Source organism: Streptomyces canus, from assembly GCF_030815415.1.
In the GTDB taxonomy this organism is placed as follows: domain Bacteria; phylum Actinomycetota; class Actinomycetes; order Streptomycetales; family Streptomycetaceae; genus Streptomyces; species Streptomyces canus_F.
On record NZ_JAUSWW010000001.1, the window covers coordinates 4,100,179 to 4,155,173 of the forward strand.

Sequence of the window (54,995 nt, forward strand, 5' to 3'; positions counted from 1 at the left end):
GCTCATCGAGTCACCGGCGTCCTCATCTTCTTCTTCCTGTTCGTTCACGTGCTGGACACCGCTCTCGTCCGTGTCTCCCCCGAGGACTACGACAGGGTCGTAGCCACTTACAAGACCCCGCTCGTCGCGTGTCTGGAGTACGGCCTCGTCGCCGCCATCCTCTTCCACGCGCTCAACGGCCTGCGCGTCATCGCCGTCGACTTCTGGTCGAAGGGCCCGCGCTACCAGAAGCAGATGCTCTGGACGGTCGTAGGCCTGTGGGTCGTGCTGATGATCGGGGCGATCTACCCCGTCCTCGGTCACGCCGCTCGTGAACTGTTCGGGAGCTGACGCGCATGTCCATCACCGAGAAGACCGCGTCCGGTATCGGCCCCGTCGAGGGCGATTCCCTCTACGACGTCGACAACCCGGCCCCCCTCATCGAGGCCCCGCGCAAGCGCACCAAGAAGACCCCCAAGTCCACGCGGGGCAACTTCGAGATGGCCGCCTGGCTGTTCATGCGCCTGTCCGGCATCGTGCTGGTCGTCCTGGTCCTCGGCCACCTGCTGATCCAGCTGGTGCTCGACGGCGGCGTCTCCAAGATCGGCTTCGCCTTCGTGGCCGGCCGCTGGGCGTCCCCGTTCTGGCAGGTCTGGGACCTGCTGATGCTGTGGCTCGCGATGCTGCACGGCGCCAACGGCCTGCGCACGGTCATCAACGACTACGCGGAGCGCGCGAACACCCGGCTCTGGCTCAAGGGCCTGCTCTACACCGCCACGGTGTTCACCATCCTGCTGGGCACGCTGGTGATCTTCACCTTCGACCCGAACATCCGCTAGGCGCGGGGCTGAGGAATTCCTGATGAAGATCCACAAGTACGACACCGTCATCGTCGGCGCGGGCGGCGCCGGCATGCGCGCCGCGATCGAGTCGACGAAGCGCAGCCGTACCGCCGTGCTCACCAAGCTCTACCCCACCCGCTCCCACACGGGCGCCGCGCAGGGCGGCATGGCCGCCGCGCTGGCCAACGTGGAGGAGGACAACTGGGAGTGGCACACCTTCGACACGGTCAAGGGCGGTGACTACCTGGTCGACCAGGACGCCGCCGAGATCCTGGCGAAGGAGGCCATCGACGCCGTCCTCGACCTGGAGAAGATGGGCCTGCCGTTCAACCGGACGCCCGACGGGACGATCGACCAGCGCCGTTTCGGCGGTCACTCCCGCAACCACGGCGAGGCCCCGGTCCGCCGGTCCTGCTACGCCGCGGACCGCACCGGCCACATGATCCTCCAGACGCTGTACCAGAACTGCGTCAAGGAGGGCGTGGAGTTCTTCAACGAGTTCTACGTCCTGGACCAGCTGATCACCGAGGTCGACGGCGTCAAGCGGTCGGCGGGCGTCGTGGCGTACGAGCTCGCGACCGGTGAGATCCACGTCTTCCAGGCGAAGGCCGTGATCTACGCGTCCGGCGGCACCGGCAAGTTCTTCAAGGTGACGTCGAACGCGCACACGCTGACGGGCGACGGCCAGGCGGCGGTCTACCGCCGCGGTCTGCCGCTGGAGGACATGGAGTTCTTCCAGTTCCACCCGACCGGCATCTGGCGCATGGGCATCCTGCTGACGGAGGGCGCCCGCGGTGAGGGCGGCATCCTCCGCAACAAGGACGGCGAGCGCTTCATGGAGAAGTACGCGCCGGTCATGAAGGACCTCGCGTCCCGTGACGTCGTGTCCCGCTCCATCTACACGGAGATCCGTGAGGGCCGCGGCTGCGGTCCCGAGGGCGACCACGTCTACCTCGACCTCACGCACCTCCCGCCGGAGCAGCTGGACGCGAAGCTCCCGGACATCACCGAGTTCGCCCGCACCTACCTGGGCATCGAGCCGTACACGGACCCGATCCCGATCCAGCCCACCGCGCACTACGCCATGGGCGGCATCCCGACCAACGTCGAGGGTGAGGTCCTGTCGGACAACACCACGGTGGTCCCGGGCCTGTACGCGGCCGGCGAGGTGGCCTGTGTGTCGGTCCACGGCGCCAACCGGCTGGGCACGAACTCCCTCCTGGACATCAACGTGTTCGGCCGCCGGGCCGGTATCGCGGCGGCGGAGTACAGCCAGACGGCGGACTTCGTCGAGCTGCCGGAGGACCCGGCGTCGCTCGTGGTCGGGCAGGTCGAGCGGCTGCGCGCGTCGACGGGCACCGAGCGGGTGTCCGTGCTCCGGCGTGAGCTGCAGGAGACCATGGACGCCAATGTCATGGTGTTCCGCACCGAGCAGACGATCAAGACGGCGGTCGAGAAGATCGCGGAGCTGCGCGAGCGCTACCTGAACGTCTCGATCCAGGACAAGGGCAAGCGGTTCAACACGGACCTGCTGGAGGCCATCGAGCTGGGCAACCTGCTCGACCTCGCCGAGGTCATGGCGGTGTCGGCCCTGGCGCGCAAGGAGTCCCGCGGCGGTCACTACCGCGAGGACTACCCGAACCGCGACGACGTCAACTTCATGCGCCACACCATGGCGTACCGCGAGGTGGGCGACGACGGCGTCGAGTCCATCCGTCTCGACTACAAGCCGGTCGTCCAGACCCGCTACCAGCCGATGGAGCGTAAGTACTGATGGCAACCCCGACCCTGGACAAGGCGGACGCGGCCGGCGCACCCGAGCCCGGCTTCGCCGACTCTCCGTACATCACGGTCACCTTCCGCATCCGCCGCTTCAACTCCGAGGTCTCGGCGGAAGCGGTCTGGGAAGACTTCCAGCTGGAGATCGACCCGAAGGAACGTGTCCTCGACGCCCTGCACAAGATCAAGTGGGACCAGGACGGCTCGCTGACGTTCCGCCGCTCCTGTGCCCACGGCATCTGCGGCTCGGACGCGATGAGGATCAACGGCAAGAACCGTCTTGCCTGCAAGACCCTCATCAAGGACATCAACCCCGCGAAGCCGATCACGGTCGAGCCCATCAAGGGCCTGACGGTGCTCAAGGACCTCGTGGTCGACATGGAGCCGTTCTTCCAGGCGTACCGCGACGTCATGCCCTTCCTCATCACGAAGGACACGAACGAGCCGACGCGTGAGCGTCTCCAGACCGCCGAGGACCGCGAGCGCTTCGACGACACGACCAAGTGCATCCTGTGCGCGGCGTGCACGTCGTCCTGCCCGGTCTTCTGGAACGACGGCCAGTACTTCGGCCCGGCGGCCATCGTCAACGCCCACCGCTTCATCTTCGACTCGCGCGACGAGGCCGGGGAGCAGCGGCTGGAGATCCTCAACGACCGTGACGGTGTGTGGCGCTGCCGCACCACCTTCAACTGCACGGACGCCTGCCCGCGTGGCATCGAGGTCACGAAGGCGATCGCCGAGGTGAAGAAGGCGCTGATCACGCGCCGGTTCTGAGATCGATTCCGGTACGGCTTCTCGTACGGCTGTGAGGGCCCCGTTCCCGTTGGGAGCGGGGCCTTCTGGCGTGCGGACACCCGTTTGGGCGAACGTGATCGTTAAGGACATACCGGTGGTGGTCGGCCTACGATGATGCTCTCGACACCAGCCCACGGGAGGCACGCGATGTCCGCAGCATCCGTCGAGCGGCCCCGTGACGACCGTCCGCTGATCTCGGCGGCCAACCGGCTCATGGACCGCAATCCGGGGTACCGCGTCGAGATCATCGGAGGATTGATCGTCGTGTCGCCGCCCCCCAACGGTGCTCATGCCCGCGCTCTGTCCCGGTTGAGGCGCCCCTTTGTCGCCGCCGGACTGGACGGTGACGAAACCGAGGTCCTCGAAGGAGTGGGGCTCTGGCTCCCGGCTGGCGCCGAAGACTATGCGATCCCCGATCTCGTTGTCGTCGACGCAGATTTCGAGGATCACCTGGTCGAGAACAACTGCTACGACCCGATCGCATTCCGTTTCGTCCTGGAGGTGACTTCCAGCAACTACCAGAACGATCTGCGCGCCAAGGTCACTGCCTATGCCCAGGCGAAGATCCCGGTCTACGTCATCGTCGACCGCGAACATCAGCGCCTCCATGTCCTCACCGACCCTACTGAGGACACGTACGAGACGCACCGCGTCCACGCCCCCGGCGAGATCGTCGCCCTCCCCGGCTCCATCGGCGCGAAGGTCACCCTCGACGTGACGGAGATCCTGAAGGCAGGCCAGCCGAAGAGCGGCTGAGATCCAGCCAACTCCCCTGTGACACCTGGGACTTGTGCGACGCCGGTTGCACACTGGCCCCATGCCCTTCCTGAAGAAAGCCGCCGCCTCCCTCTCCGCCGCGGCGGCCGTACTGATCGCGCTCCCCGCCTCCTCCTCGGCGGCCCCCACCCCGCACGGCACCCTCGCCCGGGAGAGCTTCGACCGTCTCCCCCTGGGCCCGGTGACGAAGGGCCACGGCTGGACCGCCGACACCGCCGACGGCACCCTGACGGTCGCCCCCAGCAGCACGGGCCACGGCCGTGAACTCCGGATCCACACCGAGGGCAACGGCCGCGCCTTCCTCGTCTTCCCCGACCTGACCGCCCCCGGCAACAGCTACTGGGCCCGTCTGCGCGTCCGGGTGGACGCCTTCCCGACGGCCCCGGACTGGGCGCACTGGACGATCGCCGAGGCGTCCGGATCCGACTCCCCCACACTCGTCCGGCCCCTGGGCGGGCAGTACGCCCCCACCGACCGGGGCAACTTCTGGGGCGTCGGCTCCGACCTCGGCCCCACCGGCGACTGGACGTCGTGGAAGACCTCCGCACCGGCGGTGGGCGGTGCGTGGCAGTGCGTCGAGTTCCATCTGGACGCGACGGACAACCGGGTCACGGTCTACTTCGACGGCGTCGAGCAGTCCGACCTGACCGTGTCCACGAAGGAACACGGCGGCACCACCGACGACTTCGAGTTCCCGGCTTTCGACAAGCTGAAGCTCGGCTGGCAGCTGTACCAGGCCGACCCGACCCCGTCCTCGTACGACATCCGTCTCGACGACATCGCCGTGACCACGCGTCGGACGGACGGCTGCTGAGCCTGCGGCGGTGCCTTCGGCAGGCGAGTTGGCCAGGTCTGCGCGACTGTGATCCACTGCCCTCGCCATGTACACAGCAGCCTCTGGGGAGGGGCTGCCGGGAGGGGGAGGGTGCGCCGATGCGTGCCGCCGGGGAACAGACAGTCCAGCCGTGCCCGCAGTGCGGGGTGGAGATCCGTGCCGACCGCCGGTTCACCGTGTGGTGCGCGGCCTGTGACTGGAACGTGGATCCGCAGGGGGCGGACGAGGAGAAGGGTGGGCTGGGGCGGCTGCGCCGCCGGCTGGCGCAGCGCCACGGTGAGCGGCTGGTCACCGAGCTGAGCACCGGGGACGAGCGGCACTGGAACGGACGTACGGCGGCAGGGATGCTGGCCTATGCGATCGCGCTCACGGTGCACGCGGTGACCGCCGCGCTGGCCGGGGGCGGCATCTGGTTCCTGGTCGGTGGCTGGGGCGGCATCGGCATGGTGCCCGGTCTGCTCCTGCTGGCGCTGGCCTGGACGCTCCGGCCACGTCTGAACCGACTGCCCGGTCACGCCCGCGTCCTGGCCCGGGACGACGCGCCCGAACTGTATGCGCTGATCGACGAAGTCGCCGCCCTGCCGGGCACCCGGAGCGTGGACATCGTCGTCGTCGACGCACAGGCCAACGCGAGCGTGACGCATCTCGGTCTGCGTCGTCGGATGCTGACGCTGGGGCTGCCGTTGTGGGAGGTCCTGACCCCACAGCAGCGGATCGCTCTCCTGGGCCATGAACTCGGCCACTTCACCCACGGGGACACCCGGCACGGGATGGTCGTGGGAACGGCGTACAGGTCGCTGACGACATGGCACTACTACCTGTCGCCCATCCAGGAGCCGACGTTGGTGGAAGCGCTCGTCAACCTGCTGTACGTCGTGCCTCGCGCGCTCATCGGGGGCCTCGTGCTGCTCCTCGACCTGCTGACCTCCAGCTCCGCCCGCCGCAGTGAGTACCTCGCCGACGCCGCGGCCGCCCGCGCCGGGTCCACCGAGGCCGCGGTCGGGCTGATGGATCGCCTCCATGTCACCGAGTCGGTGGAGACGACGCTGTATCGCGAGGCCAACGGCAGGCGTATGCGCGGGTCGGGCCGGACCACCTCGGCGGACGCCGAGGGGTTGTGGGAGGCGCTGACCCGTCACATGGACTCGGTCCCCGAGTCGGAAGTCGAACGCCAGCGCCGCGCGGGCGCCCGCCGCGGCCACAGCGTCGACGCGACGCACCCGCCGACGCATCTGCGACGCCGCCTGCTGCTCGACAGCCCGCCCCTGCCCGCCTCGGTGAAGGCCGACGCCGAACGGGCCCGCCGCATCGCCGCCGAACTCTCGGGACCGCGGGCGGAGGTGGCGCGGGAACTCGTCAGGGACGGTATCGACGCGTGAAGGCCCGCACTACAGCTGGCTCAGGATCGTCGGGTCCGTGATCTTCGTGTCCGCCGCCAGCATCATCGCCTTGCTCAGGATGACCGCCAGCATGCGATCTCCCTCGTAAGGGAGGTAACCCGCCTGCTGGGCCGCCGCGTTGGACTTCGGGACGATGCAGAGGTATTGGTCGTTCGGGGTGCGGAGGATGTTGCCCGAGCCGAGGTGGATCTTGTACGTGTGGCGGTTGCCCTTCACGTGCAGGAAGCGGCCCTCCAGGGTGCAGCGGTCGGCGATGGCCAGGCGAGGTATCAGGCGGTCCAGGAGGATGCGTCGTGTCTGCGCGCTCTGGCCCAGCTCGCCGAAGCCGTACGACGTCCAGTACTCCTGGAAGCGGCCGTCGGGGCCGCCGTCCTGCCAGGTGGGGTCGTTGCCGACGCTGGCCACGCCGACGAACAGGTCGACGTCGCGCAGGACTTCGGACAGGACGAGAGGGGGGATCGAGTCCAGGGGCAGAGCCTCGACCGGGTCCTGGCCGTCGCGCAGCCACATGCGGTACTCGCCGCCGCAGCAGTGCGCCGAGTTCTCCGGGGCGTCGATCGGGTAGAAGCGGACCTGGTCGGTGCGCAGGCGCAGGAAGCTGCCGGACTCGGTGATGTCCTGGTAGTGCTCGCCGCCGTCGCCCTCGATCCAGTACTCGGCGCGCAGACCCCACTGGGGCAGCTCGCGGACGGCCGGCGGCGCCTCGTCGTCGACGCTGAGGCGGAGCTTGTTGCGCCAGCCGCGGACCCCCGCCAAGGAGTGGAACTGGTGCTGGCGCAGGAAGTGCGCGGCGAAGCGGTTGGAGTAGGTGCCCGTCGCGCGTTCGGCGTCCGTCAGCAGGTACACCTCGCGGTGGGCCTGCTTGAACGGCTGGGTGATGCCGTGCCGTTCCAGCCAGTCGCGCCAGGCGACGATCTCGGCGGGTTCGTGGTCCACCGGGTGCCAGAGGGATACCTCGGTGCCGCTGTCCACCGGGTCGTCCGTGAGTGTGCGCAGGGCGCCCTCGGCGTAGCCCACCGTCCTGCCGTCCACCTTCCACAGGAGGCGGCGGCGAGGGTGCCCACCAGCGGGTGGTCGAGGCAGCGCTCGCGCCAGGCGGCGTAGGGCCAGGTGCGGCGGGCCAGGAACTGGCGGTCCAGGCGCTCGCTCTGGGCCGAGAGCATCTTGTCGATGTCCTTGACGGCCGCCTTGAGGTCCTTGAGGTCGTCGGCGTGGTCCCGGCGGACGGCGGCCGGCACGCTCCTGACGGCCTTGCCGGTCGCGTTGCGCCAACTCAGCACCGCCTTGGTGCCGTGGACCTCGACCAGGCCCGTGACGTCCCCGAGCCGGTGCTCGGCCCGTCCCACCTCCGTCAGTCCGTAGGCGGGGACCGCCAGTTCCTCGATCTCCTCGCGGCTGAGGCCCCTCGCCTCGGCCCGCGCGTCCAGGGCCCCGTCGAGCAGCTTGAGCGTGCCCTTGAAGGTGACGCGGGTGGCGAGCCGGGCCAGTTCGGCGAGGGCGGTCTCGCTGTCGATGCGGGCGAGGGCGGTGACGCCGGCGTTGGCGACCTTGGGGTTGCGCGGGCCGAGCCCGGGGACCTTGCGCAGGGAGGTCTCCACGAGGGCGCCGAGGGTGCGGGCGGTCTCGGGGTGCGGCGGCAGGAAGGACAGGAGCCAGGCCAGGCCGCGCAGGGCATCGGCGTTGAACGGGTCGAAGGTCGCGTTGGGGTCGGCGCTCCACCCCCGGTTGAGGAGCGGGCGGGTGCGGGGACGGCCCACCAGTCGCAGCCAGGGCACCAGTCGCGAGCGCGCCTCCTCCGGGCCGACGGCCTCGATCAGCGCCCGCCCGGCCTTCTCCCACTTCGCGGAGGGGCGGGCGGCGTTGGCGGTGGCGGCGTGGGCCAGCAACTGCTCCCAGGCTGGGGCGAGTTCGGGCAGCTCAGCCAGGGCCAGGTCCGCCCACGCCTCACCGGGGTTCACGACGGGGCGATTGAGCCGCGCAGCCAAGGGCCCCAGCTTCGCCTTGCCGTTCCACAGCGTCAGGTGGGTGCGGCGGACCACGGCGACGAACTCGCCGGGCAGCTCCCGGCCGTCCGCCAGTTCCAGTTCGGCCAGCCGGATCAGCTGCTCGCACTCGTAGTGCACGTCCTGTTCGGCCGACAGGCTCAGCAGCGCGGCCCGGGTGTCGAGGGACTTGTCCTCGGCCGGCATCCGCACGTCCCCGAGATTGCCGAGCAGGGCGACGATGCTGCGCCGCGCGCCCGTGCCGGGCTCCAGCGCGTGGTACCGGGCGGCGAGGACATGCACCAGCCGTCCCTGGAACCGTTCGTCGGCGCCCCGCACGGCGTCGATCACCTTGCGGTGCTCCCAGCCCCAGTGGTCGTCGACCATCTCGGCGAGCGCCAGCAGTTCCGGCACCAGGCGATCCGCGTCCTCGGCACTGATCAGGGCGAGGATCTCCCGGACCAGCCGGGCGTACTCGGCGGGCGACTCGATCATCAGCCACCCACCAGTGCGACGAGCTTCAGGAACGTGACCTCCGTGCCGAGCACCAGCTCGATCTCCTCGTCGAGCTCGGTGACCTGGCGGTCGCCGACCAGCACCAGGAACCCGTTCCCGGCGAACGCCTTCAGCGCCAGCTCGGACTGCTTCTCGGGGTCTATCCGACGGGGCGTGCGCAGGGCGTAGCCGTTCAGCACGCGCTCCGTGTCCTCGGGCTGGACCAGGCCCTGGAAGACCTCCGGCGTACGGGCGTTGTACTCGGCGACCTCCTGGAAGACCCGGCGCCGGATCAACTCCCGCACACTGAGCCGCTCCTCGGCGATCTCCAGGCCCCAGCCGTCGCTACGGCTCCCGCTCGTCGTCTCGTCGACGAACATCACGATTCCCATGCCGCCGACAGTACGACCCGCCACTGACAACGGGCCCGGCGTCACCGCAGGGCAGGCCTGCTCCACTCCCGCGCCCCCGCGGCCCGCATCAGCGCGACGGCCGCCTCCGGTTCCCCGGAGACCAGCGGATGCACCAGCTCGACGTAACGGACCTGTCCGGCCAGCGACTTCCTCAGCTGCCGCAGACTGCGGGCGCCGAAGGAGACCGGGCTGTCGGCCACTCCCGCGGCGACTGCCAGCCTGCCGATGCCGACCTTGCACTCGGTCAGCCCCGTCTCGCGGCAGGCGTGTATCTCGACGTCGCCGTCCCACAGGCCGAGGACGATCCGGTACCGCACGCCGGGACCCGTGTAGGTCGCGACGGCGAGGTGCCGGTCCCGCTCCCCCTCGCCGGGTCCGCTCAGGCCCAGTCTCTCGGCGACGTCCGTGAAAGCCACTCGCACCTCGTCGAGGAAGGCCTCTGTTCCCGGAACCATTCCCGCCCCCTCCGCCACACGGCACTGAAGACGGCTCAGCGTACCGACGCGAGGGCCCTCGTCTCGGCCCAATGAGTGACCCCGCGGAAAGCCCGCGGGGCAACCGCCGGCCCCGCACCTAATCTGATGGCATGTCAGATGAAGAGTCGTACGAGCTGCTCGGTTTCGACAACGTCCTGCTGCCCGTGGGTGACCTCGGCGAGGCCGTCGGCTTCTACGAGCGCGCCGGGTTCGCGGTGGCGGTCCGGCACGAGGAGGCCGGGATCGCGGTACTGAAGGCCGGCGGCGAGATCCCGGGGATCCTGCTCCGGCAGGAGGAGGGGATCGGGCACCGTCCGCCGCCGTGGCCCGCCCCGCGCCTGTGGCTGGAGGTGCCGGACGCGCGCGTGGCGGCACGGGAGCTGCGGAACGCGGACCTCGAGCTGCTCGACGGGCCCTTCTCCACGGCCACCGGCTGGACCGTCGAGATCGCCGATCCGTGGGGCAACGTCCTCGGGTTCACGGACTACACCAAGCGGCCGGAGCTGGGACGCCGCCCCTGAGCGCACCCGCGTCACTGGTTAGGCTCTGCGTCGTGCCCGCGAACAGCGAAGAGGGCGGTACGCCCAGCAAGTCCGAGCAGACCCGCGCCCTGATCCTGGAAACGGCCATGCGGCTGTTCCAGGAACGCGGCTACGACAAGACGACGATGCGGGCCATCGCCAAGGAGGCCGGGGTCTCCGTCGGGAACGCCTACTACTACTTCGAGGGCAAGGAGCACCTGATCCAGGGCTTCTACGACCGGATCGCCGCCGAGCACCAGGTGGCGGTCCGGGAGGTCCTGGAGCGGGAGAGCGACCTGGAGGCGCGGCTCGCCGGTGTGCTGCGGGCATGGCTGGACATCGCCACGCCGTACCACGAGTTCGCGGTGCAGTTCTTCAAGAACGCCGCCGACCCGGACAGCCCGCTCAGCCCGTTCTCCCCCGAGTCGGAGCACGCGCGCGTGGAGGCCATCAGCGTCCACCGCGACGTGCTGGCCGGTACGAGGACCAAGGTGCCGGAGGATCTGCGGGATGTGCTGCCCGAGCTGATGTGGCTCTCGCAGATGGGGCTCGTGCTCTATTGGATCTTCGATCGGACCGAGGGGCGCGAGCGGAGCTACCGGCTCGCCGAGCGCGGCGCCCGGCTCACGGCGCGCGGGGTCGCGCTGGCCCGGTTCCGGGTGCTGCGGCCGCTCGTGCGCGAGGTGCACGAGCTGTTCACGGACTTCCTGCCGGGGATGACGAAGATGATGCCCGACCCCGGCAGGAAGCCCTAGGAACCCCGCGTCAGTTCACCGAGTCCAGCTCGCCCTCGACCAGCTCCACGTCGTACACCAGCGGCCCCTCGCTCACGACCACCTGACTCGCGCGCGAGCCGTACGAAGGCGCCGAGGCCGACAGCAGATACGTGCCCGGGGCGGGCACCGACACGATGTACGAGCCGTCCGCCAGGGACACCACCCGGTCCAGCTGGCGGCCGCCCCTCGACAGCAGCGTCACCGCCGCCCCCGCGACCGGCTCGCCGTCGGTGTCCCGGACGATGCCGTGGACGACGGACGCCGGACCGTCGTCCTCGGCGGGAGTCTCCGTGACAGCCTCTTCCCTGGGCTCCACCGCCAGATGCGGCAGCCGCCTCTCCAGCCCCTCCGGCAGCCACCAGTTGGACTTGCCGAGCAGATGCATCGCGGCCGGCACCAGCGCCGTACGCAGGATGAACGCGTCCAGGGCGACCGCGGCCGCGAGGCCGATGCCCGCCATGGCGCCCTCCATGTCGCCGCTGAGGACGAACGCGGAGAAGACACAGATCATGATCAGGGCGGCGCAGTTGATGACCCGGCTGGTCTCCGCCAGGCCCACCCGGACCGCGCGCGCGTTGTCCTTCGTGTGCACCCACTCCTCGTGCATCCGGCTCACCAGGAACACCTGGTAGTCCATCGAGAGGCCGAACAGCAGGGAGAGCATGATGACCGGCAGGAACGCCGTGATCGGGCCCTCCTTGCCGATGCCGATGAGCTCCGTCCCCCAGCCCCACTGGAAGATCGCCACCAGGACGCCGAAGGACGCTGCCGCCGCGATCAGGTTCATCAGGGCGGCGGTCAGCGGGACCACCAGCGAGCGGAACGCCACGAGCAGCAGCAGGAAGCCCAGCGAGATGATCGCCGCGACGAAGTACGGCAGCCGCTCGCCGGTCACGGACGCGAAGTCCTTGAAGACGGCCGTGACACCGCCGACGTGGGCCTCGGCGCCGGAGGCGGGGATCACGTCGTCGCGCAGCCGGTCGATGAGCTGGTCGGTCTTCTCCGACTGCGGTGAGGTCGTCGGGACGACCTGGATCAGCGTGACACCGTTCGCGGGCGGTACGGCGGCCACCTGGGCCACGCCCTCGGTGGACTCGATACGGGAGACCAGCCCCTGTGCGTCGCCTTCGGAGACGACCACCTGGAGCGGGCCGTTGAAGCCGGGTCCGAAGCCCTCGGCGAGCAGGTCGTAGGCCTGCCGGGTCGTCGTCGACTCCTGGTGGTTGCCCTGGTCGGTGGCGCCGAGCCGGATGGAGAGCACGGGCAGCGCCAGGATCACCATGACCACGAGGGCCAGCCCGGCGACCGCGCGCGGGCGCTTTTGGACATACGCCGACCAGCGCGCCGCGAGTCCGCTCGTGAGCTCCGGCTCCGGTCCCGTGGCGGCGAGCCTGCGCCGCTGGCGGCGGCTGAGGACGCGCATGCCGAGGAGGCCGAGGAGCGCGGGCAGCAGGGTGACCGCGGCCAGCACGCTCAGCACCACCGTCAGCGAGGTCGCGATGACCACGCCGTCCAGGAACCGCATGTTCATCACGAGCATGCCGGCGAGCGCGATGCACACCGTGCCGCCCGCGAACAGCACCGCGCGCCCGGAGGTGTTGAGCGCGACGACCGCCGACTCCTCGGGCTTCATGCCCCGCAGGATGCCGCGGCGGTGCCGGGTCACGATGAACAGGGCGTAGTCGATGCCGACGCCGAGACCGATCAGCGAGCCGAGCAGCGGCGCGACTTCGGGCACGTCGGTGACATGGCTGAGCAGCGACGTCGCCATCAGTCCGGTGCCGAGGGCCGCGATGGCGACCACCAGGGGCAGCAGCATCGCGAAGAGCGAGCCGAAGGCCAGGAAGAGCACGACCGCCGCGGCGACGATGCCGACCATCTCGGCGATGCCGGTCGGCGGCTCCTGGGTCCGGGTGATCGCCTGACCGCCCAACTCGACCTGGAGTCCGTCGCGTTCGGCCGCCTGCGCGGTGTCGACGACGTCCTCGACGAGCTCCTTGGGCACGGCGTTGGCCTGCTCGACGAACGTCACCTGGGCGTAGGCGATCCGCCCGTTCTCACTGATCTGCGCCGCGCCGCCGGCCGCGTAGGGGTCGGTGACCTCGCCGACCCCCTTCATCGCGCCGATCTCCTTCAGCGCGGGCTCGATCCGCGACCGTACGGACTCGTCCCGCACGGAACCCTCGTCGACCTTCCACACCACCGTGTCGGTGTCGCCCGCGCTCTGCGGGAAGGCCTTCTCCATCAGGTCGTACGCGCGCGTGGAGTCCGTGTCCGGGAGCGAGAACGTGTTCGCGTAGTCCGTGCCCGCGGCGGAACCCGCGAAGCCCACACCGAACACCGTCCCCACCCACAGCAACAGGACCACCAGCCGGTGCCGATAGCACCACCGTGCCAATGCCGCCACGATCAACGCTCCCTATTTGTCGGTCGGTTGGTCCCCCAGGTCCTGGGCAACAAGACTGGCGCCGGCACGTGCGCGTGGACACCGGACAAGACCGACTCTCAAGGAACTCCAAAGCACCGAACCGCCCGGCTGTCAGTGGCTGCGCCGATACTGGGGGGCATGACGACGGCCCCAGGCACCGTGCTGGTAGTGGAGGACGAGGAGAGCATCGCGGACGTCCTCGCCATCGCGCTGCGCTACCACCGGTTCGAGGTGATGATCGCGGGCACCGTCCGCGAGGCCCTGGCGCTCACCGAGCGCACCCGGCCCGACGTGGCGCTGCTCGACGTCATGCTGCCCGACGGCGACGGACGCGCCCTGGGACGCCGGCTGCGCGCCGAGCGCCCCGACATGGCGCTGGTGTTCCTCACCGCGCGCGACTCGCCCGGTGACATCGTCGGCGCCCTCGGCTTCGGCGACGACTACATCACCAAGCCGTTCAACATCGACGAGGTCATCGCCCGTGTCACCGCGGTGCTGCGGCGGACGCGCCACGCCGACGTGCTGCCGCAGCGGCCGCCCCTGACGTACGGCGATCTGGAGCTGGACGAGACGACGTACAGCGTCCACCGCGCGGGACGGTCCGTCGAGCTGACCCCCACCGAGTACGCGCTGCTGCGCTTCCTGGTGCGCAACGGAGGGCGGATCGTGCCGAAGGAGCAACTCCTGCGCCACGTCTGGCAGTACGAGCACACCCCGCCCGAGTCCACGATCGTGGAGACCTACATCAGCTATCTGCGGCGCAAGCTGGACGCGCTGGGGCCGCCGGTCATCACGACCCGGCGCGGTGTCGGATACGGGCTCGCATGAGGTTTCCCCGCACCCTGTCCCGGCACTCGCTGCGCGCCCGGCTGACGCTGGCGAACGTGGCGCTGCTGGCGCTCGGCATCGTCGCGGCGACCGCGGTGAGCGTGATGGGCATGCGGTACTACCTGCTGGACCAGATCGACGGCGAACTCGACCAGACGCGAAAGTCGCTGGGCGGTTCCCAGCTCACGCTGGAGATGATCGAGGGCCTCACCGACCTGGCGATCGTGCGCGAGCAGTTCATGCGGCAGAGCGTGGAGGAGACCCGGCCGGACGAGCTCCTCACGCTCGTCGACGAGCGGGGTGACACGCTCTCCCTGGCCGGATACTCGCCGAGCGAGGTCCAGCGGGACTTCGCGGCCGCCGTGGGCGATCCGCGCGTGCTGGCCACCGACACCGAACCGCACGACATCCGGGTGGGCGGCGACGCCTACCGGGCGACCGCGACCCGCCTCGCCGACGGCACGTACGTCCTGCTCGCCACCTCCACCGAGGCCGTCCACAGAGGTGTCGCCAAGGCCGTCAAGCTCGATCTCGCCATAGGCACCCTGCTGCTGGCGCTGCTGGCCTGTCTGACGATGTTCAGCGTGCGGCGCCGGATGCGGCCGCTGGAGGACATGGTGGAGACCTCGTCGGCGATCGCCGAGGGGGATCTGACCCGGCGGGTGCCGTCCAGCCGGGAGGCCACGCTGGAGGTCGAGCAGCTGCGCGTCGCCCTCAACTCCATGCTCCAGCAGGTGGAGTCGGCGTACCGCACGCGCGAGCGCAGCGCGTCCCAGCTGCGCCGGTTCGTCGCCGACGCCTCGCACGAGCTGCGCACCCCGCTGTCGGCGATACGCGGTTATCTCCAGCTGTACGACAAGGGCATGCTGCGGGAGGAGGCCGAGCGCAAGCGGGCCTGGGCGCGGGTGATGGCGGAGGCGGACCGGATGGGGCGGCTGGTGGACGAGCTGCTCACGCTCGCCCGCCTGGACCAGCAGCCCGAACTGCGGTTCCGCAACGTCGATCTGAGCCGTCTGGTGCGGGACGCCGCCGAGGACCTGCGGGTGCAGCAGCCGGACCGGCCCGTCAGCGTCGGCGCCGAGGGCGCGCTGCTGGTGCACGCCGACGAGTCGGGGCTGCGGCAGGTACTGGGCAACCTGGTGGGCAATGTGCGCACCCACACGCCCGCCGACGTGCCGGTGCGGCTCGGGGTGGAGCGGTCGGACGGGGTCGTACGGCTGTGTGTCGAGGACGAGGGTCCCGGGCTCTGCGACGAGGACGCGGCGCGTATCTTCGACCGGTTCTTCCGGGCCGGCGGGGGCGCGGGGAGCGGGCTCGGCATGGCGATCGTGCAGGGGGTCGTACAGGCACACGGCGGGCGGGTGGCGGTGCGGACGGCTCCCGGCGAGGGGCTGACGGTGACGGTCATCCTGCCGGCGCGCACGTAGTCAGGTGTTCGCCGGCACGAGGGCCCACACGGTCTTGCCGTGCCGCCCTCGGCTCCACACCCCCCATGCGGCGGCGACGGTCTCCACCAGATGCAGCCCGCGGCCGGCCTCCTCCCACTCCCCGACCACCCTGAGCCGGGGCTCCATCTGCCCTTCGTCGGACACCTCTATGAGGCACGAGCCGTCGGCGAGCGCGGTCACCGCCACCTCGAACTCGCGTTCCAGCAAAGGCCCGTGGCGTACGACGTTCGTCGCCAGCTCGGACACCAGCAGTACGGCGTCCGCCAGCGCCGCGTCGTCGGTCCCGTGCCCCCAGTCGGTCAGATGGTCCCGCACCCGGCGCCGGGCGAGACCGACGGAAGCCGGGTGCCGGGGCAGCCGGAAGGAGTTGCGTCTCAACACGTTTGCTCCTCACCCCGCCCACACCTCCGTCACATGGTGTTGCGTAGGGCTGTTACCCCGCGTCACACCGGCGAATGTCAAAGCCGCGAGATCGCGTCAGATCCAGTTGAGCCGCCAGAGCCGGAAGACACCGGTGCCGTCCGAAAGATACTGGCCACCGCCGACGTCCTCGCTGGTCACCACGTACTCCTTGGCCTGCCAGAGCGGAATGACCGGAACATCTCGGGCGACGGCGTCCTGCAGCGACCGGAAGTCGTCCGTGGCGTCACCGCGGTCCTCGAACCGCTGACTGGCCTGAATCAGATCGTCGACCCGGCCGCTGCTGTAGCCGGTGCTCATGGTTCCGTCGGTGCCGACGAGCGGGCCGCCGTAGGTGTCCGGGTCGGGGTAGTCCGCGACCCAGCCGACCGCGTACGCGTCGAGCTTGCCGCCGACCCAGCGCTTCTGGAAGTCGGTCCACTCGTAGCCCTTGACGGTCACCTTGAACAGACCGCTCGCCTCCAGCTGCCGCTTGATCTCCTTCGCCTCCTGGGCGGCGGAGGCGCGGCCGATGCCGTAGCCGTAGGTGAAGCGGACCGGCAGGCTCACTCCGGCCTCGGCGAGCAGGGCGCGGGCCTTCTGGGCGCTCTGTTTCGGGTAGGCGTCGAAGAACGCCGTGGTGTGGCCGGTGATGCCCGTCGGGATGAGCGAGTACAGCGGGTCCACGGTCCCTTCGTACACCGTGGCCGCCAGCCGCTCTCGGTCGATCAGCCAGGCCATCGCCTGGCGGACCTTGGTGTCGCGCAGCGGCGAGGAGGCGCGGGTGTTGAGGTAGAGGTTGCGGACCTCGGAGCTGTCGGCCTCGGAGACCCGCATGGTCGGGTCGCTCGGGTTCAGCTCGGCGAGCGTTTTCGGAGGCAGCTGCCGGGTGGCGGCGTCGACCTGCTTCTTCTCCCAGGCGCTGTCGAGGGCGTCGGCGTCCTTGTAGTAGCGCAGTTCGACGGGGCGTCCGGCGTCCTTGACCGCGCCCTCGTAGCGGCCGTTGGGCGAGAGGTCCGCCTTTTTGTTCTTCGTATACGCCGTCAGCTCGTACGGGCCGGTGCCGTCCACGCCGTTGTCGGTGCGCAGGCCGTCGGCCGGGTACTTGGTGCGGTCGACGATCGAGCCGGCCCCGGTGGCCACCTTGAACGGGAAGGTGGCGTCCGGGGTGGACAGCCGGAAGGTGACGGTCAGGCCGCTCGCGGACACGGACTTGAGGGTGTCCAGCAGCGCGGAGGGGCCGACGTCCGACTTGATCTTCTTGACGCGGTCGAAGGAGTACTTCACGTCCTCGCCGGTCATCGCGCGCCCGCTCGGGAAGGCGAGCCCCTCCCGCAGCGTGCACCGGTAGGTGCGCAGATCGCCGCCGGTGAACGCACAGCTCTTCGCCGCGTCGGGCACCGGCTTCGCGCCGCCCGCGTCGAAGGTCAGCAGGGACTGGAAGACGTTGCTGAACAGGGCCCAGGACCCGGCGTCGTAGGCGCCGGCCGGGTCGAGTGACGTGACGACGTCCGACGTGCCCACCTTGATGGTCTTGCCCGAATTCTCCTGCGACGGCATCAGCTGCCAGCCGCCCACTCCGACGGCCGCCAACACCAGCAGCGTCGCGAGAATCCGTATGCGAACCGATCGCATCGGTGCCCTCCCCGGAGCCCTCTCGGCCCCCAGCGCAAGCGCCGCCTCCCCTGGCGGCGCGGCTCACCTAACCACACGCGTTTCAGCTCGGGGAAGAGGGATCTTGAGAGTTGAGAAAGTCATTGCCGCGAGGTGTTACCGCCGGGTTTCACAGGGCCCCCACAGCGTCCGCCGGGAGGGGTCACGGGCCTGCTTCTCAGGCTTGCCCCGACGCCAGTTCGATCACCGTGATGTCCGACGGGGCGCCCACCCGGGTCGGCGGACCCCAGGCGCCGGCGCCGCGGCTGACGTAGAGCTGGGTGTCGCCGTACCGTTCCAGCCCCGCGACGGTCGGGTTCGCGAGCTCGGCGACGAGGTTGCCGGGCCAGAGCTGGCCGCCGTGGGTGTGGCCGGAGAGCTGGAGGTCCACGCCGTGGTCGACGGCGTCGTGGATCTGGATGGGCTGGTGGGCGAGGAGCACGCACGCGCGTGCCGTGTCGCGGTCGCCGAGCGCCTTGGTGAAGTCGGGGCCCCGGCCCTCGCTCTCGCCCGCGATGTCGTTGACGCCGGCGAGGTCGAAGTACGGCAGTTCCGTACGGTCGTTCTCCAGCGGGCGCATACCGAGCCGCCGTACCTCCCGCACCCACTGGTCGGCGCCGGAGAAGTACTCGTGGTTGCCGGTGACGAAGAACGTGCCGTGCTTCGCCCGGAGTCGGGCCAGGGGTGCCGCCGCGGGGCCGAGGTCCTTCACGCTGCCGTCCACCAGGTCGCCGACGACCGCGATCAGGTCGGGCTGAGTGGAGTTGATCGTGTCGACGACCGTCTGCGCGAAACCGCGGCCGAGGACCGGACCGAGGTGGATGTCGCTGACGACGGCGATGCGGTAACCGTGCGCCGCGCGCGGCAGCTTGGCCAGCGGCACGGTGACCCGCTTGACCTTCGGGCCGCGCAGGACGCCGTACGTGCCGTACCCGACGGTCCCGATCGCCGCGGCGGCCGCGGCACCGGCGGCCACACGGGAGACGAAGAGTCGGCGGGAGGGAAGCGGCGTTCCCGGGGCGGCGCCAGGGGCGGATTCCGGCTCGGTTTCCGGGTCTGTTTTCGGGCCTGCGTCCGGGGCCGCTTCCGCGGCGGGCGGCTGCGGCCCGGCCGCCCGTGATTCCTCGGGCGGCGCGCCCGCCGGGACGGATTCCGGCTGCGGTACGGCTTCGGGCCGCGGCAGGAGGGCCTCGGCGGGCGCCCGTCGCCTGTCCCGCCGTTCGAGGAAACGTCGCAGCAGGGGCCGTACGACCTCACCCGCCACCGCACCGAGCAGCAGGTAGATCGACAGCGCGAGCCACAGGAAACCGGGCCACGCCAGCACGCGTTGCAGCCAGAAGGGAGCGCCGGTGCGCTCGCCCACGAGGGCGCCGACCGCCATCAGCCAGCCGCCGGCGATCAGCGCGGCACCCGCGCGGCGCACCCAGCCGCGGCGCTCGGTGGTGTCGCGGAACAACCGGCGCCACAGGTACCAGTTGCCCGTCACCAGGACGCCCAGGGCGAGCAGCGCGAAGACGATGACCACGGAGTCGTATCCCTCAGTTCTCTTTTATGACGTCTGGCGCAGTGCGCGCACTCCGCGCAACCCGATGGCCCCGACGACCGTCCCCAATACGAAGGAAACGACGGCGAGCAGCAGGTGCACCCAGAAGTACGCGGTCGGGTCGCCCGCGTCGTCGAACGCCAGCCCGCTGCCGTCCTTGACGAGATTCTTGACGAAAGTGATCCAGATGATCCAGCTCCACACCCCGAAGGCGAGCAGGAACCAGGAGACGGGGCGGCTGAGCTTCATACGCCCAGTATCTCCGCCGGGTGTCCGGTTCCGCGTCCGGGGTGGGGCGGGCGGCGGGACTTCCCGGCCCCCGGCATGTACGTTTCCGACCGTGTCCGCACCTCAGAAGACCGCCAGGCGCGCCCTGCTGGTCACTTCCGCCGCCCTGACGTCCTTCGCACTGGCCGCCGCGCCCGCCTTCGCGGCCCCCAGTCCGAAGCCGTCGGCCTCGGCTTCGTCCTCGGCCAGTCCGTCGGCCACTCCCCCCGCGAAGATGTCGACCGTCGGCGGCGCCCGGCTCGGGCAGCCCGGGACGCAGGTCAATCTGGCGAGCGGGGTGCCGGTGCTGCCGAAGGACATCAGCGCGCGGTCGTGGATCGTGGCCGACGCGGAGTCGGGCGAGGTGCTGGCCGCGCACAACGCGCACTGGCGGCTGGCCCCGGCGAGCACCCTGAAGATGCTGTTCGCCGACACGCTCCTGCCGAAGTTCCCCAGCACCACCGAGCACAAGGTCGTCCCTGCGGACCTGACGGGCGTCGGCGCCGGCTCCAGCATGGTCGGGATAAAGGAGGACGAGACGTACACGGTCCACGACCTGTGGCTCGGCGTCTTCCTGCGCTCGGGCAACGACGCGGTGCATGTGCTGTCCGCGATGAACGGCGGTGTGAAGAACACCGTCGCGGAGATGAACGAGCATGCCGAGGAACTCCAGGCCCTCGACACGAACGTGGTCAGCCCGGACGGCTACGACGCCCCGAGGCAGGTGTCGAGCGCGTACGACCTGACGCTGTTCGCCCGCTCCGGGCTGCAGAAGAAGGACTTCCGCGAGTACTCCTCGACCGTCACCGCGAAGTTCCCCGGCGAGACCAAGAAGAACAAGAAGGGCAAGAAGGTCCGCGGGTCCTTCGAGATCCAGAACACCAACCGGCTGCTGTCCGGCGACTCCGACGTCGATGTCTACCCGGGCATCGCGGGCGTGAAGAACGGCAACACCACCAATGCCGGCGCCACCTTCACCGGCGTCGTCGAGCAGGGCGGCAAGGTGCTGCTGGTCACGGTCATGAACCCGGAGAAGGACGAGCACAACGAGGTCTACAAGGAGACCGCCAAGCTCTTCGACTGGGGTTTCAAGGCCGCGGGCAAGGTCGAGCCGGTGGGTGAGCTGGTGCCGCCGAAGGGTGCGGAGGCGCGTGCCCCGGCCGGGGCGAACGACAGCGGCCAGGCGGGCGGGGCGTCCGCCTCGGCTTCGGGTCCGGCTTCCGGCAAGCCGATGGCGGCCGCCGTCGAGGACGGCTCGGGCGGCATCGGTATCGCCCTGGCGATCACCGGTGGGGTGCTGGTGCTGCTGGCGGCGGGCGCGTTCCTCGTCAACCGCCGGTGGCCACTGCCGGATCTGGTACGTCGGCGGCACTGACGTCCGTGTCCTCCTTGCTCTGCGTCGCCGTCCAGGCGGCGCAGAACAGCACCAGCTTCGACGTGAAGTTGATCCACAGCAGCAGCGCGATGGGGACGCCGAAAGCGCCGTACATGCTCTTCGACGCCACGCCCTGCATGTAGCCGCTGAGCAGCAGCTTCAGCAGTTCGAACCCGACCGCGCCGATCAGCGCCGCCACCAGCAGCCGGCGGCGCGTCGGCTGGACGCCGGGCAGCAGGGTGAGGACGTAGAGCAGCAGCAGGAAGTCGGCGAGTACGGCGATCAGGAACGCGACGGTCCGCAGCAGGACCGCGCCCCAGCCCTCCCGGTCGATGCCGATCTCATCGCTGATCCAGCCGACCATGGCGGAGCCCACGGTGGACGCGGCGATCGTGACGAGCAGGGCGCCGCCGAGGCCGAACAGCACGCCTGTGTCCTTGGCCTTGCGCAGGAGCGGGTTCCCCTCCTCGTCGGGCAGCTCCCACACCGCGCGCAGACACTCGCGCACGTTGCCGACCCAGCCGATGCCGGTGAACAGCAGGACGGCGCCGGCGATGAGGCCGATGGTGCCGGCGTTCGCGACCAGGCTCTCGATGTCCAGCTGGTCGGAGATGCCGGGCACCTGGTCGGCGAGCTTGTCCTGCAGTTCCTTCTGCTGCGACGTGCTGAGGGTCGCGGCGGCGACCGCGGCGGCCACCGTCAGCAGGGGGAACAGCGCGATGAAGCTGATGAACGTCATCGCGGCGGCCAGCCGGGCCCACTTCACCCGGTCCAGGCGCTCGTACGACCGCCACGCGTGCGTGGCCATCAGCCGGGCGACCGCCGGCCCGACCACAGGGAGTTTCTTCAGCCAGTCCATGATCCGACTCTCCCCTCGGTGCGGAACACCCATGTGCGGGTACCCCGAAAGCGCAGGACAGTGGCGGATGCCGTGCCGATGCCGAGGAGTTCTCCGCGGGTGTCTACCAAGGGGTCACCGCCAGCCCGTACATCGCGAGCCAGACCAGGCCGATGAGGGCCAGGGCGCGGTCGCCCAGGACGACCTCCTCGGGTTCGCCCGCCGTGCCGCGGTCGGCGAAGACGGCGTAGCGGAGGACGGCGAGGATGAAGGCGACCACGGACAGCTGACGCCAGGGCAGCACACTGCTGTGTGTGCCGCCTTCCTCCAGCGCCCACAGGCAGTACCCGAGGACGGCGACGCCGGCCGCCAACTGCCAGACGAACCGCAGGTATCCGGTGGTGTACTCGGTCAGCAACGCCCGCGTGGCGCCCGCTTCCCCGGCCATCTGCACCGCTTCCGAGTAGCGCTTGGCCGCCACCATGAACAGGGCCCCGAATCCGGTCGTGATCAGGAACCACCGTGAGAGCGGGATGCCCAGCGCGAGCCCGCCGACCATGGCCCGCATCAGGAACCCGGTCGCGACCAGGACGAGGTCCACGACGAGGACGTGCTTGAGGCTGACGCAGTAGGCCAGTTGCATGCCCAGGTAGGCGGCCAGCAGGGCCGGGACGAGGGGCGGGGTGAGCCAGACGGCTCCGGCGAGCGCGAGGGCGGCGAGGACGCCTCCGACGGTGTACGCGAGGGACACGGGGACCCGTCCGGCGGCGACCGGGCGGTGGCGTTTGGTGGGGTGGGCGCGGTCGGCCTCGGCGTCGCGGGCGTCGTTGATCAGATAGACGGCGGCGGCGCAGGCCGTGAACAGCGCGAAGACCAGAGCGAGTCGGGTGAGGGCGTGCGCGGTGAAGAGCTGCCCCGCCGCGGCCGGGGCGGCGATGACGAGGATGTTCTTGACCCACTGCTTGGGGCGCGCGGTCCTGACGAGGCCGCCCAGGAGGGAGCCCTCGCGGGGTGGTGGGGTGCGGCGTGGAGGCGTGCGCTGCTCCAGAAGCGCCGTGCTCTTGGAGGGCGCGCTGTTGGTGAGGGGCGCTGCCTCAGTCACACGCGCCGCCTCGCATCCAGCGCGCTCCGGCGCGTGCCGTGAGCGCTCCCAGTGCCGCGCCCGCCGCGACGTCCGAGGGGTAGTGGACTCCGACGACCAGGCGCGAGAGGCACATCGCGGCGGCGAAAGGCGGGAGGGCGCGTGCCCCCAGTACGCCGAAGGCGACCGCGGCGGCGGTCGCGGAGGCCGCGTGCGAGCTCGGGAAGGAGTGTCGGCCGGCGGTGCGGACGAGGGGTTCGACGTGCGCGGGGCGCGGGCGCCGCACCACCCTCTTCACGCCCATGCTGACGACGTGCGCGCCAGCGACGAGCGCTGTTCCGCGCAGCCAGGCGCCGCGCCGCGCGCTGTCCACGGCGGCCCCCGCGAGGCCCGCCGCGAGCCACAGTGCCCCGTGCTCGCCGGCCCAGGACAGGGCACGCGCGGCACCGCCGACGCGCGGGTCGGCACCGCACGCCCGGAACGCCGCGAGGATGCGGTGATCCATGCCGTCGAGGGCGTCGGGGCGGGCGCGGTCGTCGAATCGGTCCATGGAGAGCCACTGTTCACGTCAGCACCGGGATAACTCCGGCAATATTGAGCGACATCCCATTAATCACCCATTTCGGGGAGAGGATGAATGTCCCGGAATGTTTGGGAATCAATCGCCCACTCAAGGGCGATACGGTCACCGACATGTCTGCCGAGACCGTTTCCGTCACGGGATGGGGCCGCACGGCACCCACCACGGCCCGCCTGATCCGCCCACGGACCTACGAGGAGGCCGCGGCCGCCGTCCGGGGGTGCGGACCCCGTGGAGGCATCGCCAGAGGCCTGGGACGGGCGTACGGGGACGCCGCGCAGAACGCCGGCGGAGCGGTCCTCGACATGACGGGCCTGGACCGCGTCCACGTGATCGACGCCGCCGACGGCATCGTGCTGTGCGACGCGGGCGTCTCCCTGCACCGGCTGATGCGGGTGCTGCTGCCGCTGGGCTGGTTCGTGCCGGTGACGCCCGGCACCCGCCAGGTCACGGTCGGCGGAGCGATCGGCGCCGACATCCACGGCAAGAACCACCACGTCTGCGGTGCCTTCTCGCGGCACGTCCTGTCCTTCGAACTCCTCACCGCCGACGGCGAGGTCCGCACGGTGAGCCGCGGCACGCCCCTGTTCGACGCGACCACCGGCGGCATGGGCCTGACCGGCGTGATCCTGACCGCGACGGTCCGGCTCCAGCCGGTCGAAACGGCGCTGATGTCGGTGGACACCGAACGGGCACGGGACCTGGACGACCTGATGGCCCGTCTGTCGGCCTCCGACGACCGGTACCGCTACTCGGTCGCCTGGATCGACCTGCTCGCGCGCGGTGCGGCGACGGGGCGCGCGGTCCTGACCGGCGGCGACCACGCGCCCTTGGAGGCGCTCGGCACCCGCGCGCGCAGAGAGCCGCTGGCCTTGCGCACCTCCCGGCTCCCGGCGATGCCCGCCCACCTCCCGGAGGGCCTGCTCACCCGGACGACCGTGGGCCTCTTCAACGAGCTCTGGTACCGCAAGGCGCCACGCGCGCGTACCGGGCAGCTCCAGAGCATCTCCGCCTTCTTCCACCCCCTGGACGGCGTGCCCCACTGGAACCGCGTCTACGGCCGCGGCGGCCTCGTGCAGTACCAGTTCGTCGTCGGGTACGGCCAGGAGGAGGCCCTGCGCCGGATCGTGCGCCGCGTCTCGGAGCGCCGCTGCCCCTCCTTCCTGGCCGTCCTCAAGCGCTTCGGCGACGCCGACCCGGGCTGGCTCTCCTTCCCCGTGCCCGGCTGGACGCTCGCCCTCGACATCCCGGCGGGCCTGCCGGGCCTCGGCGCCCTCCTGGACGAACTGGACGAGGAGGTGGCCGCCGCCGGGGGCCGCGTCTACCTCGCCAAGGACTCCCGGCTGCGGCCCGAGCTGCTCGCGGCGATGTATCCGCGCCTCGACGACTTCCGGGCGCTGCGCGCCGAGCTGGACCCGCGCGCGGTGTTCGTCTCGGACCTGTCGCGCCGTCTCTCCCTCTAGGCAATCCCGGCAACTTCCGCTCACCCCAGGCAACCTCTAGGAGCTGCTGTCGTGAAGGACGCCTTCGGCATCCCCCAGTCCCTGCTCGTCCTCGGCGGCACGTCCGAGATCGCGCTGGCCACCGCGCGCCGCCTCGTCGCCCGTCGCTGCCGCACGGTGTGGCTGGCGGGCCGCCCCTCCCCCGCGCTGGAACGGTCCGCGACCGATCTGCGCGCACTGGGGGCCGACGTACACACCGTCGCCTTCGACGCGCTCACCCCCGAGTCCCACGAGACGGTCCTCGGCAAGGTCTTCGCGGAGGGCGACATCGACATGGTGCTGCTCGCCTTCGGGATCCTCGGCGACCAGGCGCACGACGAGCGTGAGCCGGCGAGCGCGGTGCGGGTCGCGCAGACCAACTACACGGGCGGGGTGTCGGCCGCCCTGGTCTCCGCGCGCGCGTTGCAGGCGCAGGGCCACGGCTCCCTGGTGGTCCTCTCCTCGGTCGCCGGCGAACGCGCCCGTCGCTCCAACTTCATCTACGGCTCCAGCAAGGCCGGCCTCGACGCCTTCACCCAGGGCCTGGGCGACGCCCTGCACGGCACCGGCGTGCACGTCATGGTCGTACGCCCCGGGTTCGTACGTTCGAAGATGACGGCGGGCCTTCCGGAGGCACCACTGGCGACGACACCGGAGGCGGTGGCGACGGCGATCGAACTGGGTCTGAGGCGCCGCTCGGAGACGGTGTGGGTGCCGGGGGTGCTGCGCGTGGTGATGTCGGCCCTGCGGCACGTACCGCGAGAGCTGTTCCGAAGGCTGCCGGTCTGAGCGGTTCGGACGCGCCCCTTCAGGGGCGCGGGAAACTGCGCGACTCCACGGGCGCCGAACCCTGCGGCGGCACAACAATCCCCCCGAAGGCGTACTCGCGCAGCTTGCGCCACACTCCGTCAGCGCCCTGCTCATACAGAGCGAAGCCCGTGCAGGGCCACTCGGCGGTGAAGTCACCGAGCTCTTCGTACGCCCGGTCCATCGCCTCGTCGTCGATGCCGTGGGCGACGGTCACATGCGGGTGATACGGGAACTGCAGCTCACGCGCCACCGGCCCCGACGCGTCACGCACCTGCTTCTGCAGCCAGGTGCAGGCCTCGGCGCCCTCCGCGACCTGGACGAACACCACCGGCGACACGGGCCGGAAGGTACCCGTGCCGGACAGCTTCATCGGGAACGGCCGACCCGCCGCGGCGACCTCGGTCAGATGCGCCTCGATGGCGGGGAGCGCGGTGTCCTCGACCTCGGTCGGCGGCACCAGCGTGACATGCGTGGGGATACCGTGAGCCGCGGCGTCACCGAAGCCCGCGCGCAGCTGTTGGAGCAGGCTGCCGTGAGGCTCCGGGACCGCGATCGACACGCCGATCGTTACGGTCCCCACGTCGTCTCCCTGTCTTCCTGTCGGGTTCGTCCCGGCCGTACGGCTATCGACTGTACGGCCACGGCTGTGTTGTGGGCAGGCGCAACCGTAGTGATGTGCAGCGCTCTGTCCAGTGGTACGTGTGTGCGGGCCTACGCCTCAGTGCTTGGCGGGCAGAAAGCCGACCCGGTCGTAGGCCTGTGCCAGCGTCTCCGCGGCCACCGCGCGCGCCTTCTCGGCACCCTTGGCCAGGATCGAGTCCAGTGTCTCGGGGTCGTCCAGATACTGCTGGGTGCGCTCCCGGAACGGCGTCACGAACTCGACCATGACCTCGGCGAGGTCCGTCTTGAGCGCACCGTAGCCCTTGCCCTCGTACTTCTGCTCCAGTTCCGCGATTCCCGTACCCGTCAGGGTCGAGTAGATGCCGAGCAGGTTGCTGACACCGGGCTTGTTCTCGGCGTCGAAGCGGATGACGGTGTCGGTGTCGGTGACCGCGCTCTTGACCTTCTTGGCGGTGGTCTTCGGCTCGTCGAGGAGGTTGATCAGGCCCTTCGGTGTGGACGCCGACTTGCTCATCTTGATCGATGGGTCCTGAAGGTCGTAGATCTTCGCCGTCTCCTTGAGGATGTACGGCTTCGGAAGCGTGAAGGTCTCGCCGAAGCGGCCGTTGAAGCGCGTGGCGAGGTCGCGGGTGAGCTCGATGTGCTGGCGCTGGTCCTCGCCGACCGGGACCTCGTTGGCCTGGTAGAGCAGGATGTCCGCGACCTGGAGGATCGGGTACGTGAAGAGGCCGACGGAGGCCCGCTCCGCGCCCTGCTTGGCGGACTTGTCCTTGAACTGGGTCATACGGGAGGCCTCACCGAAGCCCGTGAAGCAGTTCATGACCCAGGCGAGCTGGGCGTGCTCGGGGACATGGCTCTGGACGAACAGCGTGCAGCGCTCGGGGTCGAGGCCGGCGGCCAGGAGCTGGGCGGCGGCCAGGCGGGTGTTCGCCCGCAGCTCCGCCGGGTCCTGCGGAATCGTGATCGCGTGCAGGTCGACGACCATGTAGAACGCGTCGTGGGACTCCTGCAGGGCTACCCACTGGCGGACGGCGCCGAGGTAGTTGCCGAGGTGGAACGAGCCTGCGGTGGGCTGGATTCCGGAGAGCACGCGGGGACGATCAGAGGCCATGCTCACCATTCTCTCAGGTACCGGCCCCCGATCCGGGACCGGTCGGAAACAGATGGGAACCGATCCGTCTCCTGCGGTGTAACAAAGGTGTGAGAACGCGGGAGGGGGGCCGCATCGTCGATGAGGCCGCGGTGATCGCACGGGTACGCGCCGGAGAGCCGGAGGCGTACGCGGAGCTGGTGCGCGCCCATACGGGCATCGCGCTGCGGGCGGCCGCGGCACTGGGGGCGGGTGCGGACGCGGAGGACGTGGTGCAGCAGGCCTTCGTCAAGGCGTACTGCGCGCTGGGCCGGTTCAAGGACGGCGCGTCGTTCAGGCCGTGGCTGCTGTCGATCGTGACCAATGAGACGAGGAACACAGTGCGTACGGCGGCCCGCCAGCGCACGCTCGCCGGCCGCGAGGCAGCGTTCGTGGAGGCTGAGCCGCTGATACCGGAGGCTGCGGATCCGGCGGTGGCGACCCTCGAGACGGAGCGCCGCGCGGCCCTGCTGTCCGCCCTGGAGAAGCTGAGCGAGGAGCATCGCCTGGTCGTCACCTACCGCTATCTGCTGGAGATGGACGAGTCCGAGACCGCCCAGGCGCTGGGCTGGCCCCGGGGCACGGTGAAGTCCCGGCTGAACCGCGCGCTGCGGAAACTGAGTCGGCTGCTGCCGGATTTCGAGCCTCGGGAAGGGGGTGATGAGCGTGAGTGAGGGGCGAGAGCCGTACGGCGGTGAGGGCGGCCGTGGGCCCGAGGGCGCCGGTGGCCGGGGTCCGCGCGGTCGCGGCGGTGACCGGGGTCCGGGTCCGTGGGGGCGTGGCCGTGGGCGGGCGTCGCGGGGCGGTGACTCCCGGCTGCCGGAGGAGCTGCGGGCGCTGGGCAGGTCGCTGGACGCGCCCGGGGGCGAGGAGGCCGACGGGTCCGTGGGCTCCGAGACCATGGTCGAGCGGGTGCTCGGGCAGATACTCGCCGACCAGGTGCCGGTCCCGGTGGCCGAGCCGCCCCCCGTCCGTGAGCGGCTGACCGCGGTGCGGCGCTGGACGCGGATGCGGTGGCGCTCCCTGAGCGCGGCGCTGTGCGGCCTGCTGACGGTGCTCGTGCTCACCCCGCCGGTGCGGGCCGCGGTCTACGACTGGTTCGGTTTCGCCGGGGTCGAGGTGCGGTACGACCCGTCGGCGACGCCCTCGCCCGGCGCCGGGGCGCCCGGCTGCGGCCGCTCGGTGTCCCTTGCGCAGGCCGAGCGGCGGGCCGGGTTCGCGCCGCTGGTTCCGGACGCGTTCGGCAGCCCGGACGCGGTGGCGGTGACCGCGGAGCCGCAGGGGCGGACCGTGGTCACCCTGTGCTGGCGTGAGCGGGGGAGGACGATCCGGCTGGACCAGTTCGCGGCCGGTCTGGACATCGCCTTCACGAAGACCGTGCGCGAGCAGCCGGAATGGATCTCCCTGGGCGCCGACCCCGAGGACGTCGGCGGGGCGAACGACACGGCTCTGTGGTTTCCGCGCCCCCACCTGCTGAGCTTCTGGCTGGTGGACACGGGCGGGGAGCGCTACACCCGCACCGAGCGGACCGCCGGGCCGACCCTGCTGTGGAGCCATGGGACGGGCACCGAGGACGTGACGCTGCGGCTGGAGGGCGTGGCATCGCGGGCGCGGGCGGTGGAGATCGCGAAGTCGCTGGAGAAGTCCCCGAAATAGTGCGGCCGGGGTGGGAACCCCGGCGGGCCGGGCGGTGTACCAGAAGTGACACACGGCTCGCGAAGACGGGGGCGGGCCGTACGGCAGCGGCTGGTGGGGGGTTCTGATGCACAGGCGGATGAGCGGCTGGAGGGGTGGGCGGCGTCGACTCGGGGCGCTGGCAGGGGTGGTGGTGGCCGCGCTCGGGCTGGCCCTGTGGGGTGCCGGGTCCGCTTCGGCCGGTGGGCCGACGAGCGTGCTGATCGTCTCGCCGGAGAGTACGGAGACGGCCTCGCTCTACCACTCCGACACGAAGTACGGCGAGTTGCAGCGGCTCCTCGGCGAACCGGGCGCGGGCACGGCGGACAAGCCGCCCGAGGCCGACCTGGCCGCCGGCCCACAGATCAATGTCACCTGGATGCTGCACGACGTGACGCCGTGGCGGGTCGACCGGGTCCATCCGGCGGTGGACTCCGAGGCTGTCTGGATACACACGGCGGCGAATCTGGACGCGTCGACGAACGGCACCTGGCACCGCGCCGAACGGCCGGCCGTCCTCCGCGGGCTCCTCGAGAACCTGGGCGTGATGGGCGAGGCCGCCGACGGTGACTACCCGGTGGAGTACCCACCGCCCTGGGACATGTACGGCACGGAGCCGGCGGAGGCCACCGAGTCGGCGCCCGCGGCGGCCCCGGCCCAGCGGCCCGGGTCGGGTGACGGCGCCGACTGGTGGTGGGCGCTGCCGGGTCTCGCGGCCGGGGCGGTGCTGGCGCTGGTGCTGCGGCCTTTCGCCACGCGACTGCCGGACGTGCCGGCGCTGCGACGGCGGAGGGTGCGGGAACCGGGGCCTCGGCAGGAACTGAGGGATGTGTGAGGGCTTGCTTCCGGGGTCCCGGAGTCGGGCCGGCCGTCGGGGTCGCGACCGGGGTCGACGGGGGCTGCTGATACGCCGCGCGGCGGGCCGACGGGGAGCCGGACCGCCGCGGGAGGAGCCACGTCAGAACTCATCGAGCTGATCGATCTGACTGATCTGACCGATCCGTGAGAGTCGCCGGTCTTTGACAACTCAAGAGAGCGTTGGTCAGCCCAGGTCGATCTCGGGGTAGAGCGGGAAGCCGGCCACGAGGTCGGTGGCGCGGTGGGAGATCTCGTCCGCGACCTTGGCGTCGAGGATGTGGGCGGCCTTGGAGGGGGCGCCCGACTTGGTGGTGCCCGGCTCGGTGGCGGTGAGGACGCGGTCGATGAGGCCGGCGACCTCGTCCATCTCGGCGGTGCCCAGGCCACGGGTGGTGAGGGCGGGGGTGCCGATGCGGATGCCGGAGGTGTACCAGGCGCCGTTGGGGTCGGCCGGGATCGCGTTGCGGTTGGTGACGATGCCGGAGTCGAGGAGGGCGGCCTCGGCCTGGCGGCCGGTGAGGCCGTAGGAGGAGGCGACGTCGATCAGGTTGAGGTGGTTGTCGGTGCCGCCGGTGACGAGGGTGGCGCCGCGTCGCATCAGACCCTCGGCGAGGGCGCGGGAGTTGTCGACGATGCGCTGGGCGTAGACCTGGAAGGAGGGCTGGCGGGCCTCGGCCAGCGCCACCGCCTTCGCGGCCATGACGTGCGGGAGCGGGCCGCCGAGGACCATCGGGCAGCCGCGGTCGACCTGGTCCTTGAGGGAGTCGTCGCACAGGACCATGCCGCCGCGCGGGCCGCGCAGCGACTTGTGGGTGGTGGTGGTGACGATCTGGGCGTGCGGGACCGGGTCGAAGTCACCGGTCAGCACCTTGCCCGCCACCAGGCCGGCGAAGTGCGCCATGTCCACCATCAGGGTCGCCCCGACCTCGTCGGCGATCTCGCGCATGATGCGGAAGTTCACCAGCCGGGGGTAGGCGGAGTAGCCGGCGACGATGATGAGCGGCTTGAACTCACGGGCGGACACCCGCAGCGCCTCGTAGTCGATCAGCCCGGTGGCCGGGTCCGTGCCGTAGGAGCGCTGGTCGAACATCTTGCCGGAGATGTTGGGGCGGAAGCCGTGGGTGAGGTGGCCGCCGGCGTCCAGGGACATGCCGAGCATGCGCTGGTTGCCGAAGGCCTGACGGAGTTCGGCCCAGTCGGCGTCGGTGAGGTCGTTGACCTGGCGGACGCCCGCCTTCTTCAGGAAGGGGACCTCGACGCGGTCGGCGAGGACGGACCAGAAGGCGACGAGGTTGGCGTCGATGCCGGAGTGCGGCTGGACGTAGGCGTGGCGGGCGCCGAAGAGCTCCCTGGCGTGCTCGGCGGCGAGCGACTCCACGGTGTCGACGTTGCGGCAGCCGGCGTAGAAGCGGCGGCCGATGGTGCCCTCGGCGTACTTGTCGCTGAACCAGTTGCCCATCGCGAGGAGGGTGGCCGGGGAGGCGTAGTTCTCGGAGGCGATCAGCTTGAGCATCTCGCGCTGATCGTGGACCTCCTGGCCGATGGCGTCGGCGACGCGCGGCTCGACGGCGCGGATCACATCGAGGGCGGCGCGAAAGGCGGTGGACTCGGTGGAGAGGGGCTGCTGGTCCGACATGTGCGGCCTCCGGATGGCGTGGCGGTTGCGGTCACGATTCACGGTTCGGCCCAGGCGCACGGCACTCGGTCACGCACGGGCCGCTCCCCGATGGTCCGTCCCATCCCAGCGCGCCAGTCACGGCCCGTGGGCCACCCTACCGGCCGGCCCGGACGCTGGAGTGCCCGCGTCCACCATGCGAGCGAGGAATCACCCTGCTCCGGGCCCTGGTCGCCGTCCGCGGTCGGCATAGGGGCGACCCTGTGCGGCAGGCCGGGTCAGGACGGCTTGCGGCCCCAGGCGAGGACCATGAAATTGGGGATGTAGGTGCTTCCCTGGAGCTTCGTCAGGGTGATCACCTCCTCGATGTCCGCGTCGCTCACCTCGCCCGTCTCCAGGAGCCGTGGCCGCAGGGATCGCAGGGTGAGAGGGAAGAAGGCCGAGGAACCGCCGGTCAGGACGGGCGCGTAGACCTCCGCCCCGACCTCGGTCAGCCCGGCGTCCGTCAGGGCCTGCGGCAGGCGTCGGCCAGTGCCGGGGTCCACCCCCGCGGCGCCGAAGGCGGCCCGCAGCGCGCGGCCGAGGCGCTCGGCCACCTCGATGTACTGAGGCGGGTAATAGCGGGCGGCGGCCGGGTACATCGGCCCGTCGATGTCGAAGTCCTCCACGACCACCCAGCCTCCGGGCCGGGTCGCGGCGACCATGCGCCGCAGCGCCTCGTCACGGTCGGAGAGGTGTTCCACCACGGCACGTGCGTGCACGAGGTCGAAGGGGGCGTCGGGGAGCCGGTCCGTGAGGATGTCGTGCCGGCGCACCTCCAGGTTGGACAGGGTGTGGGCCTCGGCGAAGCGCGTGTCGAGGTCGACGGCGAGCACCCGCCCCGCGGCGCCGACCTGCCGGGCCAGCCAGCGGGCGATGCTGCCGGCGCCGCAGCCCACCTCCAGACATCGCCAGCCCTCGGCGACTCCCAGCTCGGTGAGCCGGTGCCGGCTCTGGCTGTCGTAGATCTCCTCCAGCGCGCTGAGCCGGCTGTGCTCGCGCTCCCAGGACGGGTCGAAGACGTATCCGTTCTCCACCGTGGCCGTGTCGCTCACCGATCGCCCCTCTGCCGTTCGTCACGGGTCGATCATTCTGTCGCGTCAGAGGATCACGTGGGGCAGGAAGCGCGCGTATGCGTCAGTCACCGGTCCGGGCGACTCGCGGATGCCGAGGCCCGCGGACTCGTCCTCGACGACCCAGGCGCCGAGGACGACACGGTTGCCGTCGAAGTCCGGCAGGAGGGACAACTCCTGGTAGCAGCAGGGTTCTTCGCGCGGTACGGGCACGGCGCCGGGTTCATGGATCGTCACGCCGGCGCCCTCGCGGCCCAGCAGCGGCTTGGCGACGTACCCCTTGGAATCGGCCAGCTCCCGTGGCCCGTCCAGATAGGCGGGGAGGAGGTTGGGGTGGCCCGGGTACAGCTCCCAGAGGATCGCCAGGAGCGCCTTGTTGCTCAGCAGCATCTTCCAGGCGGGCTCGATCCACAGGGTGCTGCCCGTGCCGCCGCCGTTGTCGAGGGTGTCGAGGACGTGGTCGGCGAAGCGGTCGGTGGTCAGCCACTCCCAGGGGTAGAGCTTGAAGCCGCTGCGGATGAACCGGAGTTGCTTGTCGACGAAGCGGCTGGACAGGGGGTCCCAGCCGATCTCCTCCATGGAGATCCAGGCGGTGTCCAGGCCGGCCTGCTCGGCGGTCTCCTGGAGATAGGCGACCGTCATGAGGTCCTCGCCGAGTTCGTCGGCCGAGGAGTAGGCGAAGTACAGGGGGCTGCCGGGCGGGAGCAGCGTGGCCTGCTTCTTCCACGCGGCGATGAGGCGCTCGTGGAGGGAGTTCCACTGGTCGGCGCCGGGGAAGCGCTCCTCCATCCAGAACCACTGGGGGGAGGCGGCCTCGACGAGGGAGGTGGGAGTGTCGGCGTTGTACTCCAGGAGCTTGGCCGGGCCGGCGCCGTCGTAGCGGAGGTCGAAGCGGCCGTAGACGGAGGGGAGTTCGGCGCGGCGGCGCCAGGCCTCGGCGACCGCGTCCGCGACGCGCGGATCGGTGATGCCGAGGTCGGCGAAGCGGCCCGTCGTGACGATGTGGTCCGCCGCCCGCAGGCACATGAGGTGGAGTTCCTCGACGACCTCCTCCAGCGCCTCGACCTCGTCGAGGGAGAAGACGTAGTACGCGCTCTCGTCCCAGTAGGGGCGCAGAGAGTCGTCGGGGTAGCGGGTGAGGGGATAGATGAGTCCCTGTTCCTCGACGGTCTGCTGCCAGCCGGGGCGGGGTTCGGTGGTGCGGCGTTCCATGGTGTGCGTCCGCTCGTCGTCCGGCGTCCGCTCAGCCGCCGCCGCTGCCGCCGGAGCAGCCGAAGCCGCCGCGGTCCACGGCCTCGCTCTTGCTGAAGGTGCCGTAGTCGGCGTAGCCGGAGCTGACGTCGGCGTCGTAGTACCAGGCGGCGTCGGCGGTGCCGGTCCTGCCGGTCTTCTTCTTGCCGTTCTTGCCGTACGAGGAGGAACTGGAGCTGCCGGAGTCGCAGTTCTTGTCGGCGACGACCTTGTAGCCCTCGTAGGTGTAGCTGTCGCGGTCGACGCAGCGGCGGTCGGGTTCCGAGCCGCAGGACGTGAGTGCCGCCGCGACGAGCCCCATGCCGCCGAGCACGACCGTGCTCGAGCGCAGCCGGCGCCGTGTCTCCGCCATTTTCGCGTCTCCCCGTTGTTCGTCGCCGGTGGTTCGGCTCTGGGTTGTCCGGCGGTCAGCCTAGAGATCGGTAATAAGCGTCACGCAGGCACCCCGCCCGTCGCACCCCCTCCCCTACAGTCGCTTTGTGCTCTTTGGGATGGTGTGTGCGCTTGGTGCGGCGGTCTGTTTCGGTACCGCGACGGTGTTGCAGGCGGTTGCCGCGCGGGCGGCGGGCAGCGGGGGCGGTGGGGAGGCGGCGCTGCTGCTGCGGGCGGTGCGGCAGTGGCGGTATCTGGCGGGGCTGGGGCTGGACGGGGTGGGGTTCCTGTTGCAGATCGCGGCGCTGCGGTCGGTGCCGATCTATGCGGTCGGGGCGGCGTTGGCGTCGAGTCTCGCCGTGACCGCGGTGGTCGCGGCGCGGTTGCTGCGGGTGCGGTTGAGCCGGGCGGAGTGGGGCGCGGTGGGGGTGGTGTGTGCCGGGCTCGCGATGCTGGGGGTCGCGTCGGGGACGGAGGGGGATCTGGAGGGACCGGACGCGTTGAAGTACGTGATGCTCGCTGTCGCCGTGGGTGTGCTGCTGCTCGGGCTCGGCGGCGGGCGGCTGCCGGAGCGGGGGCGGGGGCCGCTGCTCGGGCTGGGGGCCGGGTTCGGGTTCGGGGTGGTCGAGGTGGCGGTGCGGCTGATCGACTCGCTCGCGCCGTCGGAGCTGCTCGTGAATCCGGCGACGTACGCCCTGCTGCTGGGCGGGGGCGCGGCGTTCCTGTGTCTGACGGCGGCGCTGCAGCGGGGGTCGGTGACGGCGGCGACCGCCGCGATGGTGATCGGGGAGACGGTGTGGCCCGCGCTGGTGGGGGTGGTGTGGCTGGGGGACCGTACGCGGGAAGGGCTGGGGTGGCTGGCGGTGCTGGGGTTCTTGGTCGCGGTGGTGGGGGCGTTGGGGTTGGCGCGGTTCGGGGAGGCGCCGGTGGAGGAGGAGTCGGTCGGCGTGTGACGGTTCGTTGTCGTCGCGGTGGGCCGGATTGTCCTCCCCCGCCGCCCTTGCCCGTTCCCATCCTCAAGGGCTGCCGACGGGGCCGAAGACCGAGGGTGAAGCTCAGGGCTATGGCATGACCCTGCACAGCGCCTCCAGCGCCCCCGCCCACGCCCGGTCCGACGGTGCCCCGTACCCCACCACCAGGGCGTCCAGTCGCTCTGTCACCGCTTTCGGGTGGCGGAAGTAGGACAGGCCGTGGAGGGCGACGCCCTGCCAGGCGGCGGACTGGACGACGGACTGTTCGGTGCCGGGCGGGAGGCGGAGGACGGCGTGGAGGCCGGCCGCGATGCCGGTGACGTGGACGTCGGGGGCGTGCAGGGCCAGGGCCGCGACCAGGGCGTCCCGGCGGCGGCGGTAACGCAGGCGGGAGGCGCGGACGTGGCGGTCGTAGGCGCCGGAGACGATGAACTCGGCCAGGGTCAGCTGGTCCAGCACTCCGCAGGTGTCGACCTTGCCCTTCGCCTCCGCGGCCGCCTCCGCCAGTGCGGGTGGGAGGACCATCCAGGCCAGCCGGAGGCCGGGGGCCAGGGACTTGCTGGCCGTGCCGAGGTAGACGACGTGGTCCGGGTCGAGGCCCTGGAGCGCGCCGACCGGCTGGCGGTCGTAGCGGAACTCCCCGTCGTAGTCGTCCTCCAGGACCAGGCCTCCGGTGCGCCGCGCCCAGTCGACGACCGCGGTCCGCCGGTCCCGGTGCAGGGGCACGCCCATCGGGAACTGGTGGGCGGGGGTGAGGAGGACGGCCCCGGACCCGGCCGCCCCGCCCGGGTCCGTGCCCAGTTCGTCGTAGGGGAGCGCCTCGGCGCGCAGGTCCGCCGCCGTCAGCTGGTTCCAGTGCACGTCCAGGCCGTAGGACTCCACCGCGACCGACCGGACGCCGCGTGCCCGCAGGACCGTGCCGAGGATGCGGAGGCCGTGGGCGCAGCCGGCGGTGATGAGGATGCGGTCGGGGTCCGCGCGGACGCCTCGCACGCGGGCGAGGTAGCCGGCGAGGGCGGTGCGCAGTTCGACGCTGCCGCGCGGGTCGCCGTAGCCGAGGGTGTGGTGGGGGGCCGCGAGGAGGGCCCGGCGGGCGGCCTTGAGCCACTCGCCGCGGGGGAAGGCGGTGAGGTCGGGGGTGCCGGGGCGGAAGTCGTGGGCGGGGCGGTGCGATGCGCGGCGGCCGGGTCCCGTGGCCGACGGCGGGATCACCGCGCGGTCCGCCACCCGGGTGCCGGAGCCCTGTTTCGAGGTGAGCCAGCCTTCGGCGACCAGGTCGGTGTAGGCGTCGGCGACCGTGTTGCGGGCGACGCCGAGGTCGGCGGCGAGGGAGCGGGAGGAGGGCAGCCGGGTGCCCGGGGCGAGACGGCCGGTGCGGACGGTCTCGCGCAGGGCGTCGGTCAGGCCGCGGCGCAGGCCGGGACCGGTGGGTTCCAGGTGGAGGTCGACGCCCAGAGTGGCCCAGGTTTTCGGCATGGAAATGGACCATACCCGTGGGCAGCCTCACGCATAGTGTCGCCATTATGACGACGCACACCGATGACCGTCCGACGACCGTGGAGTACGCCCCTGAACACACTCCCCGGCTGAACTGGGCCGAGCAGGCTCCCGAGGTCTTCAAGGCGATGGTCCGCCTCGATGCCGCCGCCCGGAAGGGTCTGGACCCGAAGCTGCTGGAGCTGGTGAAGGTCCGCGCCTCCCAGATCAACCACTGCGCGCTCTGTGTCGACATGCACAGCAAGGAGGCGTTCGCGGCGGGCGAGAGCGTCGAGCGGATCGTCCAGCTGAGCGCGTGGGAGGAGTCGGAGCACTTCTACACCGGGCAGGAGCTCGCCGCGCTGGCGCTGACGGAGGCGGTGACCGTCCTCACGGACGGGTTTGTGCCGGACGAGGTGTACGAGCGGGCCGCCGAGCACTTCACGGAGGCCGAGCTGGCGCAGTTGATCGCGGCGATCGCCGTCATCAACGCGTGGAACCGTTTCGGGGTGACCTGCCGGCTGGTGCCGGGGCACTACCAGCCGGGGAACAAGTGACGGGGCGTACGCGGCTGCTGGACCCGGGCGTCGGGCAGGCCATGTCCGCGCTCAGCGCCGCCGCGAAGAAGGGGCTCGGGGACCCCGCGCTGGCCGAACTGGTGGTGATCCGGGCCTCGCAGCTCAACCACTGCGCGTTCTGTCTCGACATGCATCTGCGGATCGCTCGTGAACACGGGGTGAGCGAGCGCAAGTTGGACCTGTTGGCGGCGTGGGAGGAGGCGGGGGACGTCTACGACGAGCGGGAGCGGGCCGCGCTGGCGCTGACGGAGGCGGTGACCGTCCTCACGGACCGGTTCGTGCCGGACGAGGTGTACGAGCGGGCCGCCAAGCACTTCGACGACAGCGGGCTCGCCCATCTCATCGGTCTGATCGTCGCCATCAACAACTGGAACCGGGTGATGGTGAGCCGCCGTATCCCGCCGGGAGGCCACACGCCATGAGCAAGGTCGAGATCTTCCGCAAGCTGCACCGCCGCCCGGCCCAGGACGATCCGCTCGTCCTGCCGGGTCCCTGGGACGCCGCCAGCGCCCGCGTCTTCGCCGAAGCCGGTCATCCGGCGCTCGCGACGCCCAGCGCGGGGGTCGCCGCCGCCCTCGGATACGAGGACGGGGCGACGCCGGCCGACGAGATGTTCGCGGCGGTGGCGCGGATCGCCCGGGCCGTGGACGTTCCGGTGTCCGCGGACGTCGAGAGCGGGTACGGGATGGCTCCGAAGGAGCTGGTGGAGCGGCTGCTGGAGGCGGGTGCCGTGGGCTGCAACCTTGAGGACTCCAACGGGGGTGTCCTCAAGGACCCGCACCAGCACGCCGAGTGGCTCGCCGAGGTGCGGTACGCGGCCGGGGACGCGCTGTTCGTCAACGCCCGGATCGATACGTTCGTGCGCGGGGTCGAGGATCCCGAACCGACCATCGAGCGGGCGGCGTTGTACACCGCGGCGGGCGCCGACTGCGTGTATCCGATCGGCGCCCCGGCGAAGGTGCTGCCGTTGCTGCGGGCCGGGATCCACGGGCCGATCAACGTGATCGCGCTGGTCGGCAGCGGCCTCTCCCCCGCCGAACTCGGCGAGCGGGGCGCCACCCGGGTCACGTTCGGGCCGGGCCTGCAGCGGCGCTCGTCCGAGATTCTCTCGGAGCTGGCCGCGGAGATGAGGTGACCGGGCAGAGGTGACCGGGCAGGGGCACGCCCCGCCGCGCCCGGGGGCTAGAAGGTGAGCGACGCCGTGTAGTAGACCTTGCCGTTGCTCATCTGCCAGCCGTAGGCGCCGGTGCGCAGCCCCTTGGGGCACTGGCGCCACGCCGTGGTGAAGGTGTCGTAGCCGGGGATCGTGCCGTCCTTGTAGACCTTGGCGCTCTGGCCGTCGGGGCCGTAGCAGGTGATGCCGAACTTGCCCTTGGCCGACCTGGAGGTCGTGTTCGAGAACTTGACCTTGGCCTTGGTGCCCGACTTGGTGATGCACCGGGCCGTCAGCTTGCCGCTGCACGTCCACCTGGTGGCGGCATCCGCGGACGGCGCGGCCAGTCCGACGAGCGAGAGGGTGGTGAGCGCCGCCAGGGTGAGATGCGTGATCTTCTTCATGCGCCTCAGCCCACCAGACGGCGCGGGAAGCGACAAAATCGCTTTCGCCCGTAAGGGGGCGGTTCACCACCATTCCCAGTGGATCTTCTTACGCGATCCATGCCTGCCAGGTGGACGCATGGCCGGCCACCCACTTCTTCGCCGCCTGCTCGGGTGTCAGCTTCTGTTCGGCGATCATCAGGGAGACCTCGTTCTGGTCCTCGGTCGTCCACTTGAACTTCTTCAGGAAGGCCGCCGCCTTGCCGCTGCTCCGGGCGAAGTCGGCGTTGAGGTACTTCTGCAGCGGGGTGTGCGGATAGGCGCAGGCGACGTTCTCCGGGTCGGCGTCACAGCCCTCTTTGTAGGCGGGGAGCTTCACCTCGGTCATGGGGACCTTCTTGAAGAGCCACTGCGGTGAGTACCAGTAGGTGAGGAAGGGCTTCTTCTCCTTGGCGAACTGCTTGATCTGGGTGATCTGCGCGGCCTCGGAACCGGCGAACACGACCTGGTAGTCCAGCTTCAGGTTGTTCACCAGCGCCTTGTCGTTGGTGACGTAGGAGGGCGAGCCGTCCATCAGCTGGCCCTTGCCGCCGCTCTCCGCGGTGCGCATCTGGGCGGCGTACTTGTTCAGGTTCTTCCAGTCGGTGACGTCCGGGTGCGCCTTGGCGAAGTACGTCGGGACGTACCAGCCGATGTGCCCGGTGACCCCGAGGCCGCCGCCGTTGACGATCGTCTTCTTGTCCTTGACGTAGCGCTGTTCCTGCTCGGGGTGGCCCCAGTCCTCCATGATCGCGTCGACGCGGCCCTGGCTGAGCGCGTCCCAGGCGGGGACCTCGTCGACCTGCACGGTGTCGACGCGATAGCCGAGTTCGTGCTCCAGCAGGTACTGCGCGACGGCCACGTTGGCCTGCGCGCCCACCCAGGACTGCACGGACAGGGTCACGGTCTTGGCGCCCTGCGCGTTGGCGAAGGGCGAGGCCTGCTGGGTCATGTCGGCGGCACCGCAGCCGGTCAGCAACAGCAGGGAAGCGGCACCGGCCACTACGGCAGTCGTACGTACGCGCATGTCACGCTCCCTTCTTCGCGCGGCGTTCCGTCGGCTGGGTCACCCGGTCGAGCATCAGGCCGAGGCAGACGATGGCCGCGCCGGCCACCAGGCCGGTCGCCAGATCGCCCTGGGCGAGGCCGAAGACGGCGTCGTAGCCGAGCGCACCGCCACCGACCAGGCCGCCGATGATGACGACGGCGAGGACCAGGACCACACCCTGGTTGACGGCGAGCAGCAACGCCGGGCGGGCGAGCGGGAGCTGGACCTGGCGGAGTTGCTGCCAGGCGGTGGCGCCGAGCGAACTCGAGGACTCCAGCGCGGCCGGGTCGACCTGCCGCAGCCCCTGTGTGGTGATGCGGACGACGGCGGGCAGCGCGTAGACGACGGCCGCGGCGACCGCGGGTGCGCGGCCCACGCCGAAGAGGGCCACCACCGGGATCAGGTACACGAACTGCGGCATCGTCTGGAAGACGTCCAGGACGGGCCGGAGCAGCCGTTCGACACGGTCGCTGCGGGCGGCCGCGATGCCGGTCGCGAAGCCGATGACGAGCGTGACGGCGACGGCGGCGAGGACCTGGGAGAGCGTGTCCAGGGACGGCTCCCACACTCCGAGCACGCCGATCGCGGCCATGGCGAGGACCGCGGTGAGCGCGGTGCGCCAGGTGCCGATCAGCCAGGCCAGGGTGGCGACCACGAGCAGCACCGACCACCAGGGCAGCCACTGCAGGCCCTCCCGGAGCGGGTTCAGGACCCAGGTGGTGAAGTGGGCGGCCCAGTCGGCGGTGCCGCCGACGACGGGGACACCGGAGTAGAGGTGGGCGGTCATCCAGTCGACGGCACGGTTGACGGGCTGGGCGATCTGGACGACCCAGGCGTCGGGCCAGTCGAGGCGGCCCATGAGACGTCCGGCCACGGCCACGGCGAGGGCGGCGGCGAAGGCGTACGCCCAGCCCCTGCGGCCGGAGCCCTCGGTGCCGTCTCCGGCGGCCGCCGTCACCCGGTCCAGTACGACGGCGAGCAGCACGATCGGGATGCCCGCCGCCAGCGCCGCACCGACGTCGACCGACGCGAGCGCCTGGTAGACGCGGTCACCGAGGCCGCCGGCGCCGATGACCGACGCGATGACCGCCATCGAGAGGGCCATCATGATCGTCTGGTTGAGGCCGAGGAGGAGCTCCTTGCGGGCCAGCGGGATACGGGCGGTCAGCAGGCGCTGCCGTGCGGTGGCGCCGAGCGAGTCGACCGCTTCCAGGACCTCCTTGTCGGCGCCGCGCAGGCCGAGGGCGGTGAGACGGGCCATGGGCGGGGCGGCGTAGACGACAGTGGCGAGGACGGCCGCGGGGACGCCCATGCCGAAGATCATGACGACGGGGAGGAGGTAGGCGTACGCCGGGAGCACCTGCATGGTGTCCAGGACCGGGCGCAGGGCGCGGTCCATGCGGTCGGAGAGGCCCGCGGCGAGTCCGAGGAAGGCGCCCACGACGACCGAGGCGAGGACGGCCACGACCATCAGGGCGAGCGTCTGCATCGTCGGCACCCACATGCCGAGCAGACCGCAGGCGAGGAACGCGGCGGCGGTGCCGAGGGCGAGCCTGATGCCGGCGACCCGCCAGGCGACGAGAGCGCCGATCGCCGTGACGCCGGCCCAGCCCGCCGCCAGCAGCACCAGGTACACGGCACGGACGCCGAGGACGACCGCGTTGCTGACGTGGCCGAAGAAGTAGAGGAACAGCGGGTGGCTGTCCCGGTTGTCGACGATCCAGTCGCTGGCCGTGGTCAGCGGGCCGGAGACGTCGATGGTGAGGGCGTCGGGCCAGGTGCCGCTCGCCCAGCGGGCGTTCGCCAGCGGGACGAGGATCGCGGCGACCGCGGCGAGCAGCACAAGCTTGTGGACCGCGCGGTGCCGCAGGACGGCGGGGACCGTACGGGGGACGGCAGCGGTGACCGTAGCCATCAGACCGCCTCCTTGGCGGTCCCGGCCACCACCCCGAGCAGTGCGTCCGAGTCCACCACCCCGACACACCGGCCCTCGTCGACGACGCGGGCCGGAACCCCTGCCCGTGCGACCGCCTCGATGGCCTCCGAGACCGTGGCGTCCGGCGCGACGGCCGGGCCGTTGCCCTGCTCCGCGGCCGACGCGGTCCGCATCGCCGTACGGACCGTCATCACCTGCTCGCGCGGCACGTCACGGACGAACTCGCGGACGTAGTCGTCGGCCGGTGACCCCACGATCTCCTCCGGGGTGCCGAGCTGGACGACGCGGCCGTCGCGCATCAACGCGATGCGGTCGCCCAGCTTCAGCGCCTCGTTCAGGTCGTGCGTGATGAAGACCATCGTGCGGCCCTCCTCGCGGTGGAGGCGGACGACCTCCTCCTGCATGTCCCGGCGGATCAGGGGGTCGAGGGCGCTGAACGGCTCGTCGAACAGCAGGACCTGGGGGTCGGCGGCGAGCGCGCGGGCCAGCCCGACGCGCTGCTGCTGGCCGCCCGAGAGCTGGCTCGGCCGGCGCTGTTCCATTCCCTCCAGACCGACCTTGGCCACGACGTCCGCCGCCCGCGCCCGGCGCTCCGCCTTGCCGACGCCCTGGATCTCCAGGCCGTACGCCACGTTGTCGAGGACCGTGCGGTGCGGGAGCAGGCCGAAGTGCTGGAAGACCATCGCGGCGCGGTGGCGGCGCAGTTCGCGCAGGCGGGACTTGTCCATGGCGCGGACGTCCTCGCCGTCGATGGCGATGGTGCCGGCCGTCGGTTCGATGAGGCGGGTCAGACAGCGGACCAGCGTGGACTTGCCGGAACCCGACAGCCCCATCACCACGAAGACCTCGCCCTTGCGGACGTCGAAGGAGACGTCCTGGACGGCGGCCGTGCAGCCGGTGCGGGCGCGGAGCTCGGCGGGGGCCAGCCCCATGAGCTCCGGGTCCTCGGGGATCCGGTCCGCCTTCGGGCCGAAGACCTTCCACAGGCCGTCGACGGAGAACACCGGGTTCTCGACCGTCGTGCTCGAAGTCTCCGTCGTACTCGTAGCCGTACTCATCACGCACCGCCTCCGATCAGGTCCACGGCCCTCTCGCCGACCATCAGCACTCCGATCATCGGGTTCACTGCGGTCATCGTCGGGAAGACCGAGGCATCCGCGATGCGGATGCCGTCCAGGCCGCGGATCCGCAACTCCGGGTCCACTACGGCCAGTTCGTCGTCGGCGGCGCCCATACGGCACGTTCCCGCCGGGTGGTACACGGTGTGGGCGACCTTGCGGGCGTACTCGCTGAGCTCCTCGTCGCCGACGACGTCCGGCCCGGGGCACACCTCGCGCTTGAGCCAGCCCGCCAGCGGTTCGGTCTTCGCTATCTCACGGGCGATGCGGATGCCGTCGACCAGCGTGCGGCCGTCGTAGTCGTCCTCGTCGGTGAAGTACCGGAAGTCGAGGGCGGGCTTCTCGGACGGGTCGGCGCTGGTCAGGTACAGGCGTCCGCGGCTCTTGGGCTTGGGGATGTTCGGGGTCATCGAGACGCCGTACGCGGGCCGTTCGTAGCCCAGCCGTTCCGGGTTGTCCGTGAAGGGCACCTGGTAGAAGTGGAACATCAGGTCCGGGCCCGCGTGGTCGGGGTCGCGGCGGACGAACAGGCCCGCGTCGGAGTCCATCGCGGAGTTCTCCGGGATGGGCCCGTGGGTCTCCCAGACGATCACCGACTCGGGGTGGTCGAGGAGGTTCTCGCCGACGCCGGGCAGGTCCTGGACGACGGGGATGCCGAGCGCTTCGAGGTCCTCGCGGGGGCCGATGCCGGAGTGCAGCAGCAGGCGCGGCGAGTCGACGGCGCCCGCGCACAGCACGACCTCGCGACGGGCCCGGACGACGAACTCCTCGCCGTCCGCGGCCCGCACGTGGACACCCTGTGCGCGTGTGCCGTCCAGGTCGAGCTTGTACGCCCAGGTCTCCAGCAGGATCGTCAGGTTGGGGCGCTCGTCCATCACCGGGTGCAGATACGCCACGGACGCCGAGGACCGCTTGTTGTTCTCGGGGTGGTAGGCGAGGTCGAAGAAGCCGACGCCGTCGTCGAAGGGCTTGCGGTTGAAGCCCTCGACGCGCGGGACACCCGTCGCCGCCTGGGCCGCGTCGACGAAGTCGCGGGCGATGGCGTTCCGGTCCTTCTCGTCGACCGGGACGATGTTGTTGAGGAGGCGCGCGTAGTACGCCTCCATGGGGACCGCGCCCCAGCCCTTGGCGCCGTTCGCCTCCCACTCGTCGAAGTCGGACGGCAGCGGCTTGAAGGCGATCAGCGTGTTGTGGGAGGAGCAGCCGCCGAGGACGCGGGCCCGGCTGTGCCGGATGTGGGAATTGCCGCGTGGCTGTTCCACTGTCGGGTAGTCGTAGTCCAGGTCGCCGCCGAGCAGGCCCATCCAGCGGCGCAGGGTGAGGACGTCGTCGCGGCCCACGTCGCTGGGGCCGCCCTCGATGACGGCGACGGTGACGTCGGGGTTCTCGGTGAGGCGGGAGGCTATGACGGAGCCGGCGGTGCCACCGCCGACGATCACATAGTCGTATTCATGTTGGTGCATGGGGGGGTACTCCAAGGACGTGCGGTGAGCGGTTGCTTCAGCCGGCGAACCAGCGGACGGGCCGCGGCGCGAGGTTCTGGTAGATGTGCTTGGTCTCGCGGTACTCGGCGAGTCCGGCCGGGCCCAGCTCGCGGCCGGTGCCGCTCTTGCCGAAGCCGCCCCACTCCGCCTGGGGAAGGTAGGGGTGGAAGTCGTTGATCCAGACGGTGCCGTGGCGCAGACGGCCCGCGACCCTGCGGGCGCGTCCGGCGTCGCTGGTCCAGACGGCGCCCGCGAGGCCGTACTCGGTGTCGTTGGCGAGCGCGACCGCCTCGTCCTCGGTGCGGAAGGTCTCGACGGTGAGGACCGGACCGAAGACCTCTTCGCGGACGACCGTCATCTCGCGGTGGCAGGCGTCCAGGACCGTCGGCTCGTAGAAGTAGCCGTCGCCCAGACCCTCCGGCCGCTTTCCGCCGGTCCGCAGGACGGCGCCCTCCGCCAGCGCCGAGGCCACATACCCGTCGACCTTGGCGCGCTGCTGCTCGGAGACGAGCGGCCCGCACTCGACACCGTCGTCCGTGCCGCGCCCGAGCCGGATCCGCCCGGCCCGCTGGGCGAGTTCGGCGACGAAGCGCTCGCGGACGGACTCCTCGATGATGAGCCGTCCGCCCGCCGAGCAGACCTGGCCGCTGTGGATGAACGCGGCGTTCAGGGCCTGGTCGACGGCGGTGTCGAAGCCCTCCTCCGTGGCGCAGGCGTCGGCGAAGACCACGTTGGGGTTCTTGCCGCCGAGTTCGAGGGCGACCTTCTTGACCGAAGGGGCCGCGGCCTGTGCCACCTTGGTGCCGCTGGCCAGGCCACCGGTGAAGGAGACGAGGTCGACGTCGGGGTGCTCGGCGAGCCGGGCGCCGACCGAGTGGCCGGGCCCGGTGACGATGTTGGCGACGCCGGCCGGGAGACCCGCCTCGACGAGCAGCTCGATCAGCGCGATCGTCGTCAGCGGTGTGATCTCGCTCGGCTTGACGACGAAGGTGTTGCCGGCCGCGAGCGCGGGGGCGATCTTCCAACTGGCCTGGAGCAGGGGGTAGTTCCAGGGTGTGATCAGCGCGCAGACGCCGACCGGCTCGTGCACCACGACACTGTGGATGTCGGGCGAGCCCGCGTCGACGACCCGGCCGGAGGACTCGGCGGCGACGAGGCCGGCGAAGTAGCGGAAGGCGTCGGCGACACAGTCGATGTCGACGCGGCCCTCTTCGAGCGTCTTGCCCGCGTCCCGGCTCTCCAGCAGACCCAGCCGCTCGCGATCGCGAACCAGCAGATCGGCGACGCGGTACAGCAGCGCGGCGCGCTCGGAGACGGGGGTGCGCGGCCAGTCACCGTGGTCGAAGGCCTGCCGTGCGGCGGCGACGGCCACGTCGGTGTCCTTCTCGTCACCCTCGGCGACGACGGTGAACGGCTGCGCGTCCGCGGGGTCGAGGATGTCGCGGGTCGCCCCGGAGGCGGCTTCGCGCCACTCGCCGCCCGCGTGGATCGTCTGCCGCGCCTGTCGCGCGTGCTGTCCGGCCATGATCGCTGTCGCTCCGTTCCTGTTCAGTTCCCCTGAGTCACACAGGTGTCACTCACGGGGACCGTCACCGCCTGCCCTCGCCCTCGCATTGCATGCGCAATCGATGCCTGAAAGTGCGCCGCATCACTGAACATGCGGACAAATAGGGGTGAATCGTACGCTGAGTAATGGTCCACGGAGGTGACGCATGGCAGGGAAAGCATTGATCTGCGCGACGGCGGCGCTGCTGCTCTCACCGGTCCTGATCGCCGCGGACGACGGCGACGATCTGACCGCCCGGCAACTGGCCGACCAGGCGAAGGACAATCTTCTCGACGCCGAGTCCGTCCGTCTGAAGCTGACGGACCGCGGCTCGAGCGCGACGACCAGCAGGACACAGCCGACGTCGATGGAGCTCACCCTCGACCAGGACGGCAACTGCGTGGGATCGATGCGGATGGGCTCGGGCGGCGGCAGCGTCGAGATCGTCAAACAGGGCGACGAGGTGTGGATGAAACCGGACCGGACCTTCTGGAAGGCCCAGGTGCCCGGCAGCCAGGGCGAGGCGGTGGCCGAGCTCTTCGAGAACCGCTACATCCACGGCTCCACGAACGACGCCATGCTCAAGGGCCTGGCCGACACCTGCGACCTGACCTCCTTCCAGCAGGACGTCGAGGGCGACGACGGTTCCGAGGAGACGCCGTTGAAGAAGGGCAAGGAGACCACCGTCGACGGCACGAAGGTGATCCCGCTGACGGGCACGGAGGACGGCAAGAAGGCGATCCTCTACGTCACCTCGGACTCCCCGCACCAGCTGGTCAGGGCGGTCCAGCGCGGCGACGGCACCAACACGACACTGACGTTCACGGACTACGACAAGCCGGTGCCGACCGCGACGCCCTCGGCGGACGAGTCGGTCGACGTGGGCAAGTTGCAGGAGGAGCTTCAGAAGACCTGAGAACCCATGGACCCGACCGAAACCTTTGACTAAAGTCAAAGACTATGAACCCAGGACATCCCCAGCCCGTGTCGACGGACGACGTGGCCGCCCTCCGCCGGTTCAACCGCTACTTCACGCGCCGCATCGGAGCACTCGACGACCACTACCTCGGCCAGGACCGCCCGCTCGGCGCGGCACGGCTGCTGTTCGAGATCGGCGAGGGCGCGTCCCTGCGCGAGCTCAGGAGCCGTCTCGGACTGGACGCCGGGTATCTGAGCCGGATGGCGAAGACCCTGGAGACTCAGGGCATGGTCCGGATCAGCGTGCACCCCGAGGACAACCGGCTGCGCAGGATCGAACCGACCCCGGCCGGCCGCACCGAGGTCAAGGAACAGAACCGCCGGGCCGACGCCCTCGCGGCGGGCCTGCTGTCCGGCCTCACCACCGACCAACGCGCCGACCTGACCGACGCCCTGGCCACCACCCGCCGCCTGCTGCGCCTCGCCGCCATCACGGTCGACCTCGTCGACGGCCACAGCCCGGACGCCCGCGCCTGCCTCGACGCCTACGCCGCCGACATCGACGCACGCTTCCCGGAGGGCTTCGACACGTCCGACCTCGTACGACCGGAGGAGGTCTCCGGGGACACCGGGGCGTTCTTCGTCGCCTACGAGGAGGGCCGGCCGGTCGGCTGCGGGGCGCTGCGCCGCCTGGAGCCCGGCGTCGGGGAGGTCCGCCATGTCTGGGTGCATCCGGAGGCCCGGCGGCTCGGACTCGCCCGACGTATCCTCGCGGCACTCGAACAGGCCGCGTCGGAACGGGGGTTGACGGTCGTACGCCTCGACACGCATGCCACGCTCACCGAGGCGCAGGCGATGTACCGGGCGTGCGGATACGCGGAGATCCCGGCGTACGTCGACCACGTCTATGCCAGCCACTGGTTCGAGAAACGCCTGCCCGCCACCCCCTGACCGCTTACAGGCACGTGCCCGTCGTCGGGCAGAACGAGCTCAGGGCCGCCGTCAGCGGTTCGCGGATCTGCGCCACGGACGTGGTCTCGGGGCCGCTCGCCCGGATCGCGTAGAACTCCCCGTCGGCCGCCTCGAAGCGGTGGTCGACGACCTGGCGCGCGCCCTTGTCCTCGTCGTCGTAGCGGTAGGTCAGCTCGGACCAGGTCTCGCCCTCGTCGCGTTCGAGGGCCTGGTAGCCGGGCTGGCGGGCGAAGCCGTAGCCGGGGTCGTTCTCGGCCAGGCGCAGGGAGTCGGCGGGGCTGTCCTCCGAGAGCCGGAAGATCTGGAGCTGACGGCCGTCGGCGGGGGCGTCGTAGTAGACCACCGTGGCCTTCTCGCCCTCCTTCTGTCTGCGGATCCAGTCCTGCGGGACGAAGAGCGTGTAGCCGACGGGGTCCTCGACGTTGCGGTAGCCGGGAGCGGGCGTCGGCGGCGGGGAGTCCAGGGGCGAGACCGGAGGCGTGGACTGCGGGGCGATGGTCTGCGCGGGTGTGGCCACAGCGGGCGAGGTCACAGGGAGCGAGGTCGTGACGGCGATGCTCGTGCCCGGGGTGGCTCCGGGGCTCGTCGAGCCGTCACGGGTCAGGAACCAGGCGCCCGCTCCGATGCCCGCGCCCAGCACGGCCATCGCGGTGAGGATCACCAGCAGTCGGCGGGGGCCGGGCGAAAGAGGAGGAGGCGGCGGCGGAGGCACATACGCCGGGGGCGGCGGCGGGTACGGCGTTCCGCCGGTCTGCGGCGGGGGCGGGGTCCACGGCGGCGGGGTCATCGACGACCGTGTCTCCGCCGAGGCCCAGGGCGGTGGTGTGTGTGACGTCTGCGTCTCCGCCGACGCCCATGGCGGCGGAGAGCCCTGCCCCCGCGTGCCCCAGGCCGCCTGGCCGCTGTCCTCGCTCGGCTCGTGCTCGTCGGAGCCTGAGCTGTAGCCGTTCCATCCGCTCATCGCGAACCCCCCGAATCACCTTGGCGGGTAACGTTCTTGACGGTAGCGGTGAAAACGGGCGCGGGCCCCGCTCCGTGAGAAACCGGAACAGGGCCCGTGCAGGCTCGTGACAGAAGCCGGGTGGCCTCGGCGGGACGTTCGGCTCAGATGAGGCCGAGGGCGCGGACCGCCTCGCGCTCCTCCGCGAGCTCGGCGACGGAGGCGTCGATCCGGGCGCGGGAGAACTCGTTGATGTCCAGGCCCTGGACGATCTCGTACTTGCCGTCCTTGGTGGTGACCGGGAAGGAGGAGATCAGGCCCTGCGGGACGCCGTAGGAGCCGTCCGACGGGATGCCCATGGAGGTCCAGTCGCCGTCCGCGGTGCCGTTGACCCAGGTGTGGACGTGGTCGATGGCGGCGTTGGCGGCCGACGCGGCGGAGGACGCGCCACGGGCCTCGATGATCGCGGCGCCGCGCTTGGCGACGGTCGGGATGAAGGCGTCGGCCAGCCACTGCTCGTCGTTGACGACCTCGGCGGCGTTCTTGCCGGCGATCTCCGCGTGGAAGATGTCGGGGTACTGGGTGGCGGAGTGGTTGCCCCAGATGGTCAGGCGCTTGATGTCGGCGACCGTGGTGCCCGTCTTCTTCGCGAGCTGGGTCAGCGCGCGGTTGTGGTCGAGGCGGGTCATCGCGGTGAAGCGCTCGGCCGGCACGTCCGGGGCGGCGGCCTGGGCGATCAGGGCGTTGGTGTTGGCCGGGTTGCCGACGACGAGGACCTTGATGTCGTCCGCGGCGTTGTCGTTGATGGCCTTGCCCTGCGGCTTGAAGATGCCGCCGTTGGCCTCGAGGAGGTCACCGCGCTCCATGCCCTTGGTGCGCGGGCGGGCGCCTACCAGGAGGGCTACGTTGGCGCCGTCGAACGCGACGTTGGGGTCGTCCGAGATGTCGATGCCCTGGAGCAGCGGGAACGCGCAGTCGTCCAGCTCCATGGCGGTGCCCTCGGCGGCCTTGAGCGCCGGGGTGATCTCCAGGAGGCGCAGCTTGACCGGCACGTCCGCGCCGAGCAGCTGGCCGGAGGCGATGCGGAAGAGCAGGGCGTAACCGATCTGGCCGGCCGCGCCGGTGACGGTGACGTTCACGGGAGTGCGGGTCATGGCGTTCTCCGTATGACAGCTGGCGGTGGGGCGGCACTGCCCCGGGCCCGGGTGGGACGTACAAATGATCGATCTCTTGGTATCAAGAGATCCACCGGTCAGGCTATCGCGCATCCGGGATCCCGGACCGCCGGGTCCCTGTGGCCCACCCCACAGAACGGCCCCGGAGACAAGAAGAGGCGGCCGCCCGTCCGGGAGAGGGGGGACGAAGGCGGCCGCCGTATGGGGGTACCGACGTGGCCGGACTCCCGTGGGGGTACCGTTCGCGTGCCCACGATTCGTCCGGCCATGCCTGCGGCCCCGAAATTGTTCCCGGCCTCGCCGGCTACCCGGCGCCTACTGGGTGCACCCCTTCTCCCCCGCCGCCAGCGTCACGCAGGCGGTGGCGTCGCCGGCGTCCTTCACCGCGACCATCGGCGTGTACGCGATGGTGTCCCCGGCCGTGCTGATCGAGCCGGTCTGCGCGGCCTTGCCGGCCGTCACCGCGACCTTGTCGCCCTGCGCGGCCTGCGTGATACGGCCCCACGCGGCACCGCAGGTCTTGCTGTAGCGGACCTCCACGACCGTCGTGCCGACGGTGGCGGTCTGTGCGGTGGTCACCAGGTCCCCGCTGCACCCCATGCTCTCCGCGTCCTTGCCGGTGCAGGAGTCACCGCTGCACTCGACGCCGGGCGGGAGGTCGACGGAGGCGGTGACACTCGGGGAGGGCGAGGCGCCCGAGCCCTCGTTCTTCTTCTTGCCGTCGCCGTTCGTGAGGAAGTACGCGGCGCCTATCACCACGAGCACCCCGACGACGCCCGCGAGGAACATCGTCAGCCGCCGCCTGCCGCCGCCACCGGCGTGCGCGGCGGGACGGGGACCCTGCGGGGGCTCGCCGTACGACGGGCTCGGGGACGGCGTCGACACCGGGCGGGCCGGGCTCTCCGGGGCGCGTCCGCCCGACGGCGAGGGTCCGTTGTATCCGGCCATCCCCCAGGAGTTGGGGCCTTCCCGGACGTCCGGCGTCGAGTCCCGGACCTCGGGCGGCGTCGGCTGCGGCGGCACCGACGGGACCACGCCCGCGGGCCCGGCAACCCCCGGGGTCGCCGTGGCGCTGGTGCTCTTGCGGGCGGTCTTGCTGCCCTTGGCGTTCGCCGGGGGCGCACCGAACTCGCCGAGCGCGGCACGCGCCTGGGAGATACGGATGGCCTCCATGGTCATGTCGTGGCGCATCTCGGAGCGGCTCCAGGCGCGCTCGGCGAGCTCCCACATCGTGGTCAGATGGATGGGATTGGTGCCGGTGACCTCGGCCAGGGCGACGATCGCGCCCTTGGGCGCGAGCAGCCGGCCGTTGAGATACCGCTCCCAGGACGTCTTGCTGTAGCCCGTGCGGTCGGCCAGCGCCGCGACGCTCAGACCGCTGCGGTCCACGAGCCGCCGCAACTGGCTGGCGAACTCCCTGACCTGCGGATCCAGTTCATCGGGCAAGGCCCTCCAACGAGGCATTGCTTCCCCCTCTTCCCCCCGGTCGTGCTGGCTGTTGCTGCGCTTCCCCGCGTGTGGTGCCCTCTGCCGAGTCCCCGTCTGGCTACCCACAGGGATGCGCCCGCCAAGGATCTCAGTTCCCGGGGTGGGGGCGCACGGGTGCGTCGGGGCTGTGGGCATGCACCGTTGCACGCCCACCACGCCGCGGTCCAGTCTTCCAGCGGCGGGACGTCCCGGACCGTCCCGATTGGCCACGCTAACTCGGATGTTGAACGACTTCGTCGCACATCCGCGAACTTGTCAATACATCGACACATAGAAGGCACACATTTTTTCACACTTGCCACTTCAGCGCGAAATTTACCCAAAAGCCACGATGCCGCCGACCGCGACGACGAGCAGCAGGAGCAGCAGCAGTCCCGCGTACCGGAGCAGACGGCCGCCGTCCCGTTTCTCCGCCTTCTCTTCCGGCGGGGTGTCCCACCACGGCAGCGTGGGATCGTCCTCGTACTCCTCCGCCCGCTCCGCACCCCCCGGCCGGTCCGGGACGGCCGCCGCGCGGGGCCAGGCCTGGACGGCGAGCTCCCAGCGGACCTTGACGCGCTCCACGTCTGCGTCGGCGAGACCGACGAGCCGGCACAGGGCGGTCACCGCCTGCCGAGGCGGCGGCTGCGTGGCGTTGAGATAGCGGTGCCAGGAGGACTTGCTGTACGCGGTGCGCGCACCGAGCGAGGCCAGGCTGAGGCCCGTGCGGTCCTTGAGCCGCCGCAGCTGCTCCACGAAGTGCCGCACCTCCGGCGGCAGATCGTCCGGCAGCGACTGCCAGGCACCCATCCAGCTCACCTCCACGGTGTCGGACGACGTCAGGGAGGCGAACGGTTCCCCTTGTGGCAGGGACCGGACACCGTAGCGGAACGGTCACTTCCGTGCCACAGCGCACTGACAGCCGTTGAACGGGGTGTTCGCCGTACAAGAAGGTGGACGCAGACAGCGGCCCGTCCTTACTCGGGGGAGAGGACGGGCCGCCGTCGTCGTTCGCGGGGAGCACCTAGCTGTCGACCGTGAAGTGCAGGGTGTCCTTCAGGAACGGGATCTCCAGCCAGGGGTCCGGCTGGGCCATCATCGACAGCAGGACGATCACCGCGCCCAGCAGGCCGTAGGTGACGATGTCCGTGAAGCGGGAGCGCACCGCGAGCATGCCGACGTCCCGCACCAGCCAGCGCAGCACGGCTCCGGCCACCAGCGCGGCGCCGATCAGCATCGTGCCGTAGCGGAAGACGTCGAGCGCGGTCATCAGCAGGCCGACCGCGACCGCGCCGAGGACGAGGAGGATCGGCCACTGCCGTGCGGGCGCGGGGGCGTCACTCGGCGCGGCCCGGCCGCCGCCCTCGGGGCGTGCGGTGTCCTTGGTGAACAGCGGGAAACGGCGGGTGGTGCGACGCGGCCGGCCCTCGGCGTCGGGGGCGCTGACCGCGTCCCGAACCTCGATGTCCGCGCCTTCCGACGCGTCCTGGCCCTCCGGGGGCGTCGTGTCAGCCTGCACTGCGCTCCGCCGCCTCGACCACGTTGACGAGCAGCTGGGCCCTGGTCATCGGGCCGACACCGCCGGGGTTCGGGGAGATCCAGCCGGCCACCTCGGCGACGCCGGGGTGGACATCGCCCACGATCTTGCCCTCGGCGCTGCGCGAGACGCCGACGTCGAGAACGGCGGCGCCCGGCTTCACGTCCTCGGGCCGGATCAGATGGGCGGAGCCGGCGGCGGCGACGATGATGTCCGCGCGCTTGAGGTGCGAGGACAGGTCGCGGGTGCCGGTGTGGCACTGGGTCACGGTCGCGTTCTCGCTGCGGCGGGTGAGCAGCAGCGGCATCGGGCGGCCGATGGTGACACCGCGGCCGACGACCACGACCTCGGCGCCCTTGATCTCCACGCCGTACTGACGGAGCAGGGTGAGGACGCCGTTGGGGGTGCAGGGCAGCGGGGCCGGCTCGTTGAGCACCAGGCGGCCGAGGTTCATCGGGTGGAGGCCGTCGGCGTCCTTGTCCGGGTCCATCAGCTCCAGGATGCGGTTCTCGTCGATGCCCTTGGGGAGGGGCAGCTGGACGATGTAGCCGGTGCAGGCGGGGTCCTCGTTCAACTCCCGCACCGCCGCCTCGATCTCCTCCTGCGTCGCCGTCTCCGGCAGTTCGCGCTGGATGGAGGCGATGCCGACCTGGGCGCAGTCCCGGTGCTTGCCGGCGACGTACTTCTGGCTGCCGGGGTCGGTCCCGACGAGGATCGTGCCGAGGCCGGGCGTGACGCCCTTCTCCTTCAGCACCGCCACGCGGGCGGTCAGATCGGACTTGATCGCGGCTGCGGTGGCCTTGCCATCGAGAATCTGGGCGGTCATGACCCCATCCTCGCGGATGACCGGGTCCCGGTTCCAATCCGGGTCCCCCGGCGACTGTCCCGCCGTATCCGCTCATGATCAGCGATGTTGCACTTGCACAACACATGTGGATTGCGGCTGGACAACGAACCGGCCACTGAAGAACGATTGTGGCCACAGCGCCGCGGGCTGTACCGGGGGGACGAACCGCATCTGTTGAACATTCCTCCGAACCGTGCCGCTCGTCGTCCCCGCACATTCGGTAAACGGAGGAAACACCGCCATGAGTTTCGGCGATCCGAACAACCCTTACGGGCCCCCGCCCCAGCAGCCGCCGCCCGCTCCCGGTTACGGCTACCCGCAGCAGGCCCCGCCGCCGCCCGGCATCCCGCCGCAGCACCAGGCGTACCCCGGTTACCCGCAGCAGCCGGCGTACCCCGGCTACCCGGGCGGCAACATGATCCCGCAGTCGATGCCCGGCCTGCTGGTGACGGCCCGTGTCTTCCTGTACATCATCTCGGCCGTGCAGATCCTGGGCGGCCTGGTCTACCTGTACATCGGTGCTTTCGTGAACGATGTGTCCGACGAGGCGGACTCCTTCAGCTCGTCCTCCGACGACCCGTTCAGCGAGCTCGGCGACATCGGCAACGCCGCGGCCGGCCTGATCGCGGGCATCGGGATCTTCATGCTAGGTCTCGCGACCCTGTCCATCGTCCTGGGCGTCAAGTTCGCCAGGGGCGGTCAGGGTGTCCGCATCACCACGGTCATCTACGGCGCGCTCGGCACGATCGTCGGCCTGATCCTGCTCTTCGTCGGCCTCGACACGGGCATGGCCTCGGCTGTCATCCTCCCCCTGCTGTGGGTCGTCTTCGGCGCCATCATCACCGCCGCTCCGGTGGTGCCGAGCGGCACGGCCTGGTTCGCCCGCCCGCGCTACTGACCTTGCACAACTGAACAGTTCGCGCCAATCCTGTCCAAGGGCCGTGTCTCACCCGTACGAGGGGAGACACGGCCCT

General features: G+C 70.9%; 54 protein-coding genes, 2 pseudogenes and 1 riboswitch (1 of these 57 running past the window's edge). Of the genes and pseudogenes, 24 read left to right on the forward strand and 32 right to left on the reverse strand.

Features of this window, described 5'->3' with window-relative positions:
• The 7 genes from sdhC to QF037_RS18845 all read left to right on the forward strand — a co-directional run.
• Positions 1-330: the 3' portion of a succinate dehydrogenase, cytochrome b556 subunit gene (sdhC, locus tag QF037_RS18815; protein WP_307026783.1), read on the forward strand. The gene continues 51 nt to the left of window position 1, outside the view; the window shows 330 of its 381 coding nt (coding positions 52-381); the start codon falls outside the window, past its left edge; it ends in the stop codon at positions 328-330.
• A 5-nt stretch (positions 331-335) separates the two neighbouring features.
• The gene (locus QF037_RS18820) at positions 336-818 is read left to right on the forward strand and encodes a succinate dehydrogenase hydrophobic membrane anchor subunit (RefSeq protein ID WP_307026785.1); all 483 of its coding nucleotides are present in this window, start codon (positions 336-338) and stop codon (positions 816-818) included.
• Positions 819-840: 22 nt separating this feature from the next.
• A complete protein-coding gene (gene sdhA, locus QF037_RS18825; RefSeq protein WP_307026787.1) occupies positions 841-2,595 on the forward strand; it encodes a succinate dehydrogenase flavoprotein subunit in 1,755 nt (584 codons plus the stop codon).
• Entirely contained in the window at positions 2,595-3,374 is a 780-nt protein-coding gene (locus QF037_RS18830) for a succinate dehydrogenase iron-sulfur subunit (protein ID WP_307026789.1), read from the forward strand. Before sdhA ends, QF037_RS18830 begins: the two co-directional genes overlap by 1 nt.
• Positions 3,375-3,542: 168 nt before the next feature.
• The gene (locus QF037_RS18835) at positions 3,543-4,151 is read left to right on the forward strand and encodes a Uma2 family endonuclease (protein ID WP_307026791.1); all 609 of its coding nucleotides are present in this window, start codon (positions 3,543-3,545) and stop codon (positions 4,149-4,151) included.
• 61 nt (positions 4,152-4,212) lie between these two features.
• Positions 4,213-4,986, forward strand: a complete 774-nt coding sequence (locus QF037_RS18840) for a hypothetical protein (protein WP_307026793.1) — start codon at positions 4,213-4,215, stop codon at positions 4,984-4,986.
• A gap of 119 nt (positions 4,987-5,105) precedes the next feature.
• Positions 5,106-6,386, forward strand: coding sequence for a M48 family metallopeptidase (locus tag QF037_RS18845; protein ID WP_307026794.1), 1,281 nt, complete (start codon positions 5,106-5,108; stop codon positions 6,384-6,386).
• A gap of 9 nt (positions 6,387-6,395) precedes the next feature.
• On the opposite strand, the gene QF037_RS51460 is transcribed toward QF037_RS18845, so the two are convergent.
• The 4 genes and pseudogenes from QF037_RS51460 to QF037_RS18865 form a co-directional block, all read right to left on the reverse strand.
• Positions 6,396-6,917 (reverse strand): DUF7737 domain-containing protein, encoded by a 522-nt coding sequence (locus QF037_RS51460; protein WP_444972131.1) that lies wholly within the window; start codon positions 6,915-6,917, stop codon positions 6,396-6,398.
• A 285-nt stretch (positions 6,918-7,202) separates the two neighbouring features.
• Positions 7,203-8,884, reverse strand: a pseudogene (locus QF037_RS51005) (DUF4132 domain-containing protein); the annotation flags it as partial.
• A complete protein-coding gene (locus tag QF037_RS18860; RefSeq protein ID WP_307026799.1) occupies positions 8,884-9,276 on the reverse strand; it encodes a hypothetical protein in 393 nt (130 codons plus the stop codon). The pseudogene QF037_RS51005 and the gene QF037_RS18860, both read right to left, overlap by 1 nt.
• A 41-nt stretch (positions 9,277-9,317) precedes the next feature.
• Positions 9,318-9,752, reverse strand: a complete 435-nt coding sequence (locus tag QF037_RS18865; RefSeq protein WP_307026801.1) for a hypothetical protein — start codon at positions 9,750-9,752, stop codon at positions 9,318-9,320.
• 131 nt (positions 9,753-9,883) lie between these two features.
• On the opposite strand from QF037_RS18865, the gene QF037_RS18870 reads away from it, so the two are divergent.
• Together QF037_RS18870 and QF037_RS18875 are read left to right on the forward strand one after the other, a co-directional pair.
• Positions 9,884-10,294: a VOC family protein gene (locus QF037_RS18870; RefSeq protein ID WP_307026803.1), complete on the forward strand. Its 411-nt coding sequence runs from the start codon at positions 9,884-9,886 to the stop codon at positions 10,292-10,294.
• A gap of 14 nt (positions 10,295-10,308) precedes the next feature.
• A complete protein-coding gene (locus QF037_RS18875) occupies positions 10,309-11,049 on the forward strand; it encodes a TetR/AcrR family transcriptional regulator (protein ID WP_373463963.1) in 741 nt (246 codons plus the stop codon).
• A 10-nt stretch (positions 11,050-11,059) separates the two neighbouring features.
• On the opposite strand, the gene QF037_RS18880 is transcribed toward QF037_RS18875, so the two are convergent.
• On the reverse strand, positions 11,060-13,468 hold the full coding sequence (locus tag QF037_RS18880; RefSeq protein ID WP_307037250.1) for an MMPL family transporter: 2,409 nt from the start codon (positions 13,466-13,468) through the stop codon (positions 11,060-11,062).
• 168 nt (positions 13,469-13,636) lie between these two features.
• Between QF037_RS18880 and QF037_RS18885 the strand changes: the two genes are divergently transcribed.
• Both QF037_RS18885 and QF037_RS18890 read left to right on the forward strand, forming a co-directional pair.
• The gene (locus tag QF037_RS18885; protein ID WP_307026807.1) at positions 13,637-14,326 is read left to right on the forward strand and encodes a response regulator transcription factor; all 690 of its coding nucleotides are present in this window, start codon (positions 13,637-13,639) and stop codon (positions 14,324-14,326) included.
• A complete protein-coding gene (locus QF037_RS18890) occupies positions 14,323-15,753 on the forward strand; it encodes a sensor histidine kinase (protein WP_307026809.1) in 1,431 nt (476 codons plus the stop codon). The genes QF037_RS18885 and QF037_RS18890 overlap by 4 nt, the downstream gene beginning before the upstream one ends.
• Here the strand turns inward: QF037_RS18890 and QF037_RS18895 are convergent, their stop codons facing one another.
• From QF037_RS18895 to QF037_RS18910, 4 genes are all read right to left on the reverse strand, one after another.
• Positions 15,754-16,155: an ATP-binding protein gene (locus tag QF037_RS18895; RefSeq protein WP_307026811.1), complete on the reverse strand. Its 402-nt coding sequence runs from the start codon at positions 16,153-16,155 to the stop codon at positions 15,754-15,756.
• 96 nt (positions 16,156-16,251) lie between these two features.
• On the reverse strand, positions 16,252-17,808 hold the full coding sequence (locus QF037_RS18900) for an ABC transporter substrate-binding protein (RefSeq protein ID WP_307026813.1): 1,557 nt from the start codon (positions 17,806-17,808) through the stop codon (positions 16,252-16,254).
• A 196-nt stretch (positions 17,809-18,004) separates the two neighbouring features.
• Complete coding sequence (locus QF037_RS18905; protein WP_307026815.1) at positions 18,005-19,351, reverse strand: metallophosphoesterase; 1,347 nt, start codon at positions 19,349-19,351, stop codon at positions 18,005-18,007.
• 24 nt (positions 19,352-19,375) lie between these two features.
• Positions 19,376-19,618 carry an SCO4848 family membrane protein gene (locus QF037_RS18910; protein ID WP_266888822.1) on the reverse strand — a complete coding sequence of 81 codons (243 nt, stop codon included), beginning with the start codon at positions 19,616-19,618 and terminating at the stop codon, positions 19,376-19,378.
• Between the two features lie 91 nt (positions 19,619-19,709).
• On the opposite strand from QF037_RS18910, the gene QF037_RS18915 reads away from it, so the two are divergent.
• Positions 19,710-21,011 (forward strand): D-alanyl-D-alanine carboxypeptidase family protein, encoded by a 1,302-nt coding sequence (locus tag QF037_RS18915; protein ID WP_373463751.1) that lies wholly within the window; start codon positions 19,710-19,712, stop codon positions 21,009-21,011.
• Here the strand turns inward: QF037_RS18915 and QF037_RS18920 are convergent.
• The 4 genes and pseudogenes from QF037_RS18920 to QF037_RS18930 all read right to left on the reverse strand — a co-directional run bounded on the left by QF037_RS18920 (position 20,965) and on the right by QF037_RS18930 (position 23,480).
• Positions 20,965-21,870 carry a YihY/virulence factor BrkB family protein gene (locus QF037_RS18920; protein ID WP_307026819.1) on the reverse strand — a complete coding sequence of 302 codons (906 nt, stop codon included), beginning with the start codon at positions 21,868-21,870 and terminating at the stop codon, positions 20,965-20,967. The two genes, QF037_RS18915 and QF037_RS18920, sit on opposite strands and share 47 nt — an antisense overlap.
• Positions 21,858-21,950: pseudogene (locus QF037_RS51010) on the reverse strand (GtrA family protein); the annotation flags it as partial. The gene QF037_RS18920 and the pseudogene QF037_RS51010, both read right to left, overlap by 13 nt.
• A gap of 23 nt (positions 21,951-21,973) precedes the next feature.
• Entirely contained in the window at positions 21,974-22,951 is a 978-nt protein-coding gene (locus tag QF037_RS18925; RefSeq protein ID WP_307026821.1) for a decaprenyl-phosphate phosphoribosyltransferase, read from the reverse strand.
• Positions 22,944-23,480, reverse strand: coding sequence for a phosphatase PAP2 family protein (locus QF037_RS18930; RefSeq protein WP_307026823.1), 537 nt, complete (start codon positions 23,478-23,480; stop codon positions 22,944-22,946). The genes QF037_RS18925 and QF037_RS18930 overlap by 8 nt, the downstream gene beginning before the upstream one ends.
• Positions 23,481-23,623: 143 nt before the next feature.
• Here QF037_RS18930 and QF037_RS18935 point away from each other — a divergent pair, with 143 nt between their 5' ends.
• Complete coding sequence (locus QF037_RS18935) at positions 23,624-24,973, forward strand: FAD-binding protein (protein WP_307026826.1); 1,350 nt, start codon at positions 23,624-23,626, stop codon at positions 24,971-24,973.
• A gap of 51 nt (positions 24,974-25,024) precedes the next feature.
• Positions 25,025-25,780, forward strand: coding sequence for a decaprenylphospho-beta-D-erythro-pentofuranosid-2-ulose 2-reductase (locus tag QF037_RS18940; protein ID WP_307026827.1), 756 nt, complete (start codon positions 25,025-25,027; stop codon positions 25,778-25,780).
• A 19-nt stretch (positions 25,781-25,799) separates the two neighbouring features.
• Here the strand turns inward: QF037_RS18940 and QF037_RS18945 are convergent, their stop codons facing one another.
• Together QF037_RS18945 and trpS are read right to left on the reverse strand one after the other, a co-directional pair.
• On the reverse strand, positions 25,800-26,381 hold the full coding sequence (locus tag QF037_RS18945) for a 2'-5' RNA ligase family protein (protein WP_307026829.1): 582 nt from the start codon (positions 26,379-26,381) through the stop codon (positions 25,800-25,802).
• Positions 26,382-26,519: 138 nt separating this feature from the next.
• Entirely contained in the window at positions 26,520-27,533 is a 1,014-nt protein-coding gene (gene trpS, locus QF037_RS18950) for a tryptophan--tRNA ligase (protein WP_307026832.1), read from the reverse strand.
• Between the two features lie 131 nt (positions 27,534-27,664).
• Between trpS and QF037_RS18955 the strand changes: the two genes are divergently transcribed.
• From QF037_RS18955 to QF037_RS18965, 3 genes are all read left to right on the forward strand, one after another.
• Complete coding sequence (locus QF037_RS18955; protein WP_267015047.1) at positions 27,665-28,225, forward strand: RNA polymerase sigma factor; 561 nt, start codon at positions 27,665-27,667, stop codon at positions 28,223-28,225.
• Positions 28,212-29,207 carry a hypothetical protein gene (locus tag QF037_RS18960; RefSeq protein WP_307026835.1) on the forward strand — a complete coding sequence of 332 codons (996 nt, stop codon included), beginning with the start codon at positions 28,212-28,214 and terminating at the stop codon, positions 29,205-29,207. Before QF037_RS18955 ends, QF037_RS18960 begins: the two co-directional genes overlap by 14 nt.
• 118 nt (positions 29,208-29,325) lie before the next feature.
• On the forward strand, positions 29,326-30,060 hold the full coding sequence (locus QF037_RS18965) for a hypothetical protein (protein ID WP_307026837.1): 735 nt from the start codon (positions 29,326-29,328) through the stop codon (positions 30,058-30,060).
• A 207-nt stretch (positions 30,061-30,267) separates the two neighbouring features.
• On the opposite strand, the gene QF037_RS18970 is transcribed toward QF037_RS18965, so the two are convergent.
• From QF037_RS18970 to QF037_RS18985, 4 genes are all read right to left on the reverse strand, one after another.
• Positions 30,268-31,719: a glycine hydroxymethyltransferase gene (locus QF037_RS18970; protein ID WP_307026839.1), complete on the reverse strand. Its 1,452-nt coding sequence runs from the start codon at positions 31,717-31,719 to the stop codon at positions 30,268-30,270.
• 41 nt (positions 31,720-31,760) lie between these two features.
• Positions 31,761-31,850: riboswitch (ZMP/ZTP riboswitch) on the reverse strand.
• Between the two features lie 126 nt (positions 31,851-31,976).
• Positions 31,977-32,792, reverse strand: a complete 816-nt coding sequence (locus QF037_RS18975) for a methyltransferase domain-containing protein (RefSeq protein WP_307026841.1) — start codon at positions 32,790-32,792, stop codon at positions 31,977-31,979.
• A gap of 45 nt (positions 32,793-32,837) precedes the next feature.
• Entirely contained in the window at positions 32,838-34,022 is a 1,185-nt protein-coding gene (locus QF037_RS18980; protein ID WP_307026843.1) for a glutathionylspermidine synthase family protein, read from the reverse strand.
• Between the two features lie 31 nt (positions 34,023-34,053).
• The gene (locus QF037_RS18985) at positions 34,054-34,413 is read right to left on the reverse strand and encodes a hypothetical protein (protein ID WP_307026845.1); all 360 of its coding nucleotides are present in this window, start codon (positions 34,411-34,413) and stop codon (positions 34,054-34,056) included.
• A gap of 139 nt (positions 34,414-34,552) precedes the next feature.
• Here QF037_RS18985 and QF037_RS18990 point away from each other — a divergent pair, with 139 nt between their 5' ends.
• The gene (locus QF037_RS18990) at positions 34,553-35,386 is read left to right on the forward strand and encodes a hypothetical protein (protein WP_307026847.1); all 834 of its coding nucleotides are present in this window, start codon (positions 34,553-34,555) and stop codon (positions 35,384-35,386) included.
• 108 nt (positions 35,387-35,494) lie between these two features.
• Here QF037_RS18990 and pdxR read toward each other — a convergent pair whose 3' ends face one another.
• A complete protein-coding gene (gene pdxR / locus QF037_RS18995; RefSeq protein WP_307026849.1) occupies positions 35,495-36,880 on the reverse strand; it encodes a MocR-like pyridoxine biosynthesis transcription factor PdxR in 1,386 nt (461 codons plus the stop codon).
• A gap of 47 nt (positions 36,881-36,927) precedes the next feature.
• Here pdxR and QF037_RS19000 point away from each other — a divergent pair, with 47 nt between their 5' ends.
• The 3 genes from QF037_RS19000 to QF037_RS19010 are packed head-to-tail and all read left to right on the forward strand — an operon-like array spanning position 36,928 to position 38,593.
• Positions 36,928-37,437, forward strand: coding sequence for a carboxymuconolactone decarboxylase family protein (locus tag QF037_RS19000; protein WP_307026851.1), 510 nt, complete (start codon positions 36,928-36,930; stop codon positions 37,435-37,437).
• Positions 37,434-37,880 carry a carboxymuconolactone decarboxylase family protein gene (locus QF037_RS19005; RefSeq protein ID WP_307026853.1) on the forward strand — a complete coding sequence of 149 codons (447 nt, stop codon included), beginning with the start codon at positions 37,434-37,436 and terminating at the stop codon, positions 37,878-37,880. The genes QF037_RS19000 and QF037_RS19005 overlap by 4 nt, the downstream gene beginning before the upstream one ends.
• Positions 37,877-38,593: an isocitrate lyase/PEP mutase family protein gene (locus QF037_RS19010; RefSeq protein WP_307026855.1), complete on the forward strand. Its 717-nt coding sequence runs from the start codon at positions 37,877-37,879 to the stop codon at positions 38,591-38,593. Before QF037_RS19005 ends, QF037_RS19010 begins: the two co-directional genes overlap by 4 nt.
• Before the next feature lie 47 nt (positions 38,594-38,640).
• Here the strand turns inward: QF037_RS19010 and QF037_RS19015 are convergent, their stop codons facing one another.
• The 6 genes from QF037_RS19015 to QF037_RS19040 form a co-directional block, all read right to left on the reverse strand.
• Complete coding sequence (locus tag QF037_RS19015; RefSeq protein ID WP_307026857.1) at positions 38,641-39,015, reverse strand: hypothetical protein; 375 nt, start codon at positions 39,013-39,015, stop codon at positions 38,641-38,643.
• A gap of 88 nt (positions 39,016-39,103) precedes the next feature.
• Positions 39,104-40,060: an ABC transporter substrate-binding protein gene (locus QF037_RS19020; RefSeq protein WP_307026860.1), complete on the reverse strand. Its 957-nt coding sequence runs from the start codon at positions 40,058-40,060 to the stop codon at positions 39,104-39,106.
• A 1-nt stretch (position 40,061) separates the two neighbouring features.
• Positions 40,062-41,996: an ABC transporter permease gene (locus tag QF037_RS19025; protein WP_307026862.1), complete on the reverse strand. Its 1,935-nt coding sequence runs from the start codon at positions 41,994-41,996 to the stop codon at positions 40,062-40,064.
• The gene (locus tag QF037_RS19030) at positions 41,996-43,075 is read right to left on the reverse strand and encodes a quaternary amine ABC transporter ATP-binding protein (protein ID WP_307026863.1); all 1,080 of its coding nucleotides are present in this window, start codon (positions 43,073-43,075) and stop codon (positions 41,996-41,998) included. The genes QF037_RS19025 and QF037_RS19030 overlap by 1 nt, the downstream gene beginning before the upstream one ends.
• On the reverse strand, positions 43,075-44,598 hold the full coding sequence (locus QF037_RS19035; protein ID WP_307026865.1) for a GMC family oxidoreductase: 1,524 nt from the start codon (positions 44,596-44,598) through the stop codon (positions 43,075-43,077). Before QF037_RS19035 ends, QF037_RS19030 begins: the two co-directional genes overlap by 1 nt.
• 37 nt (positions 44,599-44,635) lie before the next feature.
• Positions 44,636-46,144 (reverse strand): aldehyde dehydrogenase family protein, encoded by a 1,509-nt coding sequence (locus QF037_RS19040; RefSeq protein ID WP_307026866.1) that lies wholly within the window; start codon positions 46,142-46,144, stop codon positions 44,636-44,638.
• 187 nt (positions 46,145-46,331) lie between these two features.
• Here QF037_RS19040 and QF037_RS19045 point away from each other — a divergent pair, with 187 nt between their 5' ends.
• Positions 46,332-47,081, forward strand: coding sequence for a hypothetical protein (locus QF037_RS19045; protein ID WP_307026868.1), 750 nt, complete (start codon positions 46,332-46,334; stop codon positions 47,079-47,081).
• 44 nt (positions 47,082-47,125) lie between these two features.
• On the forward strand, positions 47,126-48,034 hold the full coding sequence (locus tag QF037_RS19050; RefSeq protein WP_307026869.1) for a bifunctional helix-turn-helix transcriptional regulator/GNAT family N-acetyltransferase: 909 nt from the start codon (positions 47,126-47,128) through the stop codon (positions 48,032-48,034).
• A 4-nt stretch (positions 48,035-48,038) separates the two neighbouring features.
• Here QF037_RS19050 and QF037_RS19055 read toward each other — a convergent pair whose 3' ends face one another.
• The 6 genes from QF037_RS19055 to QF037_RS19080 form a co-directional block, all read right to left on the reverse strand.
• A complete protein-coding gene (locus QF037_RS19055; protein WP_307026871.1) occupies positions 48,039-49,016 on the reverse strand; it encodes a hypothetical protein in 978 nt (325 codons plus the stop codon).
• A gap of 143 nt (positions 49,017-49,159) precedes the next feature.
• On the reverse strand, positions 49,160-50,149 hold the full coding sequence (locus QF037_RS19060) for a malate dehydrogenase (RefSeq protein ID WP_307026873.1): 990 nt from the start codon (positions 50,147-50,149) through the stop codon (positions 49,160-49,162).
• A gap of 336 nt (positions 50,150-50,485) precedes the next feature.
• On the reverse strand, positions 50,486-51,634 hold the full coding sequence (locus QF037_RS19065; protein ID WP_307026874.1) for a helix-turn-helix domain-containing protein: 1,149 nt from the start codon (positions 51,632-51,634) through the stop codon (positions 50,486-50,488).
• Positions 51,635-51,973: 339 nt separating this feature from the next.
• Positions 51,974-52,447, reverse strand: coding sequence for a helix-turn-helix domain-containing protein (locus tag QF037_RS19070; protein WP_307026875.1), 474 nt, complete (start codon positions 52,445-52,447; stop codon positions 51,974-51,976).
• 214 nt (positions 52,448-52,661) lie between these two features.
• On the reverse strand, positions 52,662-53,156 hold the full coding sequence (locus QF037_RS19075; RefSeq protein WP_307026876.1) for a DUF3017 domain-containing protein: 495 nt from the start codon (positions 53,154-53,156) through the stop codon (positions 52,662-52,664).
• On the reverse strand, positions 53,146-54,000 hold the full coding sequence (locus QF037_RS19080; protein ID WP_307026879.1) for a bifunctional methylenetetrahydrofolate dehydrogenase/methenyltetrahydrofolate cyclohydrolase: 855 nt from the start codon (positions 53,998-54,000) through the stop codon (positions 53,146-53,148). The genes QF037_RS19075 and QF037_RS19080 overlap by 11 nt, the downstream gene beginning before the upstream one ends.
• 262 nt (positions 54,001-54,262) lie before the next feature.
• On the opposite strand from QF037_RS19080, the gene QF037_RS19085 reads away from it, so the two are divergent.
• Positions 54,263-54,919 carry a hypothetical protein gene (locus QF037_RS19085; protein WP_307026881.1) on the forward strand — a complete coding sequence of 219 codons (657 nt, stop codon included), beginning with the start codon at positions 54,263-54,265 and terminating at the stop codon, positions 54,917-54,919.
• The last annotated feature ends 76 nt before the right edge of the window (positions 54,920-54,995 follow it).

What these genes read in the sequence shown, in the direction of transcription:
- QF037_RS18820 (WP_307026785.1), top strand. Translation starts at nt 336, where the DNA reads ATGTCCATCACCGAGAAGACCGCGTCCGGTATCGGCCCCGTCGAGGGC.
- sdhA (WP_307026787.1), top strand. Translation starts at nt 841, where the DNA reads ATGAAGATCCACAAGTACGACACCGTCATCGTCGGCGCGGGCGGCGCC.
- QF037_RS18830 (WP_307026789.1), top strand. Translation starts at nt 2,595, where the DNA reads ATGGCAACCCCGACCCTGGACAAGGCGGACGCGGCCGGCGCACCCGAG.
- QF037_RS18835 (WP_307026791.1), top strand. Translation starts at nt 3,543, where the DNA reads ATGTCCGCAGCATCCGTCGAGCGGCCCCGTGACGACCGTCCGCTGATC.
- QF037_RS18840 (WP_307026793.1), top strand. Translation starts at nt 4,213, where the DNA reads ATGCCCTTCCTGAAGAAAGCCGCCGCCTCCCTCTCCGCCGCGGCGGCC.
- QF037_RS18845 (WP_307026794.1), top strand. Translation starts at nt 5,106, where the DNA reads ATGCGTGCCGCCGGGGAACAGACAGTCCAGCCGTGCCCGCAGTGCGGG.
- QF037_RS51460 (WP_444972131.1), bottom strand. Translation starts at nt 6,917, where the DNA reads ATGTGGCTGCGCGACGGCCAGGACCCGGTCGAGGCTCTGCCCCTGGAC.
- QF037_RS18860 (WP_307026799.1), bottom strand. Translation starts at nt 9,276, where the DNA reads ATGGGAATCGTGATGTTCGTCGACGAGACGACGAGCGGGAGCCGTAGC.
- QF037_RS18865 (WP_307026801.1), bottom strand. Translation starts at nt 9,752, where the DNA reads ATGGTTCCGGGAACAGAGGCCTTCCTCGACGAGGTGCGAGTGGCTTTC.
- QF037_RS18870 (WP_307026803.1), top strand. Translation starts at nt 9,884, where the DNA reads ATGTCAGATGAAGAGTCGTACGAGCTGCTCGGTTTCGACAACGTCCTG.
- QF037_RS18885 (WP_307026807.1), top strand. Translation starts at nt 13,637, where the DNA reads ATGACGACGGCCCCAGGCACCGTGCTGGTAGTGGAGGACGAGGAGAGC.
- QF037_RS18890 (WP_307026809.1), top strand. Translation starts at nt 14,323, where the DNA reads ATGAGGTTTCCCCGCACCCTGTCCCGGCACTCGCTGCGCGCCCGGCTG.
- QF037_RS18900 (WP_307026813.1), bottom strand. Translation starts at nt 17,808, where the DNA reads ATGCGATCGGTTCGCATACGGATTCTCGCGACGCTGCTGGTGTTGGCG.
- QF037_RS18910 (WP_266888822.1), bottom strand. Translation starts at nt 19,618, where the DNA reads ATGAAGCTCAGCCGCCCCGTCTCCTGGTTCCTGCTCGCCTTCGGGGTG.
- QF037_RS18920 (WP_307026819.1), bottom strand. Translation starts at nt 21,870, where the DNA reads ATGGACTGGCTGAAGAAACTCCCTGTGGTCGGGCCGGCGGTCGCCCGG.
- QF037_RS18930 (WP_307026823.1), bottom strand. Translation starts at nt 23,480, where the DNA reads ATGGACCGATTCGACGACCGCGCCCGCCCCGACGCCCTCGACGGCATG.
- QF037_RS18935 (WP_307026826.1), top strand. Translation starts at nt 23,624, where the DNA reads ATGTCTGCCGAGACCGTTTCCGTCACGGGATGGGGCCGCACGGCACCC.
- trpS (WP_307026832.1), bottom strand. Translation starts at nt 27,533, where the DNA reads ATGGCCTCTGATCGTCCCCGCGTGCTCTCCGGAATCCAGCCCACCGCA.
- QF037_RS18960 (WP_307026835.1), top strand. Translation starts at nt 28,212, where the DNA reads ATGAGCGTGAGTGAGGGGCGAGAGCCGTACGGCGGTGAGGGCGGCCGT.
- QF037_RS18965 (WP_307026837.1), top strand. Translation starts at nt 29,326, where the DNA reads ATGAGCGGCTGGAGGGGTGGGCGGCGTCGACTCGGGGCGCTGGCAGGG.
- QF037_RS18970 (WP_307026839.1), bottom strand. Translation starts at nt 31,719, where the DNA reads ATGTCGGACCAGCAGCCCCTCTCCACCGAGTCCACCGCCTTTCGCGCC.
- QF037_RS18980 (WP_307026843.1), bottom strand. Translation starts at nt 34,022, where the DNA reads ATGGAACGCCGCACCACCGAACCCCGCCCCGGCTGGCAGCAGACCGTC.
- QF037_RS18985 (WP_307026845.1), bottom strand. Translation starts at nt 34,413, where the DNA reads ATGGCGGAGACACGGCGCCGGCTGCGCTCGAGCACGGTCGTGCTCGGC.
- QF037_RS18990 (WP_307026847.1), top strand. Translation starts at nt 34,553, where the DNA reads ATGGTGTGTGCGCTTGGTGCGGCGGTCTGTTTCGGTACCGCGACGGTG.
- pdxR (WP_307026849.1), bottom strand. Translation starts at nt 36,880, where the DNA reads ATGCCGAAAACCTGGGCCACTCTGGGCGTCGACCTCCACCTGGAACCC.
- QF037_RS19000 (WP_307026851.1), top strand. Translation starts at nt 36,928, where the DNA reads ATGACGACGCACACCGATGACCGTCCGACGACCGTGGAGTACGCCCCT.
- QF037_RS19010 (WP_307026855.1), top strand. Translation starts at nt 37,877, where the DNA reads ATGAGCAAGGTCGAGATCTTCCGCAAGCTGCACCGCCGCCCGGCCCAG.
- QF037_RS19015 (WP_307026857.1), bottom strand. Translation starts at nt 39,015, where the DNA reads ATGAAGAAGATCACGCATCTCACCCTGGCGGCGCTCACCACCCTCTCG.
- QF037_RS19020 (WP_307026860.1), bottom strand. Translation starts at nt 40,060, where the DNA reads ATGCGCGTACGTACGACTGCCGTAGTGGCCGGTGCCGCTTCCCTGCTG.
- QF037_RS19025 (WP_307026862.1), bottom strand. Translation starts at nt 41,996, where the DNA reads ATGGCTACGGTCACCGCTGCCGTCCCCCGTACGGTCCCCGCCGTCCTG.
- QF037_RS19030 (WP_307026863.1), bottom strand. Translation starts at nt 43,075, where the DNA reads ATGAGTACGGCTACGAGTACGACGGAGACTTCGAGCACGACGGTCGAG.
- QF037_RS19035 (WP_307026865.1), bottom strand. Translation starts at nt 44,598, where the DNA reads ATGCACCAACATGAATACGACTATGTGATCGTCGGCGGTGGCACCGCC.
- QF037_RS19040 (WP_307026866.1), bottom strand. Translation starts at nt 46,144, where the DNA reads ATGGCCGGACAGCACGCGCGACAGGCGCGGCAGACGATCCACGCGGGC.
- QF037_RS19045 (WP_307026868.1), top strand. Translation starts at nt 46,332, where the DNA reads ATGGCAGGGAAAGCATTGATCTGCGCGACGGCGGCGCTGCTGCTCTCA.
- QF037_RS19050 (WP_307026869.1), top strand. Translation starts at nt 47,126, where the DNA reads ATGAACCCAGGACATCCCCAGCCCGTGTCGACGGACGACGTGGCCGCC.
- QF037_RS19055 (WP_307026871.1), bottom strand. Translation starts at nt 49,016, where the DNA reads ATGAGCGGATGGAACGGCTACAGCTCAGGCTCCGACGAGCACGAGCCG.
- QF037_RS19060 (WP_307026873.1), bottom strand. Translation starts at nt 50,149, where the DNA reads ATGACCCGCACTCCCGTGAACGTCACCGTCACCGGCGCGGCCGGCCAG.
- QF037_RS19065 (WP_307026874.1), bottom strand. Translation starts at nt 51,634, where the DNA reads ATGCCTCGTTGGAGGGCCTTGCCCGATGAACTGGATCCGCAGGTCAGG.
- QF037_RS19070 (WP_307026875.1), bottom strand. Translation starts at nt 52,447, where the DNA reads ATGGGTGCCTGGCAGTCGCTGCCGGACGATCTGCCGCCGGAGGTGCGG.
- QF037_RS19080 (WP_307026879.1), bottom strand. Translation starts at nt 54,000, where the DNA reads ATGACCGCCCAGATTCTCGATGGCAAGGCCACCGCAGCCGCGATCAAG.
- QF037_RS19085 (WP_307026881.1), top strand. Translation starts at nt 54,263, where the DNA reads ATGAGTTTCGGCGATCCGAACAACCCTTACGGGCCCCCGCCCCAGCAG.